Raw genomic sequence first — 57,671 nt, forward strand, 5'->3', positions numbered from 1 at the left:
GCCAACCGTCGTTTTCCAGCCTCGGTGCGAAGTTCCGGCCACCCGTCCCGCCGCCCCTGCCCGAACAGCCGACCGGAAAGAGCCGAACCGCTTTCACCGCTTACACCCGGACTGATCCGATCCGGCTGCACCTTGACCGGCGCACCACGGCGGCGTTGCGACGAAACGGACTTTGTCCGACCGGGTCGCTAGGGTGCGGATCGTGACGCTGCGATCAGCCGCCGAGGACGACGAGTTCCTGCCTGAGTACGGCCTCCTCATCGTTCGGGATCACTACGAACCGGGTCGTTTCGACGGCCCTGACGGCCACCGCGGGCGGTGACCTTTCATCCGCCACTCGGGTCACCGCCCCGCGCCGGGTACATCAGTGACACCGGCCATCTCATGATGTGGCGTGACAGCGACATGACGCCCATCGCCCAGGTGCCGTCCGGCACGGCGATCGAGACGGCCCACGGCATCCTGATCGCCGGCAGCGACAGCACCGTCATCGTGCGCGACGACGGTGGCATCGACGAGCTCGGCCTGTCGAGTACCTTCAGCCGCCTGGACGAGCACGGGCGGCTCTATGCGGTCGTGGAATGGCACCTCGGCCGGCAGGAGTGGTACCGCCTGCACGTGCTCGACCTCGCCGACGGCACCCGTCGCACCATGCCCTGGGACGACAGCCGTCCGCTGACTCTCAACGCCGTGCACGACGGTGTCGTCCGGTTCAACACCGACATGCAGTGGCGCCCCGGCAGCCGGCCCGAACCCGCGCCGTACCCGGTGACCACCATCGACCCGGTGTCCGGCACGAGCCTCTATTACGACCCCCAGCAGGGCCCCTCGATCATCACACCCGGCGGCACTCGGCGGCGTTTCACCGGCGGATATGGCGCCAGGCTCGTCCCGGGCGGCAACCTTCTGTACGAATTCGGTCACGCCCCGACAAGCTTGATCCTGTTCGACGCGACCACCTCACGCACCACCCAGACGTACTGGCTGCCACCACGCAGTCAGACAAGCCCCACCGGCCCACAGCCGCCTGTCTGGGAGGACCCCACTCATCTCCTCGTGCACGTCGCCGGCGGCGTTCATGAGATCGGTACCGCACTGATCCGCCTCGACGTCAGCACCGGAGACTTCCAGGCAGTACCCCTGGCCGGACAGCCGGACTACGCCCGCTTGGTGCAACCCCTCATCCCGCGCCGGTCCTCGCCCTGACCACGCGGTCCGGTCCGAGCCGGATCCATCCGGTCCAGGACGCCGGCCTCGGCCGCCGGGAAGCCGTCAGTAGCTCCGGTTTCCAGCGACGGTGCGGGCGAACGACGGGGCGCGGCCGTTGGCGATCTCGCCGCCGAACCAGGCGCCGAAGCCGGCCAGGGCCAGGGCCAGCAGTTCGATGAAGAACAGGCCGCCGCCGATGATGCGGTCGGGGGCCTGGACGCGGAGCATCGCGATGACCGCGAAGATCACCAGCACGCCCACGTTCAGGAGACTGCGGAGCACGCCGAGGCGGCGGTCGCGGGAGACGCGCGCGAACATCACGTCCACGGCGATCGCGATGGTGACCAGGGTGCCGCTGACCAGTCCGGCCACGACGTTCCAGTAGGCCAGTGCTCCGAGGATGTTAGGCCCGCCCAGCAAGTCGGCCATGTCGAACAATACGGCCATGGCGAAGAGCCCCAGGGGGAACATCACCAGGATCGGCTGCACCGCCTGACCGGCGACGTTCAATCGGCTTTCCATGAGGTTTCGCCTTCCCACCTGCGCAAAGACAGATTCTTAACGGCTTGGCGACGTTGGGCTACCCGGTCCGCTCCGAGCACAAACACCACGGCGATCGCCGATGGGTCACCCCACCAACGTCGCACAGCTTGTACGCAATCTGCAACATGGCAGGTTGAGTGGTGGCGAGGTGCTGGGTGGCGTGCTTCACTGCTAACAGGGCAACAAAGGGCGGAGTCGGAGGGAGTGACCAGCAGCGGCACCCGGCGGCAAACGGGTGCCGTTGTCCGCCTCTGCGGCTTCGTTCGTTGCGGCTCGAGCGAGGCGGGGATGGGTCTCTCGCGCCAATGGTGGCCCCATTCCGTCCCTCCTCGCAAGAAACAGCGAAGAGGAGTTCGCCATGCGCACACGGATCTACTATCGCGGTCCGGACGCCCTGGTGTCCGACGATCAGTTCGTCTGGCACCCCCGTACCGCACCGCTGGTCTTCGCCGTTCCGGATCTGCGCAACGTCGGTCTCGTGCAGGCCCCGGCCCGTATCCGTCCCTACGCTCCCGCGTTCGCGGTGATCGCCCTCGCGGCCGCAGCCGCCGGCTGGGCGCTGCTGCCCGATCCGCTGGTCTACATTCTCGTCTTCCTCGGTCTCGCGATACCCGGCGTAGCCATGGTGTGGCGTGAGCCGGGCCGCTGGGAACTCCACGCTCAGTACCGGGGCGCCGCTGTGGTGCTCTACTCGTCGCCCGACGCGCGGGTCTTCAATCAGGTGAGCCGGGCTTTACGCAGGGCCATGGAAGACAACCGGCGAACACCCTGGGGGTACGGCCTGGCTGCCGCCTGAGCTGCGATTCTCCGAGCGCCCCTCGGGTGAGATGGCGGCTTGCGTCAAAACCGCACCTGCCGGCCGTCGTTCTGATAGGACAGTACTAGGATGTCCGCGACCTCGCTGGTTGCCTGGTAGCAGTCAGCAAGATGGCAGTCAGCGAGGTGGCAGACTGGTGTTCCTTGATTACCTGATGTCACCACCCACTTCGACGATGAAGGACTCATGACCGAGGGTGACTCGCCGACCATCGCGCGCCGGCGCGTACGACTCGCGCTCCGTGAAGCGCGGGAGTCGGCCGGTCTGACCCAAAATCAGGTCGCCGAAGAGATGGAGTGGTCGACCAGTAAGGTCATCCGGATCGAGAACGGGGATGTCTCCATCTCCGCCAATGATCTGCGTTCCGTGCTGACCTTCCTCGGCATCCGGGACAAGAGCACAGTCGCCGACCTGCTCGCGGCGACTCGAATTGCCCGGACCCGCCAGCGGGCATGGTACTTGGCCGACGAATTCCACACCACGCTCACCGGTGACATGCGTAAGCTCATCGAGTACGAGGTAGAAGCGACGGAAATCCGTTCGTACTCCATCTACTTCATTCCGGGCCCCCTGCAGACGCGCGACTATGCGACCGCGCTGATGTCCCGGTTCGAGGAAGAGTTGTCCGAGGAACAGCGCACGAGACGTGTCGACGCCAGAATGCGGCGCCGGGAGGCACTGCTCAGCCGGGCTGACAGCTTGCAGATCATGGTCATGGTCGACGAGTCGGTGCTGCGCCGGACCATCGGCGGCCCGGCAGTCTTCGCCGATCAGCTGCGTGACCTACGGAAAAACGTCCAGGACGGGACCATCCGGATCAGGATGGTGCCCTTCTCGCTCGATGCCTCGGTGACCAACAACGCCAGCTTCGACCTGCTCACGATGAGCGGCGGAGAGGCGTTGTACCGGGAGACCGGGCTCGGCGATGAAATGGTCGAAGACCAGGCCACGGCTGCGAAACATCATGCGCGATACAGCCGGGTCTGGGGTGAGGCCGCCGATGAAGAGGACACGATTCAATTCATCGAGGCACAGATCAAGGAGTTGGAACGAGCCGTTACGGACGGGTCGCGCCGACAATGAAAACACTAACTCACAGATAATATTTCTCGAAAGGTCCCCGATGGAACAGATGAACGTGCCCGCATGGCGCAAGAGCAGCCGCTGCGGAACGTCGACTTGTGTCGAGGTCGCGAAGGTCGAAGACCAGTACCTGATCCGCGACTCGAAGAACCCCGAGGCCACCGCCCTCTCCTTCACCAAGGACGAGTGGGACGCCTTCGTGGAGGGCGTGACCGCGGGCGAGTTCCGCTTCTAAAGACTTGGGCCCGCCCGCTCTGCGAGATCGCGAACGACCAGAGCGGGCCGGTCAAAAATACTCGCAAAATATTTAAATAGCAATAAATTGACGCCGCATAACTCCCAATGAGTGAGTTAAGCGGCATTTTCTCTTTTTCATTCATGTGGGCACCCGCTCGGCTCCGGTTCATTCGCATACCGTGGATTCCGAACCGTCACGGAGGTGCACACAAATGATCAAAACGGAAGAGCCACACTGGCGCCGAAGTAGGCGCTGTTCCACCGGCGCCTGCGTCGAGGTGGCGCGTGTCGCGGAGCGGGTTCTGATCCGTGACTCCAAGATGCCGACCGGCGCGATCCTCGCCTTCACGCACGAGGAGTGGGACGCGTTCGTGACCGGAGTCAAGGACGGCGACTTCGGTTTCGAATGACTCGTCTTCCACCGGAGCACCCTGATGCCGCGGGCCGAGCGCGGCATACTGCAATGGTGGACGGCACATCCGGCACCACCGGCACCAACCGCTTCGACCTTCTGAGCGAAGCGGCCGAGACCCTGCTGGACAACCTCACCGAGCGCTACCTGGTGGAGCGCCGGGAGAACAAGGAACCGTTCGGGCTCGACGAAGCGCTCGTGCGGACCGTCCGGCTCATCCCTCGCATGCCCACCGCCGCGCCGCTGGCGGTGCAGTTCACCGACTCCGGACTCCGGCTGCGCCTCGGCCGGTGGTGGGAGGAGCCGCTGCCGGCCTGTCCCTGCGACACCTGCGACGAGGACCCGAAAGTCACGGCCGAACGACTGCGGATCCACACCGGCGCCCTGATCGAGGGCGGACTGTGGGAACGCGTACGACGCGGGCTCATTGGGTCTTGGTTCGAGACCAGGTTGATCGGGGCCGGCGTGCAGGCTGATCAGGAAGGTCCGCTCTCCGCCGCCGGGGCCAGGGACGCCCGGCGTGAGGGCTTCGCGGCCCCGGTGCAATGGGCGCCGTGGCAGGTCCGTTCGCACTGAGGCTCTTGGGCACGGTGAGCAGGGAAAGGCTTTTGGGTACGGTGAGCAGGGAAAGGCTTTTGGGTACGGTGAGCAGAGAAAACTCTCTCACCATCACACGGGGTCACCTTTGCGCACCATGGAGAAGGTCGGCCTGCGGGCCTCCACCCGATCCGTCTACGTCACGTTCATCTTCCTCGGCATCGCGATGGCCAGCTTCGCGTCGCGAATCCCGCAGATCCGCGACCAGCTCGGGCTCACCCCGTCGCAACTCGGCCTGATGTTGCTCGCCATCGCGGCCGGCTCGGTGACGTCACTGCCGATCGCCGGGCATCTGGTCGGGCGCTTCGGCTCCCGGGTCATGGTCGGCACCGGGGCCGTTCTGCTCGGGTCGGCGCTGGCCGCCGTCGCGATCGGCTACCACTACGGCGTCGTTCCCGTGGTCATCGCCCTCTACGTCTACGGGCTCGCCACCGGCGCCTGGGACGTCGCCATGAACGTGCAGGCCGCAGTCGTGGAACGCCGCCTCGGCCGGTCGATCATGCCCCGCTTCCACGCCGGGTACAGCATCGGCACGGTCGCCGGGGCACTCGCCGGCGCGGGCGCCGTCAAGGTCGGCGTCCCGGTCACCGTCCACGTGGTGATCGCCTGCGTCCTCGTGGTGGCGGCAGTCGTCCCCGCCGTCCGATGGTTCGTGACCGATGAGGCCACCGCGGACGCCGCCGCGACGGAGAAACCTCGCGCGCTCGCCGCCTGGCGCGAGCCGCGCACCCTGCTCATCGGCCTGTTCGTGCTGTCGTTCGCCCTCACCGAAGGGGCCGGCATCGACTGGATCAGCATCGCCCTGATCGACGACCACGGCACCGCGGCGTCCACCGGCACCCTCGGCTTCGCCCTGTTCCTGGCCGCCATGACGGTCGGCCGGTGGTTCGGGCCCAACCTTCTCGACCGGTACGGCCGGGTGCCCGTGCTCCGGATGCTCGCCGTCACCGGCCTGGCCGGGCTGCTCGTCTTCGTCTTCGGGCCGTCCACACCGATCGCCTTCGCCGGGGCGATGCTGTGGGGGCTCGGCGCCTCGCTCGGCTTCCCGATCGGGATGAGCGCCGCCGCCGACGACCCGGTCAAGGCGCCCGCCCGGGTCGGGGTGGTCTCGTCGATCGGCTACTGCGCGTTCCTCGGCGGCCCGCCCCTGATCGGTTTCCTCGGTGACCATCTCACGGTCTCGAAAGGGCTGCTCGCGGTGGCGATGCTGCTGGTGCTGTCGTTCGCGCTGACCCCGGTGCTACGTGAGCCCGGCCGCCGCGTATAGGGAAGTTACAGCGGAAGTTTAGGCACCCGTTGAATAGTTCAGCACATCGATCCACTCCATTACGGAAACAGCTCAGAAGCGGAGTCGAAGTGCGTGGAACAATTCGGTGGTGCGTGTCCGGCGCGATGCTCGGTGCGGCGATCTTCTCCGCGACGCCGGCCATGGCGTCCGCAAGCGAGGTCCGGACGGCCGCCGCGTCGAGCGATGCCACGGCGTTCGAGGGCACGAAGTGTGAGCCGAACTTCAAGATGTGGAAGTGGAGCAGCGTCAGCAAGCCCTGGGCGATCACCCACGCCAAGGCGTTCGAGAACTTCAGCGGCGCGACCATCAAGCGCTCCTACTCCGTGACCCACACCTCGACGGTCAGCGCGTCCGCCAAAGCCAGCACCGGTGTCAAGTTCTCGGCCAACACGCTCATCGCCAAGCTGGAGGGCAACGCCAAGATCGAGCTGGCCGCCTCCGGCAAGAAGACGAACACCAGCAAAGAGACAGTCAGCGGCACCATGAAGAGCGGGAACGTGTACGTCTACTTCGCCGGGGTGAAGAAGGTCTCCGGCCGGTACGTCTACTCGGTCTGCAACTCCCGCGGCACCCAGATCCTCATCAAGGGCACGGGCAAGGCCACCTCGTTCGGCCTGCGCTCCGAGGGCGTGGTGCGGTGCGGCAGCTCCCCGAAGTCCACCACCCTGGCGTACAAGGTGGCCAAGGCCTACTGCTGACCTCAAAGGTTCGGCATCCGGGGGGAGCCGAGCCCTCAGCTCCCCACCAGAGAAGAAGCCCAGGTCATAGACCTGGGCTTTCTCGTTGCAACGCCGAACGGAACTGGTCGAAAAGAAGAACCCCAGGTCGGTGACCTGGGGTTTCTCACTGAGCCGCCTGACGGAATCGAACCGTCGACCTACGCATTACGAGTGCGTCGCTCTAGCCGACTGAGCTAAGGCGGCAACGTAGACAAGTCTACGGCATCGACGGGGGCATCATCATCGGGGTACGTCTGATGTCGTGTCCCGATGGCTACTGTGCCGGGTGTGGCGGAGGATGTGTCGATGGCCATCGTTCCCCCGCAGCGATCCGCTCCACCGGAGACCGTACCGGCCAAGCCGGCCGAGTCGGGGGCTGGTGGGCGCAGCCGGCCGCGCAGCCTCGATCCACAGGAGCTGGGGTTCACCCGGAAAGGGCCGATCGGCTGGCTTGCTCCGCTGATGCTGCTCAGTACCGGGCTGCGGACACTTCTGCACTTCCTCTTCGGGGCCTATCTGGACAAGCGTGAGCTGCAGAACGCTCTCGACGACGACATCTTCGACCATTCGGCGACGGCCACCGGGGACATCTGGGTGGACTATGTGGCCGACCTGGGCGACGGGTTCGACGCCACCTACTCGGTCGCCTATCTGCTGTCCCAGGATCAGCTGGAAGTCGACGGTGAGCTGCTGCCCCGGGGGCGGCTGCTGTTGATGGGTGGCGATCAGGTGTATCCGGTGGCCAGTGGTGACGAATATGAGCACCGGATGAAAGGTCCCTATCGCGCGGCGTTTCCCGAGGCTCCGGCCGGAGTGCCCCGGCCGACGCTGTACGCCCTTCCCGGAAACCATGACTGGTACGACGGGCTCACCGCGTTTCTGCGGCTCTTCGCTCGGCGTAAGGACGGCAACATCGGCGGGTGGCGGACCGGGCAGCGGCGGTCGTACTTCGCGATCAAACTGCCGGGGAACTGGTGGGTGTTCGCGGTGGACGAGCAGTTCGGGGCGTACATCGACGACCCGCAGTTGCTCTACTTCGAGAAGGCCGCCGAGCAGGTCGGGCCGGACGACCGGGTCATTCTGATGACGCCCTCGCCGACGTGGGTGAAGGCGCGGGAGAACCCGCACGCGTACGACGCGGTGGACTATTTCATCCGGACGATTCTCGGGCCCACTCAAGCCCGGGTTCGGGTTCTGGTCTCCGGCGACCTGCACCATTACGCGAGGTTCTCCGGCGACGATCGGGAGTTGATCACCTGCGGGGGTGGTGGGGCGTACACGCTGGGCACTCAGAACCTTCCGGGTCATCTGCTGGTTCCGCCGCCGGAGACGCTGACCCGCAACGCGAGCCGCAGTCGGCGGTACGACCGCAAGGCCACCTATCCGGACACGGCCGAGTCCCGCCGGATGGGGTGGGGCGTGTTCCATCGAGTGCCACGGCGTAACGCCGGGTTCGCCACGTTGCTCGGCATCATCCACACACTGACCATGTTGGCCATGGCCGGTGCGGGGGCGGCCAGTCAAGGTGGCAGCATCCAGCGGCTGTTCAGCATTCCGCTGGTCCTGATGCTGGTGCTGATCATGGCGGGCACGGTGCTCTTCGCGAAGCCGGAGGGCAACGTCCGGCATCTGGTCTTCGGGGTGGTGCACGGCCTGGCCCAGATCGCGCTGGCGGTCGGCGGCACGTGGGTGTGGTTGCAGCTGCCGTTCCGGGACTGGCCGTGGCCGGGGCCGCTCGCGGTGGCGGCTGTCGTCTACGGTCCGCTGATCGCCGTGGTCGCGACCCAGGCGCTCGCGCTGTATCTACTGGTCGCGGCCCGTTTCGACGTGAACCTGAACGAGCTGTACGCCGGTCAGGGCATCGAAGAGGCGAAGAGTTTCCTGCGGATGCACATCGCCGCCGACGGCACCCTCACGATTCACCCGATCGGGGTCGGCGCGGTCTGCAAACAGTGGGCGGCCGACCCGGACGGTGACCCGCATTCGCCCTGGTTACGGCCGGTCACCCCGATGGCCGTGCACCGGGTCGAGCCGGCCTTCGAGATCGTCTGAGGGGGCCGCTGGGTCCGGGTCGATGATCAGGGTGCGGGCGATTCCGACCAGCCAGAGCATGGTGAAGGCGATGACGGTCGGGTTCTTCACCGCGACCAGCCACGCGGTGGCGGTCTCCCGGGCGGACTCCGGCACCACGGTCGCGATCAGGGTCTCCGGCAGCACGTCGAAGATCACGAAGGCGATAATGAGCAGCACCCACTGGCCCCAGAAGGCGAGGCGGCGGGCGTGGAGGCCGGCTTTCAAGCGGGCCCAGGACTCGCGGCGGCCGATGCCGGCGGCGGCCAGCTCGTCGAGCATCAGGCGCACGACCAGGACGAAGAGCAGAATGCGGACCAGCATCACCAGCACCTCGCCGGCGATGCTGACGGCGGGCGGCACGTCCTGGCTGATGACCGTGAACCGTTGCGCGGTGGGGATCAGGGACAGGCCCAGGACCAGGATGACGTGACGTAGGTAGAAGCCTCCGGCCCACCTGGCCGCGGCTCTGCCCAGTGACAGAGAATCCTTCATGGCAACCTCCAGATATTCCACTAGCGTGGACTATCCAGGTACATGAAGTAAAGAGGTTTGACAATGCGTGACTACGGCTGGGAGTTGAGCACCGCTGTTGTGCTCTTTCACGAGGCGGTCGCGCAGCGGCTCGGACTGAGCGCCGCCGAGCACAAGGCCCTGGGCGTGATCCTGCGCTCCGGGCCGATGCCGATCGGCGCCCTGGCCCCGGCACTGGGCGTGGGCGTGACCGCGCTGACCGGCATCGTCGACCGGCTGGAACGGGCCGGTTACGTGCAGCGGCGGCCCGACCCCGCCGACCGTCGGCGCACCCTGCTGGTGGCCGATCCGGCGAAGAGGCCGGATCTCGGTGGCATCTTCGCCGACCTGACGGCGGCGATGGGTGAGTTCACCAGCCGGTACGACGAGGCACAACTGGCCGTGATCACCGACTATCTGGACAACACGATCCGCGTGCTTCGCGAGCAGACCACGCGACTGGCCGGCTGACCACACAGGCCACGCGACTGGCCGGCTGACCACCGCATTCGGCCCGGCGGGCGCGGGGCGGCCCGGGGCCCCGCATCGCTCGCGGGGACCGGGCGGAGCCGTGGTTGATGCGTACTAAATCTCGGGGTTGTATTGGGCGTCGTGGGCCTGGCGCGGAGCGCAGACCGAGGCACGGCTGCAGGAGCAGCGGGAGCCGTCGGCGTCGAGGCGGACCACCACCGCGTCCTTGGGAACACTGTGCGCGACGACGCGACCGTCACCCTCCGGCGTCGTCACACGGGAGCCGAGCGCCGGGGCGGAGGCCTGGAACGTCTGGTACAGCGGGTGCTCGTATTTGAGGCAGCACATCAGGCGGCCGCACGCGCCGGAGATGCGTAGTGGGTTGAGCGGCAGATCCTGATCTTTCGCCATCCGGATGGTGACCGGCTCGAAGTCGGTCAGGAACGTGGCGCAGCACAGGTCGCGGCCGCAGGAGCCGATGCCGCCCTGGACGCGGGCCGAGTCGCGGGCGGAGAGCTGGCGCAGCTCGACCCGGCAGTGCAGGGTGGCCCCGAGGTCACGGACCAGGGAACGGAAGTCGACCCGGTTCGGTGCGGTGAAATAGATCGTGGTGCGCGCGCTGTTACCGCCGGTCGGGTCGAGCACGTGATCGACGGCGACGACCTTCATCGGCAGGTTGTGCGACTTGATCAGCTTCTTGGCGGCGACCTTGGCCTCGGCTTTGCGCTTGCGCAACGTCTCGTCGCGGTGCAGGTCGGTGTCGACCGCCAGCCCGGCGACCTTGGGGAAACCGGAGGTGTCCTCCTCGACCCATTGCGGTGCCCAGACGCACTCCGCCACCTCGGGACCGTCATCCGTCGGCACCAGCACGCGGTCGCCGACGGCTGGCGTGAAGCCGGCCGGATCGAGGTAGTAGAGGCGGCCGTACCGGTTGAAGCTGACCGCGCACAGCATGCCCATGCGATCTACAGTACGACGGCAGGCCAGCCGTACCAAATGCCGGATTTGACCTACCCGCGAGGGTTGTCGCATAGATGCAGCGAAACTGTCCCCATCGACTGTCGTTGGCCAGTCCCGTAAGCATCCCCGGCTTGAAAGGACCTGCCATGGCACCCGCCCGGTCAGTGGCCGCCAGTGTCGTAGCGCTCGGGTTCGCGGGCACGCTGACCGCTCCCCTGCCCGCCCTCGCCGCACCCGGCTGCGCAAGGGCCGAACGCTACGCCGCACAGTCCGGGGCGGAACTTCTCCGCATCGACCGGCTCGACCTGAAACCGGGTGGCCGCATCGCCGATTCCAGGACCAAATCATCCGCCGGTACGGGGGACAAAGGCGCTGATTCCGAGCCTGATCAGGCCGACGATTCCGATCCTGCCCCTGTCGGTCCCGATGACGTCGATTCTTCTGTTGATCCTGATGACGCCGACGACTCCGAGACGCCCGCGCAGCCTCGTCCGCCTCGGCCGCGGCCCGCACAGCCTCGGGCCGTTCAGGAGAAGGCGACCGGCGGGCAGGGTGGCGGGGCGCCGCAGGAGGCCGTCAGTGACGTCGGGCTCGGGAACGCGCGAAGTGTGCTCATCGCCGGCGCTCCGGTCAGCTCGGCCGGAGCCGCCCGCGTCCTGAACGGCAAGGTCGCCGGATCCGCCGCCCGCAACGAGTTGGTCGTGCAGCAGGCGCCGCCGGTACAGCCCAAGGCGAGCGAACGACGAACCGGACCGCAGCGGTACGGGCCGCTCAACGTCGGCGCGGGTGCCCTGAGCGCCCGAGCGGTGTGGAAAGCCGGCATGGAATGCGGATCGGTCGAGGGGCCGGTGTCCACGGCTAGCGCCGAGATCAGCCGGGTCGCGATCACCGGAGCCGGGAACGGGGCGCTGATCCGGGTACCGGAGAAGATCTCCAGCCGGAGCGGCACCGCCCTGCGCCGACGGGCCGGAACCTCGCAGAGCGTCGCGACGGCGAGCATCACCGCGGGCCGGATCAGCCTGGTCGACAACGAGGTGCGGATCCGGGTACTGCGCTCACCCCAGCTCACGGTCACCGCGGGCGGAAAGAGCCGGGTCGACTACCGGCCGGCGATCGTGGAGATCATCAGCCGCAGCGGCAAACAAGCACGCCTGGACACAGCCGGTGAGTACGTTGACATTACGTTGAGTGATGAGCTTCGCCCGTTGGAATCGACGCCGGCCCCGCTAGTGCCGATCGGTGGACTGCCGTTGCCGACCGTTCCGGGCCTGCCGGTTCTCAGCGAGACCGAGAACAGCCCCATCCCCACCGGAACCGACGGCTCCGTCATGCGGATCTCGCTGGGCGCGGTACGCCAGGCAACCGACGGCGCCGCGATCGCCGCCGCAGCCACCGCGATCCGGGTGACCGTGATCCGCAACGACACGACAACCGACAGCAAACCGTCCGGTGTGGTCGCCGACCTGGGAATCGGCATGCTCCAGGCCGCAGCCGTCGCTCCCGGCACATCCGGGGGTGGCACCACCGGCGGCGGCTCCACCGGCGGTGGCACCACTGGCGGCGGCACTGGTACTGGCGCGCCCGGTGCCGGGTCGGGAGCCGGTGCCGGTCCCGGCACCGCGGTCGGAACCGGCACCGGCGATTCCGGCCTCCCGATCACCGGCCCGCGGGTGGCGTCCCTGCTGATCGCTGGGGCGGCCCTGGTCATCGGCGGCGTCTGCGCCGTGGTCACGACTTCCCGCCGCCGACGTCGGCAGCCCTGAACAGCAAAACTGAGCCCTGGGCGGCGCCTCCCGCAGTTGCTACGACCGCCTCGCCTTCCCTGCTGGTCGCGGCCGGCGGCTTCCCGAACCGTTTGACCTGGCGCCTTCGAAATCCAGTCCAGATTCACTCGTCCGGTGCCACACAACGAGAGCGCCATACGCCACATCGGACATAACCGGCTGGCGGGCAGGTCGTCTGACGGCGCCGGGTGCTGCAGGAGGTTCGCCAGACAGAGCAGTGGGTTTGGCCGGTGGTCGCCAGACAAGGCAGGGGGTTCGACCAAGCGGTTCGCCGGGCAGTGGCGCGGGTCCATCGCGTCGGGCGAACGGTCCTAGGCTCGCCGTTCGCAGGCCGTTCGTCAGACCGGTAGTGGGTTCTGCAGGCGGACGTAGTCGTCGAGGAGGTCTTCGGCCCGGTCGTAGCTGTCGGCGACCGTGCGGAGCAGGATCGCCCCGATGGCCGCGGCGGCGCCCGCTTCCTGGCCGGGCGGGTGTGCGCTGCCGGTGAGGGTCAGGGCCTCGGTGGTCAGGCAGACCTCGGCGAGGGATTCCGCGAGGTCGGCACGGGCGCCGAGCATCCAGCCGGTCAGGGCGTCGGCCAGGTCGGCGGTCGCTTCCATCCGCTCGCCGAGGCTGTCGGGGCCGCCGTGCAGTCGTTCGGCCGTGCTGCGCCGGGCCTGCTCGTAGGCGTCGGCGGCCGCCCCGGACCACTCCCCCGGCAGCGGCAGAGCGTCGGCCAGGTCGGCGTAGGCCCGGGCGTCGGCCCGCAACTCCGGAACCGAGTCCAGAATGGCCGTCGGCCGTAGCCCGGCGACCGCACGCGCGGCGTCACCGGGCAGCAGTCGCACCCGCCGCAGTTCGGCCCAGACGTCGTGCCCGCCGGGCGCGCCGACCGTCGAGAGCACGTCGTCGACCCGGGTGAGCAGCGGGTTCGCCACAGTCAACAGTTGATCGAGCCGGTCCATCACAATCCTCGCAGAAGACAGCCCATCGCCCGGCCGCCGACAATGAGCGGAAAACGGCCCATCACCCGACCACCAACGGCAAGCCGAAGGCGACCGATCACTCCGCCGACGGCAAGCCGAAAGCGGCCGATCGCTAGGCCGCCGACGGTAAGCCGAGAAGGGCGCGGCAACCGGCCGCTTGCGGTGAGCTGAAAGTGGCCTGGCACCCGGTCGACAAGACCGGATCCGGTGGGCGGACGCCTTGCAGGTAACCACACGTCACCGGGGCCACGGAGACCGGCCATCGGGTGCGGGGATGCGGAAGCGGACGAGGACGGGGCGCCGGAGGGCATCAGAGACCCCTCTGGAAACGTCGGCGGACCAGGTCGTCGGTTTCGGTGTAGGCGTGAGCGCTGACCCGGACGGACTCGGCCATCTCGGTCAGGTGGGTGGAGGCGTCGGCGGCCTCCCGGGCGCGGGCTGCCAGGACCGCGGACCAGCCGGCGAACAGGGCGCGGCCGATGCGGCCCGGGCGACCGGCGTCGGCGGCGCCGAAGTCGGCGGCGACCGGAACCAGATCTGGGACGCGACGGTCCACGGTGGCCAGTGCCTTTGCGGCATGGTCGATCTGGTCGGCGAGTCGATCCACGTCAGTGTCCTTCCAGGGTGCGGAACGATCCGAACACCTCACCGTGCAGTTTCTCCCTGGCCCAACGGGCGGCTTCGGCGGCGCTGGTCACCACGGAACGCATCTCCCGGGCGAACTCGGCCGGCTCGCGATGACGCAGGCCACCGTGCATCTTGATGTCCACGATGTCTCCCGCGGCGGTCACGACCACCTCGATCGACTGGTCCGGCGAGTGCACCGAGACGGTGTGGGCGGCCACCGCTGCACCGAAGTCGGCGTGCAGGTCTTCGATGCGCCGATATCGGTCGATCGCCTCGTCGATCCACGCCTCGTCGATCTCGCGGGCCATTCAGGCTCCTCACCGCGCGTCATGCCACCGTCGCGTTCCGGGTTGAGACCGTACCCGCTCCGGTCATCGTCCCGCTACGGCCGACAGCCCTCTGTGGATAACGTCGTCAATCAACACGGAGAGCGATACCGCTTCCATCGAAGTATTACTTTCAGTAGTCGAAATAGAGGGCCGGGGGCAAGCTGAGCCCACAAAAGCAGGAGCAGGCGGTACCGACCAGGACCAGCTCCGACCCGAGGGGCGAGGTCAGACGCGAAGGACGGAACGGCCGGAACCGGAGACACGAGCCTGGACGCGACGCGCGGGGTAAGCCGTGAGCGGCGTCGGCCCGGAACCGGCCGTGACGCGGGGTCTGGGGCTCGGGCCCCAGATATACGATCGTCCGGTGAGTCCCCAAGATGTCTTCTCGGATCTGGTGGGCCAGGACGAACCGGTCCGGATCCTGCGCCGGGCCGCGGCAGCGGCCGCCCGCACCATGGCCGGTGACCCGGATCCGGGTGGGATGACCCACGCCTGGATCTTCACCGGTCCGCCGGGGGCCCGGCGAGCGGTCGCGGCGCGGGCTTTCGCGGCCGCGTTGCAGTGTGAGCGGGACGGCATCGGCTGCGGCGAGTGCCACGGGTGTCACACGACGATGGTCGGTACGCACGCTGACGTGCACGTGGTGGCCACCGAAGGGCTCAGCATCGGGGTCAAGGAGACCAGGATGCTGGTGTTGCGGTCGGCCAGCGCCCCGTCCGGCAGCCGCTGGCAGGTCGTCATCGTGGAGGACGCCGACCGGCTCGGCGAGCGGGCCAGCAACGCGCTGCTCAAGGCCATCGAGGAGCCGTCGCCGCGGACGGTCTTCCTGCTGTGCACTCCGTCGGTGCACCCGGACGACATCATGGTGACGATCCGGTCCCGGTGCCGCCTGGTGTCGATGATCCAGCCATCGGCGGCGGCTTTGAGTGAGTTCCTGGTGCGCCGGCACGGCATGGTTCCGGAGCAGGCCGGCTGGGCGGCGGCCGCCGCGCAGGGTGATCTGGAGCGGGCCCGGCAGCTCGCGGCGGATCCGGAGTCCCGTGGTCGCCGGGACGAGGTGCTCGGTGTGCCGCGCCGGCTGACCAACATCGGGGCGTGTTTCGAGGCGGCGACGAAGCTGGAGGCGGCCACCAAGCTGGAGGCGGCGAGCGCGGTGGCCGATCTGGACGTGGCGGAGCGGTCCGCGCTGGAGCGGGCGCTGGGCGCGGGCGGCACCGGCCGGGGTGCGACGTCGGCGATGCGCGGTGCGGCCGGCCAGTTGAAGGAGCTGGAGCGGAACCAGAAGGCGCGGGCTACCCGGGCGCAGCGCGACGCGATCGACCGGGCGCTTCAGGATCTGGTCGGTTTCTACCGGGACGTGCTGGTCACCTCGATGCGGGCGCCGGTGGCGATGGTGCACGGCGATCTGGCGGCAGTGACGTCGGCCGCGGCGGAGAAGTGGGCGCCGGAGAGCACGTTGCGTCGCCTGGAGGCGGTGCTGGCCTGCCGTGATTCGATCGACCGCAACGTGAAACCGCAGGTCGCCCTAGAGGCGATGATGGTCACGCTCTGGCGAGGATGAAGTCTCGATAGTTTCGGCGACCAGCCGTGAGATGACCGCCGTCCTCGACCCGGCTGAGACTCAGCTGACCTCGACCGGATCCAGTACGCCGGCGAGGCGGAGGGTGACCGCTTCGGAGATCTCGTCGAGGGGCCGGGACGCGTCCAGGACCAGGTACCGCTTGGGGTCGGTGGCGGCCAGGTCGAGGAAGGCGTACCGAACCCGCTCGTGGAAGGCCTGGGACTCGCTCTCCAGGCGGTCGGCGCCCTCGCCCCGGGAGTCCACCCGGGTCAGGCCCACGCCGGGGTCGACGTCGAGCAGGACGACCAGGTCGGGTTTGAGCCCGCCGGTGGCCCACGCGGACAGCCAGGAGATCTCCTGGACCGGCAGGGTGCGCCCAGCGCCCTGGTAGGCCAGCGACGAGTCGATGTAGCGGTCACTGATCACGACGGCGCCCCGGCTGAGGGCGGGCCGGACCACGGTGGCGACGTGGTGGGCCCGGTCGGCGGCGTAGAGCAGCGCCTCGGCCCGGGCCGACGGGGTCTCGGACTTGTCCAGCACCAGCCCGCGGATTCGGGCGCCGACGTCGGTGGCGCCGGGTTCGCGGGTGACGACGACGTCGCGGCCCTCTGCTTTGAGTGCTTCGGCGAGCCGGGTGACCTGGGTCGACTTGCCGGCTCCCTCGCCGCCTTCGAAGACCACGAAGACTCCGGAGCGGACGAATTCCTCGGGCGGGGAGAGCGGGCGCCCGCGCAGCGAGCCGAACAGGTCGGCGAGGACCGGCACGCCCTTCTTGTCGTCCATCTGGCGGAACGCCCCGATGCCCACCCAGATGCCGATCGCACCGGCCACCAGCAGCAGCACCCGGGTGGACGACACGTCGAAGGCGAGCGGGCCCAGGTGGACCCGGCGGGAGCTGCCGAAACCGACGAGCACGCCGGCCACTGTGATGGCCAGCAGGAGCACGGTCCGGACGCCGATCTGCACGACGGCGAAGACCCGGCCGCGGACGGCGTCCTCGATCTCCCCGTACAGCAGGGTGGTCCCGGCCAGGAACGCCATGCCCGCACCGGCACCGACGAGCAGCGCCCCGACCAGGGCCATCGACAGGTGGAACGCGAAGCCGAGGAACATCACCGATCCGCTGGCCAGCACGATGCTCATGCCGAACCAGCGCCGCCGGGACAGGTCCTTGACGATCATCGGGCCGAGGCCGATGCCGAGTGCCAGGCCCATGAAGATGAAGCCGAAGAGCAGGGAGAACGCGGCCTCACCGGCACCCAGCGAGTAGGCGAAGGTGCGGGCCGCGCCGATCACCACGCCACCGGCGGCGAACGCTCCGAAGATGCCGACCACCAGGCCGCGGACCAGCGGGGTGCTGCCGAGGTATTTCCACCCGTCGAGGAACTGGCGGGTCATGCTCTGTTCTTCGGCGGCGCGCTTGCGCTCCTCGCTCTTGCCGCCGATCTCCTTGATGCCGAAGAAGACGACGATCGCGGTGGCCAGGCGGGAGAGCGCGTTGATGTAGAGGGCGATCTGCACCGGCTGCGCCCAGTCCGGCAGGGAGACACCGGACTGCTGGAGTCCGGCGGTCAGCGCGGAGAGTGTCAGGGCGGCGAGGATCGGCGTGATGCCGTACGTGGTGACCAGGGTGAGCTGGTTGGAGACCTCGATCTGCGACTTGGGGATCAGGTTCGGGACCGCGGCCTCCTTGGCCGGGATCCAGATCAGCGTGATCGCCTCGCCGATGAGGGTGGCGATGGTGGCCCAGGCGACGGTCTGGGCCGGGGTGGCGCCGAAGACCGGGGCGAGCGGGATCGAGCCGTAGATGACGAACCGCAGCAGGTCGACGATCACCATCGTGTAGCGGCGGTCGAACCGGTCGGCGAGCACTCCCGCGATCGGGCCGAGGACCAGGGCCGGGAGCAGGCGCACGGCGATGGTGCCACCGAACGCGGCGCCCTGGGCCGCGGTGTTCTCGAACTGGGCGGATGCGAAGAGCGCGGTGGCGAGGATGCCGATCCAGTCACCGAAGGAGGCGGCCGCGAGGACCAGCCAGAGCCTCCGGAAGCCGCGTAGGCGCAGAACCGAGCGAAGCGCCGCCATCCCACTGAGGTCGACGGGCCCCGGGTCCTGCTGCTTGTCCGTACTGATGGCCCTACCTCCCGTGGTCACTGCTCGGAGCACTGTAACCGGCCACCCCGGAAGGCGCGGGGCAGCCACGATCGGGTAAAGCAGAGATGAATGTCTTTCGTGTTATCCACCTCACGGGATAACGTGCTCCCGTGCTCCCTGACCGCACGTCCCTGCGCGAGCGACTCGACAAAGCCACCGGCGATCTGGAGACCCCCGTTGCGGTGGTCGACCTGGCCGCCTTCGACGACAACGCAGATCGACTGGCCGCCCGGGCCGGCGGCAAACCACTCCGGGTGGCGAGCAAGTCGATCCGGTGCCGGACCCTGCTGGAACGGGTGCTGAGCCGGCCCGGCTGGCACGGGGTGATGGCCTACACGCTGCCCGAGGCGATCTGGCTGGTCCGCACGGGTGTGACCGATGACGTGCTGGTGGCGTACCCGACGGTGGACCGGACGGCGCTCGCCGAACTGGCCGCCGACGCCGGACTCGCGGCGGCGATCACTCTGATGGTGGACCATCCGGCGCAGCTCGACCTGATCGACCTGGTGGTGGACCCTAGCGCCCGTCCGGCCGTACGACTGTGCATTGATCTTGATGCGGCCTGGCGCCCGGCCGGCCCGCTGTACATCGGGGTGCGCCGCTCCCCGGTCCACTCGGCCGCCCAGGCCGGTGCCCTGGCCCGGACCTTAGCCGCGCGCGACGGGTTCCGACTGGTCGGCGTGATGTGTTACGAGGCGCACATCGCCGGGGTCGGCGACGACCCGCCCGGCCAGCCGCTACGGGCCCGGGCGATCCGCCTGATGCAGAAGCGGGCCCTGCCCGAGCTGCTGGCACGCCGGGCCGCAGCGGTACGGGCCGTCCGGGAACACGCCGATCTGGAGTTCGTCAACGGCGGCGGGACCGGCAGTGTCGCCGCGACCAGCGCCGATCCCGCGGTCACCGAGGTCGCCGCGGGCTCCGGGCTCTACGGGCCGACACTCTTCGACGGTTACCGCGACTGGCGGCCAACTCCGGCGGCGTTCTTCGCCCTGTCGGTGGTGCGCCGGCCGGCTCCGCGGATCGCGACCGTCCTCGGCGGCGGCTGGATCGCGTCCGGCACCGCCGAGGATTCCCGCCTGCCGACGCCGTGGCTGCCCGAGGGCCTGAGTTACAAGGCTGACGAGGGCGCCGGTGAGGTGCAGACCCCGCTGGTGGGCGCGGCCGCCGAGGGACTGCGCCCCGGCGACCGGGTGTGGTTCCGGCATGCCAAGGCCGGCGAGCTGTGCGAGCACGTCAACGAGTTGCAACTGGTCAACGGCGAGACAGCCGCGCCGGCCCCCACGTACCGTGGAGAAGGCCGTGCCTTTCTGGGGTGACGAGACCTCAGGCCGACACGTGCCGGTGCAGGTATTCCCTTATCAGGGCTTTGGCCTCGGTGAGGACCGCCTCGTCACCGGTGGAGTCGCGGCGGAACGCCAGCTTGATCAGCGCGTCCGCCGCCTCCACCGAGATCTGCAGCGCGAACCGCAGACGGCCCCGGTCGGCCAGTTTGAACTGCTCGATCAGCAGTTCGGCCAGGCGCTCGGCGATGACCGCGTTGTTGTCCCGGTCGGAGTCGAGCAGGTGCAGGTCGACCACATCACCGAAATGCAGCGTCCGGAAACCCGGCACACTGCGGTGCATGTGGATGTAGGCGTCGATCGCAGCGTCGACCGCGTCCCACCAATGGGTGAAGATCTCGCTGGCGAATCGGTCGGACAGGCTTTGCAGGTACGCGTCCATGTTGCGCAGTGCGAGCGCCTGGACGATGGCCCGTTTATCCGGGAAGAACTGGTAGACCGAACCGATCGCGACTTCAGCGCGCTCGGCGAGCAGCGTGGTGGTCAGGCCCTCATAACCGACCTCGTCGACCAGCTCAGCACAGGCGTCGAGCATGCGCTGCACCCGGGCAACGCTTCTGCCCTGCACCGGAACCCGCCGCAGCGGTCCGGTACTGACGGTTGGTGTCGACACGCGTCGCCACTCCCTCTCAGCAAAGAGATCCGTTCACGACCGGAGCTCGCAAGGAAAATGTTCACCGTCGTGAATAAATCTCATCGTTAAATCGAACGTTACTCGGATCAACGAGCGAGGGGCATCGACGGGACGCCGGGTACCGGTGTCCGCTCGGACGGAGGACAAAGGCCAGAATGACTACACCCGTTAATTCCCGTCGGTGGACCAACTGGGGCCTGAACCAGGAGTCTGTCGCCGATGTCCTGACACCCGGCAATGTCGACGAGGTCGCCGCCGCATTGAGCCGGGCCGCCGAGGACGGCCGGCGGGTCAAGGTGGTCGGTAGCGGCCACTCGTTCACCTCCATTGCGGTCGCTGACGATCAGCGCATGCACGTGCACCGCCTCAGCCACCTGATCAGCGTCGACGGTCCGCTGGTGACCGTCCAGGCCGGAATGACGCTGTCCGCACTGAACCGGGTGCTCGCCGAGCACGATCTGGCTATGCCCAATCTCGGTGACATCGACGCACAGACCGTGGCCGGTGCCGTCTCCACCGGAACACACGGCACCGGCCTCGAGCACGGCACCCTGGCGTCCTGCGTCGAGGCGCTGACCGTGGTCACCGCAGCCGGGCAGATCGAGCGTTACACCGCGGACTCCCCCGAGTTCGGGGCGGTGCGGCTCGGGCTCGGGGCGCTCGGCGTGATCGTCGAGGTCACCCTCCGGTGTGTGCCCGCGTTCACCCTGCTCGCCGACGAGCGGCCGATGTCACTGCCGGACGTGCTGGCCGGGCTCGACGATTGGCTGCCGGCGAACGAACATGTCGAGTTCTTCTGGTACCCGTACACCGACCGGGCCTCTTTGAAGATCAACAAACGGGTGGACGAGGACGACCGGCCGCTGTCGAAGTTCCGGAGCTGGCTCGACGACGACTTCCTCTCCAACACCGTCTGGCAGGGCGTCTGTGCACTGGGCCGGAGGATCCCCGGAACCGTCCCCACTCTCAACGGCATCTCGGCACGGGCCCTCAGCGCACGGACCTACACCGGCCGGTCGCACGAGGTCTTCTGCTCCCAGCGCAAGGTCAAATTCACCGAGATGGAGTACGAGGTACCGCGCCCCGCCCTCCCCGAAGTCCTCGGCGCGCTCGACCGGATCTTCGAGGAGCTGCCGTTCAAGGTGCAGTTCCCGGTCGAGGTCCGGTTCACCGGCCCGGACGACCTGTGGCTGTCCCACGGGTACGGCCGGGAGTCCGCCTACATCGCGGTGCACCAGTACTTCGGTGTCCCCTACGAGCCCTACTTCCGGGCCTTCGAAGCCGTCTGCGCCGGGCTCGGCGGCCGGCCGCACTGGGGCAAGCTGCACTATCGGGACGCCGAGTCGCTGCGCCCGGTCTACCCTCGCTTCGACGACTTCCTGGCCGTCCGGGACCGCCTCGACCCGCAGCGGATGTTCACCAACGACTACCTGAAGCGCGTGCTGGGCAGCTGAAACCGGGTTCGGGTGCCGACCGCACCCGAACCCGGCACGCTCACTCCGCGGCGGTGGTGGCCTTACGCGGGGCGGCCTTCTTGGCCGGAGCCTTCTTGGCCGCCGTGGTGGTCTTCGCGGCGGTCGTCTTCTTGGCGGCGGTCGTCTTCTTCACCGCGGCCTTCTTGGCCGGGGTCTTCTCGCCGGTGGCCGCCGACTTGGCCGGAGCCGCCTTCTTCGCGGGAGCCCGCTTCTTCGGCGCCGGACCCTTCGCCCGCTTGTCGGCGATCATCTGCGAGGCCTGCTCCAGAGTGATCTCCTCAGGAGTCTGATCGCTGCGCAGCGTCGCGTTGAACTCGCCATCGGTCACGTAGGAACCGAACCGGCCGTCCTTGATCACCAGCGGCTTCTGGCTGACCGGGTCGACACCCAGCTCACGCAGCGGCGGCTTGGCGGTCCGCGCCTGACGAGTCTTCGGCTGCGCGAGCAGTGCCAGGGCCTCGTCCAGGGTGATCGTCAGCAGCTGACCCTCGCTGCCCAGCGACCGCGAGTCCTTCTCCCGGGAGATGTACGGCCCGAACTTGCCGTTGCGGGCCACGATCTCGTTGCCCTCGGCGTCCTTGCCCACCACCCGCGGCAGCTTGAGCAGGTCGAGAGCCTGCTCCAGGGTGACCGTCTGCGGCGACTGGTCCTTGAACAGCGACGACTTGCGCTCACCGGCCGAGACGTACGGCCCGAAGCGCCCCGATTTCACGGTGACCTCGTCGTTGGTGACCGGGTCGGTGCCCAGCACCCGGTCGCCGTTGCCGGCCAGGAAGAGTTCCTCGACCCGTTCCGGGGTCAGCTCGTCGGGGGCGATGCCCTCCGGCAGTGAGGCCTTGTCCTCGTGCGCGTCCTCGCCGCCGTCGACCGCCCTGCGCTGCAGGTAAGGCCCGAACTTGCCGACCCGGACGACGACCCGCCGGTTCTCTTCGTCGACGAAGAGCGGGATCGAGTTGACCTCGCGGGCGTCGATCTCACTGAGGTTCTCGGTGACCATCTTCTTCAGGCCGCCGGACCGGGCGACCTCCTCGATGGTCGCGTCGTCGTCGCTACCGAAGTAGAAGCCGCTGAGGAACGCCAGCTGCGTGCCGTCACCGGCCGCGATGTCGTCGAGCTGGCCCTCCATCGCGGCGGTGAAGTTGTAGTCCACCAGCCGTGGATAGTGGCCCTCGAGCAGGCCGATCACCGCGAACGCCAGGAACGACGGGATCATCGCCTGGCCGCGCTTCTCCACGTAACCGCGGTCCTGGATGGTCTGCATGATCGACGAGTAGGTGGAGGGGCGGCCGATGCCCAGCTCCTCCAGCGCCTTGACCAGCGACGCCTCGGTGTACCGCGCCGGGGGCGTGGTGTGGTGACCGGCCGCGTTCAGCTGGTCGGCGTTCAGAGGCTGGTCCTTCACCAGGTTCGGCAGGCGGCGCTCGGCGTCCTCGGCCTCGGCGTTCTCGTCGTCCGAGGACTCCACGTAGGCCCGCAGGAAACCGGGGTCGGTGATCGTCTTGCCGGAGGCGGAGAAGTCGGCCTCCTCCTGCGCCGCGGTGACCGCGCGGATCCGGACGCTCATCGAGTTACCGACCGCGTCGGTCATCTGCGAGGCGATGGTGCGGCGCCAGATCAGCTCGTAGAGCTTGAACTCGTCGCTGCTCAGCTCCTTGGCCACCTCGCCGGGAGTCCGGAAGTTGTCTCCGGCCGGGCGGATCGCCTCGTGCGCCTCCTGGGCACCCTTGGCCTTGGTGGTGTACTTCCGCGGCTGCGGCGGGACGTTGTTCGCGCCGTACAGCTCGGCGATCTGCCTACGGGCGGCGGCCAGCGCGGTCTCGGAGAGGTTCACCGAGTCCGTACGCATGTAGGTGATGTAGCCCTTCTCATACAGGCTCTGCGCGGTGCGCATCGTCTGCTGCGAGGAGTAGCGCATCTTGCGCGCGGCTTCCTGCTGGAGCGTGGAGGTGATGAACGGCGCGTACGGCCGGCGGCGGTACGGCTTCTCCTCGGTCCGGGTGACCGTGAACGGGCGGCCCTCCAGACGGGCGGCCAGCCCTCGGGCGCCGTCACCGTCCAGCTGCACCGCGTTCGACCCCGGTTTGAGCTTGCCGGTGGTGGGCTCGAAGTCCTTACCGGTGGCGATCCGGTCGCCGTCCAGCGCGATCAGCGTGGCGTTGAACGAGCGCGGGCCCTCGACCTGACCCTGAACGGACAGGTTGGCGAGGATGTCCCAGTACTCCGCGGTCCGGAAGGCCATCCGCTGCCGCTCGCGCTCGACCACGATGCGGGTGGCGACGGACTGCACGCGACCAGCGGAGAGGCCGCGCATCACCTTCTTCCACAGGACCGGGCTGACCTCGTAGCCGTACAACCGGTCCAGGATCCGGCGGGCCTCCTGCGCGTCGACCAGCGAACGGTCGATGTCACGCGGGTTGGCCACGGCCGCCTGGATGGCCGGCTTGGTGATCTCGTGGAAGACCATCCGCTTGTACGGGACCTTCGGCTTGATCGTCTCGATCAGGTGCCAGGCAATGGCCTCGCCCTCGCGGTCCTCATCGGTGGCGAGGAAGATCTCGTCGACCTCCCGGGCGAGTCGCTTCAGCTTCGCCACCTGCTGCTTACGGCTCTCGGAGATCACATAGAGGGCGTGGAAGCCGTTGTCGACGTCGACACCGAGCCGAGCCCACGGCTGGCCCTTGAACTCCTCCGGAACCTCGTCGGCGTTGCGCGGTAGGTCGCGGATATGGCCGACGGAGGCCTCGACCAGATAGTCGGGGCCCAGGTAACCGGCGATCGTCTTGGCCTTCGACGGGGACTCGACGATGACCAGACGGGTCGTCCTGGTTTCACTCGGCACGGCACTCCTTATTTGACCCTCAGCGCTCCCCGCTTCCGTCCGGCGGAGCACAGACGTTCAACGTAACGCGCCGGACAAGCCCACATTCCCGGGGAACCCCGCAGTCGGATGGTAACGGTCCGAACACCGCATGCGTCTGACCGCGACACCGTACACCGGGAAGACACTGTTATGTCGGACACAATCACTGAAGATCACGCGCCCACACCGCCGGGCCAGAACTCGTCCGGGGCTGCCGAGGGGCGGTCACCCACCAGTTCGGCCAGCCGGCGCAACCTCCGGCGGCCGGTGATCAGATAACGCCGTCCGTCATCCGACACTCGGCCGGCCAGACCCGCACGGACCAGCGCGGCGTCCACCACGGCACGGTCCTTGGCCGGGTCCAGGCCGAGCTGGTAGCCCCCCGGGGCCGGACCTCCGGCGGCGGCCACCCACAGCCGCAGACGGGGCCCGGAGAGGAAGAGTTGCGCGGAGGCGTCCGGCCAAGCGAGAGCAAGACCGTTCAACCTTCGGGAGTACGCGGTACGAACCTCGAAGACCGGCCGTTTCTCCTCCGCCTTCTCCTCTTCGGTATCCGGGGACGTGTCGTTCGCCTCGTTTTCCGCGGTCGGCGCGTCCGGGCGTACCGAATCGGCCTGTTGGTGATCCTGCTCCTGATCCTCGACCGGCTCCCAGGTGGCCCGTAGACCCCGCACGACCAGCTCGCCGACCAGGACGTGGACCCGCCAGGCCGCGTCCACCCGGACCGAGACCCGGGCCGTGCCACCGATCCGGCCCAACTGCCCCGGACCAGCCAGCAACCCGGCCAGATCAGCAGGCGACGGCTCGATGGTCTCGGCACCGAACATCGACAGCTGGCGGCCGGGCGGAGAGCCGACCGGGCCGGCCGGACGCCGCTCGGCACGTTTCGCCACCGGAACCGGCGGAGGAAGCACCTCCCGCGGGATCAGCGGCCAGCCGGTCTCGGTCATCGGCACTCGGGCAGCGAGTCGAAGGCCTGTCTCAGCTCGACCGACTCCAGGTTGGTCGTGTCCAGGCTGCTCTTCTGATAGTCCGTGGAGAGCTGCTCGACGACCTTGCCGACCTCGGCGTAGAACCCCTCGACGGGGCGGGTGGCCAGGCCTTCGATGCCGGTGCGGGCGTGGCCGTAGGCGTCCCGGATGCCGGCCAGCGAGTCCTGGAAGCCGTCGGCGATGGCCTCACCGTTCGTCACGTCGGGCACCCCGGCCTGCTCCACACCGGCCCGCGCCTGCTCGCTCGCGGTGGCGGCACCCTCGAAGAGCCGGGCCAGGTTCTCCTTCGCCTGACCGGGCGTGGTCTCCGCGGTCATCAGCTGCTGGGTGCGGGACGTCAGAGAGTCGATCTCAGCCCGCCAGGGACTGAGAGTGGTGCACACCAGTGCGGCCCAGGCATGCGCACCGGGGTTACCGGCACAGGCCGCCAACGGTGTGGCGAGCGCGAGGACGAGGGCGAGAGAGATCGGGCGGGCCGCACGCATGCAAGCAGGGTACGACTATGGTCGGACTCTTCACACGCCTCGATGGCGCGATAACGAAGGGCACCCGGTCGAACCGGGTGCCCTTCGCGCACGTTGCGGGCCTTTGTCAGACGTTGTCCTTGACCCGGGACGACTCGGTGGTCCGAGCGTCCTGCACCGCCTTGGCCGTGTCGGTGGCCCCGGCGGACGCGGCCGCCGAACTTTCGTCACCGATCGCGATCGGCTTGCGCTTGCTCCACACCACCGCGGCGGTCACCACCGCCACCGCGAGCACTGCGATACCGATCCGCAGCGCCGGGTTCGCGTCCGCGCCGTAGCTCCAGGTCACCACAGCCGGGGCGATCAGCAGCGAGACCAGGTTCATCACCTTGAGCAGCGGGTTGATGGCCGGGCCGGCGGTATCCTTGAACGGGTCGCCGACGGTGTCGCCGATGACCGTGGCGGCGTGCGCCTCGGAACCCTTGCCACCGAACGCCCCGTCCTCCACCAGCTTCTTCGCGTTGTCCCACGCGCCACCGGAGTTGGACAGGAAGACCGCCATCAGCGTGCCGGTACCGATCGCACCGGCCAGGTAGGCGGCCAGTGCTCCCGGGCCCAGGCCGAAGCCCACCGCGATCGGGGCCATGATCGCCAGCAGACCGGGAGTGAGCAGCTCACGCTGCGCGTCCCGGGTGCAGATGTCGACCACCCGGCCGTACTCCGGGCGCTGGGTGTAATCCATGATCCCGGGGAACTCGCGGAACTGGCGGCGGACCTCCATCACGACGGCACCGGCCGACCGGGACACCGCGTTGATCGCCAGGCCGGAGAAGAGGAACACCACTGCCGAACCGATCAGCAAGCCGACCAGCGCGCGCGGGTTGGAGATGTTGAGCTGCGCCAGGATCTCGGCGCCGACGTCGGTCACCCCGGCCGCGGTCATCGAGCTGGCCAGGCTGTTGGTGTACGACCCGAACAGCGCCGTGGCCGCGAGCACCGCGGTGGCGATCGCGATGCCCTTGGTGATCGCCTTGGTGGTGTTGCCGACCGCGTCCAGCTCGGTGAGGATCTTCGCGCCCCGCTCGTCGACGTCACCGGACATCTCGGCGATGCCCTGCGCGTTGTCCGAGATCGGGCCGAACGTGTCCATCGCGACGATGACACCGACAGTGGTGAGCAGACCGGTACCGGCCAGCGCCACCGCGAACAGCGACAGCGTCAGTGAGGTGCCGCCGAGCAGGTACGCGCCGAAGACACCGGCACCGAGCAGCAGCGCCGAGTAGACCGCCGACTCCAGGCCGACACTGATGCCCGCCAGGACCACGGTGGCCGCACCGGTCTGCGACGACTTGCCGATGTCCTGCACCGGGCGCCTGTTGGTCTCGGTGAAGTAGCCGGTCAGCGCCTGGATGGCGGCGGCCAGCACGATGCCGATCACGACCGCGCCGATCGCGACGATCTGCGGGTTCTGACCGCTGTTCAGGATGTCCGCGTCGATGCTGGCGTCACCGAAACCGGCGAAGGTGTTCGGCAGGTAGACGAAGCTGACCGCGGCCACCGCGACCGCCGAGATGACGGCCGAGATGTAGAAGGCCCGGTTGATCGCGGTGAGACCGTTGCGGTCACTGGCCCGCAGCCGGGTGATGAAGACCCCGATGATCGCGATCAGCACACCGATCGTGGAGACGATCAGCGGGAAGATCAGACCGTCCTGACCGAACGCGGCCGAACCCAGGATCAGGGCCGCGACCAGCGTGACCGCATAGGACTCGAAGAGGTCGGCGGCCATGCCGGCACAGTCGCCGACGTTGTCGCCCACGTTGTCGGCGATGGTCGCGGCGTTGCGCGGGTCGTCCTCCGGGATGCCCTTCTCGACCTTGCCGACCAGGTCCGCGCCGACGTCCGCGGCCTTGGTGAAGATGCCGCCGCCGACTCGCATGAACATGGCCAGCAGCGCGGCGCCGAACCCGAAGCCCTCCAGGACCGTGGGGGCGTCACCGCGGAAGATCAGCACGACCAGCGCGCCACCGAACAGGCCGAGGCCGACGGTGAGGAAACCGACCACGCCGCCGGTACGGAAGGCGATGCCCATCGCTTTCTCCCGGCCACCCTCCTCACTGGCGGCCGCGGCGACCCGCACGTTCGCCCGGGTCGCCAGCGCCATGCCGGCACCGCCGATGAACGAACTGAAGACCGCGCCGACGATGAAGAACAACGAGCGACCGATCTTGACCAGGGTCTCGTTGTCGGTCTCGTGCACCGGTAGGAGGTAGAGCAGGACGACGGCGATGACGACGAAGATCGCGAGTGTCTTGAACTGCCGGAAGAGGTACGCCGAAGCGCCCTCCTGCACGGCGCCCGCGATCTCCTGCATCTTCGGTGTGCCGCGGGCCGTCCGCAGCACCGATTGGACGAACGCGGCTGCAAACCCCAACGCGACCAGGGCGAACACCAGCGCGACGACGACGAAAGTGATGTTTGAACCGCTCAGGGATGCTCCGCCACCCTCGGCGGCGAGGTCTATCGAGCCTCCGGACATTCAATGTCCTCCTGTTACACCGATGGCGCCCGGGCGGTGGACGAGACCTCCGGGCGCATTCCCCGAGGAGCCGGGGAACGACCGACCAGACCTGCGGACGCGAGGCCGGTAAGTAGCTGACAACTCGCGTACTGTATAGGTCTTACGTGTCGGTCGTCACATGTGGCACCAGCCGTGTCGCGATGATGATCACCGTTGTGTTAATCAGAACTCGATCTCGGACACACGCCTCGGGACAGCACAGTCTCGCCAGGCCAGTCCGGCGGCATGGTCAGGGCCAGACTGAAGGCAGCTGTCCGAAATATACGGATATTTTGGGAAAGATCACTCGAAAAGGTGGGCCGATGGCCGCACGCTCGGGTGCCGTTCGTCAGGCGTACCCGAGCAAGGGTTTGATCCTGGTCGTGCCGCCCTCAGCGGCGGGTGACCGGCCAGACCATCCGGACCTCGGTGCCGGGGCCGTCGTCCACCGGGCGCACCTGAAGGTCATCGACAAAACCGGCGAGCAGCGCGAAGCCGACACCGGTGGTGAGAGCGTCATCGGTCAGCGACTCGTCGGCCAGATCGTCCGGCGGCAGCTTCGTCAGACCCACGCTCGCCTCGATCGGGGCGTGGTCGATCACCCGGACCGTGTAGGAATCCGCATCGGACATCTCCACGGTGACGAGCTCGGTCAAGCCGTACTGGCGATGCAGGGTGACCGCCCGGGTGCAGGCCTCACCGATCGCCAGGCGGACCTCGTCGAGCAACTCCTCCGCGACCCCGGCGCGGCGCGCGACAGCGACACCGACGAGACGGGCGGTGCGCACATGCACCGGGGCCGGAGAGAAGGAGAGTCGGACGGTAGCCATCACGAAGCGGGACCGCTGCCGTCGCGTTCGGTGGCCACCTCGACCGTCGGGAAGATCGGGAAGACCTGATCCAGCGCGGTGATCCGGAAAATCTTGAGCAACGGCTCCTTCGCGCACACCAGCCCGAAGGTCCCGTGCGCGGTACGCAGCCGCTTCAGGGCGCCGACCAGCACGCCGAGCCCGGTGGAGTCGAGGAAGTCGACTCGCTCCAGATCCACCACGACATTGCGCGCACCCGCATCCACCAGCTCGATGAGACGCTCGCGCAGACGGGGGGCGGTATAGACATCCACCTCTCCGCCGACCTCGAGCACAGTGTGCTCGGCGACGGTCCGGGTGGTGAGTGACAGCTCCATCGGTCCTCCTTCCTGATCTCTCCCCCGCGAAATCTAACCACCGACCGTTCGCGGGCGACGCATGGCACCCACCGTCCTACCCGTTTGAGGTTCGGGCCATACGGGTGTCACAGTGCAATGCGTGACCTCCACCGCCTTCGGTCCCACCGAGCTGCTGCACCGGTTGCGGGCCCGGACGACCTTTTCGGCGGTGTCGCCGGTCACACACATCGAGCGGGTTCCCGCCCGTGAAGGCCGCACGGCACCGTGGCCCACCTGGACCGATCCGGCGGTTCGCGACGCCTTCACTGCACAGGGAGTCACTGCGCCCTGGGAGCATCAGGCAGCCGCGGCCACCCTCGCCCGAGAGGGCACACACGTCGTGCTGGCCACCGGGACGGCCTCGGGGAAATCCCTCGCCTACCAGCTGCCGGCAATCAATGCGCTCGCCGAGGACCCTAAGGCGACCGTGCTCTATCTGTCACCCACCAAAGCGCTGGCCGCCGACCAGTTGCGGGCCCTACGGCGACTCGGGCTGGACGGGATCCGGCCGGCCACCTTCGACGGGGACACCCCGCGTGAGGAGCGCGAGTGGATCCGGCAGCACTCCCGGTTCCTGCTCACCAACCCCGACATGCTGCACCACAGCCTGCTGCCCGGACACGGGCGCTGGGGCGTGTTCCTGCGGCGTCTGCGCTATGTGGTGATCGATGAGTGCCACACCTATCGGGGCGTGTTCGGGTCACACGTCGCGCACGTTCTTCGGCGACTGCGAAGGGCCACCGCGCGGTACGGGTCGTCGCCCACCTTCATCCTCGCCTCGGCCACGTCGGGTGATCCGGCCGGTTCCGCGTCACGATTGACCGGCCTTCCTGTGACAGCTGTCACTGAAGACGCTTCGCCTAGTGGGGCGGTGACGTTCGCCCTGTGGGAGCCGCCGTTGCTGCCGGTCTCTTCGGCTTCTTCGGTTTCTTCGCCCTCTTCGGCTTCTGAAGATCTTGAGGATGCTCCGCCGATCCGGCGATCAGCCCTGCGCGAAACCGCCGACCTGCTCACCGATTCCGTGATCGCCGGCACCCGGACGCTCGCCTTCATCCGGTCCCGGCGCGGAGCCGAAGTCGTCGCGTCACTCGCCCGGCAGTCACTGAACGAAGCCGTTCCCGGACTCGGCGACCGGGTCGCCGCCTACCGGGGCGGGTACCTGCGCGAGGACCGGCGGGCCATCGAACGCGCCCTGCTCTCCGGCGAACTACTCGGGCTCGCCTCCACCAACGCCCTCGAACTCGGCGTCGACCTGGCCGGGCTCGACGCCGTGCTGATCTGCGGGTACCCCGGCACCCGGGCGTCGCTGTGGCAGCAGGCCGGGCGGGCCGGACGTTCCGGGCAGGAAGCGCTCGCGGTCCTCATCGCCCGGGACGACCCGCTCGACACCTATCTCGTGCACCATCCCGAAGCCGTGTTCGGGCGACCCGTCGAAGCCACCGTCCTCGACCCGGCGAATCCGTACGTGCTCGGCCCGCAACTGTGCTGCGCCGCCTCCGAAGCGCCCCTCACCGAAACCGACCTCGACCTGTTCGGCGAACCCGCCGGCGCGATCGTGGGCCAGCTCGTCGCCGAGGGCGTTCTCCGGAAACGGCCGTCCGGGTGGTACTGGACCCATCGCGGCCGCCCCGAAGTCGACCTGCGCGGCACCGGCGGGGCCCCGGTCTCGGTCGTCGAAGCGGCCACCGGGCGGCTGCTCGGCACCGTCGACCATGGGTCGTCACACGCGATGCTGCACCCGGGGGCGGTCCACCTGCACCAAGGGGTGTCGTACGTGGTGGACGACCTCGACCTCGAAGACGCCATCGCCCTCGTGCACCAGGAGGAACCCGACTGGACCACGCACGCCCGGGACGTCACGAACCTGTCGGTGGTGAACGTCCGGTCGTACATGGACGCCGGTCCGGTCGGGCTCTTCCTCGGTGAAGTGGACGTGACCAACCAGGTCGTCTCCTACCAGCGGCGACGCCTGCGCAGTGGCGAGGTCATCGACACCCGGCCGCTGGACCTCCCGATCCGCGAACTGCGGACCGTCGCCGTCTGGTTCACCGTCTCGCCGCAGGCCCTGATCGCGGCCGGAGTCGCACCCAGCGAATTCCCCGGGGCGCTGCACGCCGCCGAACACGCCGGGATCGGCCTGCTGCCGCTGATCGCCACCTGCGACCGCTGGGACATCGGCGGCCTGTCCACCGCCAACCACGCCGATACCGAGGCACCGACGGTGTTCGTCTACGACGGGCACCCCGGCGGCGCCGGATTCGCCGAACGGGCCTACGGCACCGCGGCCGAATGGCTGGGCGCCACCCGGGAAGCGATCGCGTCCTGCGTCTGCGACAGCGGCTGTCCCTCCTGCGTGCAGTCCCCCAAGTGCGGCAACGGAAACAATCCACTCAACAAGCATGATGCGGTCAAAGTGCTCGAAACCGTGCTTGCTCATTTGCCCACAACCGGTAACCTCGCTCCCCGATGACACGCTCCCCGATGACCCGTGAAGAGACGCCGAGCAGCCGTGCGCCCGGGCCCCGTCTCGCGGCCCTCGACGGCCTGCGCCTGGTCGCCGCCCTGGCCGTCGCGGTCTACCACCTCAGCGTCTCGTGGCGCATCGACGGGCACAGCCCACCCCAGCACTTCCTGCCGAACTTCTCCCACCTGGCCATCTACGGCTTCCTCGGGGTGGAGCTGTTCTTCCTGATCAGCGGGTTCGTCATCTGCATGAGCAGCTGGCGGCGCGGGCTCGGAGAGTTCTTCGTCTCCCGGGTCGGCCGGCTCTACCCCGCCTATTGGGTCTGCATCCTGATCACCGCGGTCGTGGTCGGGTTGTTCCCGGTCGCCGGCGGCGTTCCCGTCTCCGGGACCCCGGACCTGGGCGAGATCGCAGTCAACATGACGATGCTGCAGGAACCGCTGGGCGTCGCCATGGTCGACACCGTTTACTGGACACTCTTCGTCGAACTTCGCTTCTACCTGCTGTTCGCCGCGCTCGTCGCGTTCGGTCTCACCTACCGCCGCACAGTGATCTTCTGCGCTGTCTGGATGGCCGTCGCGGTGATCGGGCCGACCGTGGACAGCCGGATCGTCGACGTCGTCGCCATCCCCGAATACGCGCCCTACTTCATCGGTGGCATCGCCGCGTTCCTGGTCTACAAGTTCGGCCGCTCACCGCTGCTCTTCGCGATCATCGGCTTCGCCTGGCTGGTCAGCGTCAAACGCGTCGACGACCGGGTCGCCGACGTCAATCCCGGCTTCGACGTACCGACCTGGCCCGGCTTCGTCATCGTCACGCTGTCCTTCGCGGTGGTCCTGGTCATCGCCCTCGGCTGGACCGACCGGATCCGCTGGAGCTGGCTCACCACCGCCGGAGTCCTCACCTACCCGTTCTATCTGCTGCACCAGCGGATCGGATACAGCTTCGTCCGCTACACCCACGAACACACCGGCCTGCCCGCCTGGCTCCTGATCACCAACGCGATCCTGCTGGTGCTGGGCTTGGCCTGGCTGGTCCACCGGTATGCGGAACGCCCACTGAGCCGCTGGCTCCGCCGAGTCATGCGCCAGGCCATCACCGACATCCGCCAGATCTCCGCCACCGAGACCACCGAAGCCGCCAAGGCCGCGTCCGGCAAGGCCGCGGCCACCGCCGACCCCGGGGCTGGCACCGAACTCGGCACCGCTGCCAGCCCCGGCGCTGGCACCGCCGTCGATCAGCGGCGGCGGAACTCACCGCCCGACGGGCGACTCCAGGACGCCTCCCACCACTGAGGACACCGGTCCGGCCCGTGCCGCTGCCTCGGCACCGGCCGGGAAGCTCCCGAACCGCACCGATGTCCGGACCACGATCTCCAACCCGGTGACGGCACAGCCGGTCATCCGGGCGCCGTTCGCTCGCACATAGCGGTCCGCCACGGCACAGGCTGCCGCCTGCCCTTCGATGGTGTGCCCGGCACCGGCAAGCGCCCCGAAGTCGGCGGCGTTCCCTGCCTGATGCCGAGCAACCCGGGCGGCCCCGACGGTCGCTCCCGCCACACCCACAAGGACCACCACCAGCCCCACCGCCAGGACAAAGACCGAAGCCGCCCCACGGTCATCCCGCTCCAGACCACGCATTTCCCCTCCTCTCGTACCTGTTCCTTCCGCATCTGCTTCCTCCTGCGCCCACTTCCTTTCGCAACCGCTTCTCTCCACGACCGGGCATCACCGCCGCGCCGGCCGCCACCTCAAACCCGACCTGTTCAGGCCGGTAGGCACTACTTTCGAACCCGATCCGGGCCGACTGGCAGGCGCCGGTTTCAGAACCCGATCCGGCCCGGCTGGACGGGCGCCGACCTCAGAAACCGATCTGCTCCGGCTCACGGGCTGCCACCGAATAGCCGCGGACGACGACGCCGGGCAGGTCCCAGCCGAGCATTCGGACAGGTGCCAGGACCTCGGCGGTGACGCTGTCTCCGTCGCCGCCCACCTGGATGGAGGCGCCGTTCGGGGCGATCCGCTCCGCTACGTCCATGGGCGGCTCGCCACGCGACTCGGCCAACGCCGCCTCCCGCGCCGCGTCCTGGCACTGCATCTTGATCGCGATCGCCGACACCGCGGTCATCCCGAAACTGAGCAGCAGCATGAGCGCCGGCAGCCCGGCCGCGAGTTCAGCGGTGAAGGCACCCCGGTCCCGGTCGCCGCCGATTCCGGACCTCGACGTGTCCCGGGCTCCGTCGCGGCCGGGCTGCCGGCTTCGTCTCACTTCAGAGCCCGCCCGATCACCGCGTTGAGGGCCGCCTGCACCGAGCCGCTCGTCACCACTTTGAGCAGCACACCGGCGAAGGCCACCGCGGCGACCGTGCCGATGGCGTACTCAGCGGTGTTCATCCCGGCATCCGCGGCCTCGGCCTGAAGCCGCCGGAACCGGACGACGATGTTGTGCACTGGACCTCCTCGTAACGTGGTGCGGCGCCAGTCACGCCGCACCGGGTGTTTCCACAGACGCGGCGCCGATCAGCACCGCGGGTCTTCATGGCCCGAGAACCCACTCGGAGCCGAGCGCGCACAGCAGCACCGGACAGTCGTGGCGCTCACATCACCTCCCGGACGATCGCGACCAGCACCGGGACGAGTCCGGCCAGCAGGAACGCCGGCAGGAAACACAGCCCGAGCGGCAGAACGATCAGGACACCGGCCCGCTGGGCAGCGGCTTCGGCCGCCACCGCACGGTCGGAGCGCAGGTCACGGGCGAGGCGTTCAAGCGCACCGGACAGCGCACCGCCGCTCGCGCTGGACCGGACGGCCGCAGCGATCAGCCGGTCGGCTTGCGGTACCCCGGCCAGGTGCGACCAGGCCTCCCCCGGTGCCGCCCCGAGCCGCAATGACCGGGCGGTCCGCTGCAGCCGGGCGCCGAGCGGCCCGCCCAGGGCTTCGGCGACCGCGGCGATCGAACTGTCCACCGCGGTTCCGCCCTTCAGCGCGGCAGCCAGCAGGTCCGCGCCGAGTGGCAGGTCAGCGAGCACTTCGGCGCGTTCCCGGCGTACCTCCGCCGGTTCGAGCCGGCGGAGGAAGCGATCCACCGCGACACCGGCTGCCATGCCGACCGGTACACCCCACAGGGTGCCGATCAGTCCGGCCACCGCCAGCCCGCTCGTCAGCGCAAGCACCAGCCGGGTCCGTGGTTGCCCTTCCTTCTTCATCGGCACCTTCGGCGGCCGAGACCGTCGCGGCGGCATCAGCAGCAGAACGGCGGCTGTCACCGTGCACCCGGCCACGACGACCCCGGTCACCGGGACACCTCGCCAACCGGAACCCGGGACGCCAGAACCTGACCCAACGGATCTTCCAGACCCGCATCCACACCGACAGGAGCATCGACGTCGACAGACGCCGCCACACCGACAGGCGAGGAGAGACCCGCACCGACATCGGCGGAGAACGACAGGCCGGCAGCTGACGAGAGTTCAGCGGGTGCCGAGAGTTCAGCGGCAACCGATAGGTCGGCGGGTACTGGACTTCTGGTGGCTGATGTCGCGAGGCAGGTGGATGTCGTGGTCACGCCGTCGGCGCCGAGCAGCGCCGCGACGCAGCAGTCCCGCAGCGGCACCCGGACCGGCCCGCCCGGCCTCAGCAGCGCCGCCACCCCGCAGGTCACGCCGTCACCTTCGCGGTGAGCCGCTGGGCCCATTTCAGACCGGCGACCTGCAGGATCAACGCTCCGATCGCGCACCCGGCGCCCCAGGGCGTGTAGAGCAACACATCGAGCGGGTCGCCGCCGATGAGATAGCCCATTCCGATCCCAGCCACCGGCAGCGCGGTGAGCATCACAGCCGTGGTCTGGGAACCGGCCGCCTGCGCACCGGCGGCCCGAGCCGAACGATCAGCCGCCCGGGCGTCCCGCTCGATCCGTTCGAGCAGGTCGGCGGCGGGCGCACCGGTGCGCTCGGCGAGGTGCCAGACGGCCGAGGTGAGCCGCTCAAGCCGAGCATCCGGCCCGGCTGAACCGTTTCGAGCCGCCTCATACCCGCGCGAAACGGATCGCCCCGCGCCGGGGCCCGGGAGGCCGAGAGATCCGATGCCGGGGTCCGGGAGGCCGAGAGATCCAGTGCCGAGGCCTGGGAGGCCGAGAGGCTCGGTGTCAGGGTCGGCCGGACCGGTCCGGGACGCGGCGACGATCACCGGTGGGATGCCGGCGCGGAGCTCGGCCACCAGGTGGGCGATCTCGTCCAGGTCGGCAGCCCGCCGGGTCTCGATCCGCCGGCGCTTCATCCGGCGATCCCATTCGTGCGCACCGAGCCCGGCGTAGGCGGCGGCGACGATCGCGCCGACCGGCCCGCCGAGGACTCCGGCCGCCACGGTGACGATCCCGACCGCCACCGCAGCCAGCCGTGGACCGCCGGACACGGCCGCGCGGCGTATCCGGGGCAGGTCGATCCAGGTACGCGGGCCGAGGAGCCGTTCCCGGGCCGCCGACCCGGGCCGGGCCGCGACGACAGCCGCAACGATCAACAACGCGGCGAGCAGCCAGTTCACACCGGCCACCCGTCATCCGAGAGACCGGCATTCGAGAGACCTGCAACCGCGAGGCCGGCATTCGAGAGGTCGACGATCGGGGGCGGCACCGTGATACCGCGGTCCCGGAAGAGCTGAGCCAGGGCGCCGGCGCCCGGCCCGGCACCCCAGTCCCGATGCCATGCCGGGATCACGGTTGCCAGCCGGTCCGGGCCGGTGGGCTGGAGGACACCGATGGAGTCCAGGTGACGGCCCGAACTCGTACGCCGAACGTGCAACACGACCTGCAACGCCGCCACCACCTGGGCGTGCAGGGCGGCCCGGGGCAGGCCACCGAGCAGACCGAGCGCTTCCAGCCGGGCCGGAACATCGCCGGGCGCGTTGGCGTGCAGTGTCCCTGCCCCGCCCTCGTGCCCGGTGTTGAGCGCACCGAGCAGGTCGACGATCTCCGGGCCTCGGCATTCGCCGACGACGACCCGGTCGGGACGCATCCGTAGGGCCTGCCGGACCAGGTCGGTGAGGCCGATGGCTCCGGCGCCTTCGACGTTGGCGGTTCGGGCCTGAAGGGTGACGACGTGCGGGTGGACCGGCTGAAGTTCGGCGGCGTCTTCGACGAGCACGATCCGTTCGGTCGGCGGGACCATCCCGAGCAGGGTGGCCAACAGGGTCGTCTTGCCGCTGCCGGTGCCGCCGGTGACGAGGTATGCCAGCCGCGCCTCCACGATGGCCGCGAGCACGGTGGCTGCCGCGGGGGTGACCGTGCCGTACCGGATCAGGTCGTCGAGGCTGAACGGGCGCTGCCGGAAGGTTCGCAGCGACAGGTAGGGGCCGCTGGTGGCGACCGGCGGCAGGACCGCGTGCAGCCGGGTCCCGCCGGGGAGGCGGGCGTCCGCGTACGGCTGCCCGTCGTCGAGTCGTCGTCCGCAAGCCGCGACGAGACGCTGGGCGAGGCGGCGGACTTCGCCGGTGTCGCTGAAGGTGACGGCGGCTCGTTCCAGTCCGGCACCCCGGTCGATCCAGACTTCGAGGTCGTTCACGAGCACGTCGGTGACGGCCGGATCGGCGAGCAGCGGTGCCAGCGGCCCGGCGCCGACGAGTTCGTCACGCACCTGTCCGGCGATCCGGAGGACTGCTGTGTCGCCGAGGACCGCTTTGTCGCGGCGGACGGCGGTGACGACGGCAGCCGGCGTCGCTTCGGTTCCCTCGTACGCGAATCGTCTCCGCACTTCGTCGGTGATCGTCATGCCGCGTCCGCTTTCAGCTCGGTGCCGGTCAGGTCGCTGATGAGACGCAGGCAGAGGGCGGCCAGCGGGCCACGGCCGGTCGCCGTCGGGGCCAGGCCTTCCTCGATCCCCTGACAGACCGTCTTCTCCGGCCGGATGGTGCCGGCCAGCGGCAGGTGCAGGGCCGTCGAGATGTCCCGGGGCCGCAGTTTTCCGGGGGCCGGGCCGCGGACGACGACAGCCAGGTTCTCGCAGTGCTCCCGGACGGTGTCAGCGGTGCGCCGGGCGGAAGCGGCGGCCCGGAGTTCAGCCGGCACGACCAGCAGGGTCCGGTGGGCGGCCTGAAGTGCGAGCACGGCCGCGGCGTCGAGTTGCCGGGGCAGGTCGGCGACGATCACGTCCCGGGCGCGCTGGGCGGCGTGCAGTGTCGCGGCCATCGCCTCACTCGGCACGCCGGGCAACTCGGCCCGGTCGAACGAGAGCAAAACCAGGTCGCCGCGGTGTGGCAGGGCCTTCAGCAGAGCCGGCGGGTCGACCCGCCCGTCAGCCTCGGTCAGGGCCGGCCAGCGGAGCCCGCCGACGTCCTCCCAGCCGAGAACCAGGTCGAGGCCGCCGCCGAGCGGGTCGGCGTCGATCAGCAGGGTCCGGAACGCGTTGCGGACCGCGGTGGTGGCCAGCCCGGCAGCGAGGGTGCTTGCGCCGGCGCCGCCACGGCCGCCGATCACCGCGACGGTGCGGGCGATGACCGGGCGCGCCGGCCGGTCGTGGAACTGGTCGACGATCCAGAGGGCGGCCTCGGGCAGAACCGCCACGTTCTCGGCGCCCAGCAGCTCGGCGGTGTGCCATTCCGGGGTGATGGTGCCCGCCTGCCCGATCAGGATGACACGGGCGCGACGGGGCAGCCGGGCACGCAGGCAGGCGGCGGCCTGGTCGATGCCGACCAGCACGAACGGTGCGCCGGTCCAGCGGGACCGGGCTCCGGCCGGGTCGGGCGCCACCTCGGTCTCGGCTCCACCCGCGGCGGCGAGCCGGAGCAATTCGTCGAGCAGGTCGGGGTCGGCGGTCACGATCAGAGGGCGGCGCGGGCCGGGCATTCGGTGACCTCCAGCGAGGACGGGCGGCGGGTTGGCGCTCACCTTCGCCGCGCCCGGATCGGCCCGGCAACCGGCCGTTGTGGACAGATCGCCGCTGTGGACGGCCGGCACCTTCGAACGGTGATCTGCTAAGCAGGCAGGTGTGCCCGAGCGGTGGTTGGGTATGTTGGGATGCTTCAGACGGACTGATGGAGTGGCTGTGGAGACTTCGATCCGGACGAACCTCGCCGATAACGGCGTGGTGACCGTCTCCGTCGTCGGCGAGTTCGACTACTCGAACTCCGACGAGATGGCCCAAGGCCTGCACGATGTCGTCACCGACCACTCGCCGCAGTTGCTCCTGGTGGACCTGACCGACGCCACGTTCATCGACTCGACCGGCCTCGGTGCCCTGATCGCTGGCTATCGCACGGCGGCGGCACACGGTGTCGACTTCCGGGTGGTCAATCCGAGTGACAACTTTCGCCGAGTGCTGGCCGTGACCGGCCTCTCCGACTTCTTCGGCCTGGTCGAGGTGGGAATCGACACCGCGCAGACTCAGGCGACCGGTTCCTGAAAGGGAACGACCCCCGTCGGGGGAGACGGGGGCCGCCCTTGGATTCGGCTCCGGGGGGGTCGAGCCGAATCGCCCGGTGATCACGGGGGGCGCAATCACCGGAAACCGAGATGACTCGCTACCGATATGACTCACCGCAGCCGAGGCGGCACTAAGTCAGTAGCAAAGACAAGTTTGCCTCAGCATCAGGCTCCCCGTCGAGTACCGAATATGGCCGGTGCGGGCACTCACTACCCGCCTGACCGTTTTCACTGCGCGTCACCGGCGGGCGCGTCGTCCACACGGGGCGGCCGTGCCGGGCGGGTTGCGGCTACACTTTCGGCCCGTGGGCTTGAGCGCCGCGTTTTTCGACCTCGACAAGACCGTCATCGCCAAGTCCAGCGCGCTGGCTTTCGGACGGCCGTTCTACCGTGATGGCCTGATCAGCCGCCGTGACGTGGTGAAAACCGCCTATGCCCAGCTGATGTTCCGGCTGGGCGGCGGCACTGATGAGCAATCGATGGCTCGCACCCGTGACTACATGGCCGCCCTGTGCAAGGGCTGGAGTGTGGAGCAGGTGCAGCAGATCGTCGCCGAGACACTCAACGATCTCATCAACCCCTATGTCTACGCCGAGGCTGCCGCGCTGATCGCCGAACATCAAGCCGCTGGCCGGGACGTGGTCCTGGTCTCGGCTTCGGGCGACGAGATGGTCCGCCCGATCGGTGCGCTGCTCGGCATCACCGACGTCATCGCGACTCGGATGGCGATCACCGAAGGTCGATATAGTGGTCTGGTCGAGTTCTACGCGGCCGGCCCCGCAAAGGTCGTCGGTGTGCGCAAACTGGCCGACGAACGCGGTTACGACCTGACCGAGTGTTACGCCTATTCGGACTCCAGCAGCGATCTCCCGCTGCTGGAAGCGGTCGGCCACCCCAGCGCCGTGAACCCGGACCGGACACTACGCCGAGTCGCCGTCCAGCGAACCTGGCCGGTCCTCGAATTCCGCCACCCCGTGCCGCTCGGACGGCGCCTCCGCGACCGCCCCGCAGTCCCGGTAGCAGCCGCCTTGAGCCTCGGCGTCGGCGTAGCCATCGGCGTAGCCCTCTACGGCCGCCACCGCCGCACCCGAGCCACCACCACCCCGGTCGCTTAACCCCAAATTCAAACCATTTTTCCGGTACGCCCCACAAGAGTCCCGTAGCCACAACGCCGGCAATGCGCCCGGCAAGGTCACCCAGCGACCGCCGGGCCGAATGCGGTGGCCATCGCATTCGGCCCGGCGGTCGGGGGTGACCTGGGGCGACGCCTGCCTGGCGTGGGGCTACGGGGCTGTTCGGGAACGTACGAAAGCGGTCTGAGTATTTGGCCTTTTGGTCTTGGTGTTGGTGGAAATCTGGTGATCTTGCGGTGGGCGGCGTAGAAAGAATGGGCGGGGCTCGTTGAACGGGAACCGTGCACGGCCACCGGGAACCCACGCGCGATCAGCCACGGCAGGCAGATTGCGGCGGGACCTTCGCCTCTCGTAGGCCTAGGACCGCCGACAACTACCCAGGTGCACGCCTGATAACCCGGTCCGGACGCGCAAAGCCGGCGCCCCGCGAGGGACGCCGGCTTTTACATTCTCGGGACTCACGACCTTTCGTCTTCGACCACGTCGGCGACGACGACCTGGTCCGTTCCTGGCAGCTGCTGCGCCGCGGCAACACCCTGGTCTCCTACGGCACGGCGCCCTCTAAGGTCCTGAAGCTGCTGGCAGCCGATGTCCTCACCCCGCAGGTCGCCGCCCGCATCCCGCTACCGCGCTGACCCTCGTCGAGTCACGCACGGTGGCCGGCAAGGTCGTCCTGCTCCCCGACGCCGCCTGATCGAGCCGGTCAGGAGGAACCGGCCGCCGATTGGTGGCGGCTGCGGATCTCCTGGTAGACGGCTCGGAAGAGTTTCGGACGGGCGTGGAAGTCGACGCCCTGAGCCCACAGTTCGGTGTTGATCGTGGCGCCGTCGTGGCGTTCGATCAGGACCGTCATGTCGTCCTGGAGTTCCCACCAGCCCAGTTTGTGGGTGGAGCGGTGCAGGTGGACCGCGGCGATGTCGCGCCAGTACATGGTCCGGGACCGCACCAGGCCACGGATCAGCAAACCGTGGCTGCTGACGTAGACGCCGTGCTGGAGGATCCGCCAGGCGCCGATCACCCAGACCACCGCGAGCACTCCGGTGATCGCCCGGACCCCGTGCCCGATCAGGTCGAACTGGCGAATCGAGGCCCAGGTCAGGAGTCCGAGCGCGGCGGCCTCCCAGGCGATCACTAGCCAACGGCCCGTTCCGGGCGGGTAGGGGCGGATCCAGTGCGAAGCCACACGATGAAGTATGCCGCCGCTTATGCGGTGGCCAGCACTCCATCACCGATGACGATGATTTCACCGGCCCCGGCGGTGATCGCGGCCGCGTAATGCCGCAGCCAGGACCGCACCCCGTCAGGCGTGCCGGTGGCGTAGGCGCCGGCCGAGCCGACGTACTCCGGTTCACGCTCGAGGTGGCCGACTTCGACACCGACCAGGCCGCGCGGGTCGAGACCACGCCCGATCAGGGTGAGGCGGGCGGCGGCTCGGGCCACCACTCCGGCCGGGCCGGCGAACGGGCGCAGCGTGATCAACTCAGCGTGGACGATCGCGGCGAGAAGCATCGGCGGGGTGGTCTCGTTGCCGGCTACCAGACCGGCCAGGGCGTCGATCCGGTCGGCGCCGGAGGTGAGCCGCCCCAGGTCGTGGTCGTGGACCACGCCGCGGGCCGCGAGGACGTGCAGTTTCGCGAGCACCTGACGGGGCGCGCGGGACCACAGGTCGACCAGTCCGGGCAGGGCTTCGGCGACTCGCAGGGCGCCTTGCACCACCGGGTCGGTGACTGTTCCCCCACGTACCTCATCGCGGTCGAAGATGTTGCCTTCGAGGGCGGCGCTCGCGACTGCGGCACGCAGGCTGACTTCGGCGGCGACCTGGCCGCCGTGTTTGCGCAGGGCGCGGTGCCGGTGGGCGGCGTCGACGGACTCTCGGGCGGCGGCGAAGGCTGGCCCGACATCGGCGAGGTCGAGCAACGGGGCGAGTGGATCCACATGACCACGGTAGTGAACGTGGTCGGCGGTAAAACAGCGGAAACATGGGGTGCACAAATGAGCGCGTAACTGGCAAGATTCGCGCAGTAGTGAGCATCTATGCGCCAGTCAGCGCGCGCACGGGACCATCGGGCGCGGGCAGGGCCGTAAACCGCTCCGGCGCAACTAGTGTGCAGTTGAAGAGATCCCGGTCACGGTGAGGAGCCGCTCTCATGAGTGAGACATTGGAGAATCTGTCCTCGGAGACACGGCAGTTCCCGCCGCCCGCGGACCTCGCGGCGAACGCGAACGTGACTGCCGAGGCCTACGAGGAGGCCGCGTCCGACCGGCTGGCGTTCTGGGCGAAACAGGCTGAGCGACTGACCTGGGCCAAGCCATGGCACCAGATCCTGGACTGGTCGAACCCGCCGTTCGCCAAGTGGTTCGTCGGTGGCGAGCTGAACATCGCGTACAACTGTGTGGACCGCCATGTCGAAGCCGGAAACGGCGACAAGGTCGCGATCCACTGGGAGGGCGAGCCGGGCGACACCCGCACGGTCACCTATGCCGAGCTGCTGAAACTGGTCAGCCAGGCGGCCAACACGCTCACCGACCTGGGTGTGACCGCCGGCGACCGGGTGATGATCTACCTGCCGATGATCCCGGAGGCCGCGGTGGCGATGCTCGCCTGCGCCCGGATCGGGGCGACGCACAGTGTCGTGTTCGGCGGCTTCTCGGTGGACGCGCTGGCCACCCGGATCGACGACGCGGACGCCAAGGTGGTGATCACCGCGGACGGCGGTTACCGCCGGGGCAAGCCGTCGGCTCTCAAGCCGACTGTGGACGAGGCGGTGGCCCGGGGCGACCGGATCGAGCACGTGCTGGTGGTCCGCCGGACCGGCCAGGAGGTGGCCTGGACGGCGAAGGACAAGTGGTGGCACGAGACGGTCGAGCAGGCCAGCCCCACGCACGAGGCCCAGCCGTTCGACTCCGAGCACCCGCTCTTCATCCTCTACACCTCGGGCACCACCGGTAAACCCAAGGGCATCCTGCACACCACCGGCGGGTACCTGACCCAGACCTCGTACACGCATCACGCGGTCTTCGATCTGAAGCCGGAGACCGACGTCTACTGGTGCACCGCCGACATCGGCTGGGTGACCGGCCATTCGTACATCGTCTACGGTCCACTCTCCAACGGCGCGACCCAGGTGATGTACGAGGGCACACCGGATACTCCGGACCGTGGCCGGTTCTGGCAGATCGTCGACAAGTACAAGGTGTCGATCCTCTACACCGCGCCGACACTGATCCGCACCATGATGAAGTGGGGCGACGACATCCCCGCGAAGTACGACCTGTCGTCCCTGCGTGTCCTTGGCAGCGTCGGTGAGCCGATCAACCCGGAGGCGTGGATCTGGTACCGGGAGCACGTCGGCCGGGAGCGCACCCCGATCGTGGACACCTGGTGGCAGACCGAGACCGGCGCGATCATGATCTCACCGCTGCCCGGGGTGACCGCGGCGAAGCCGGGTTCGGCGATGACCGCGCTGCCCGGCATCGGCGTCGAGGTGATCGACGACCAGGGCCAGCCGGTGCCGAACGGCGGCGGTGGCTTCCTGGTGCTGACCGAGCCGTGGCCGTCGATGCTGCGCACCATCTGGGGTGACGACAAGCGGTTCATCGACACTTACTGGTCGCGGTTCGAAGGGGTCTACTTCGCCGGGGACGGCGCGAAGAAGGACGAGGACGGCGCGCTCTGGCTGCTCGGCCGGGTCGACGACGTCATGCTCGTCTCCGGGCACAACATCTCGACCACCGAGGTGGAATCGGCGCTCGTGTCGCACCCGTCGGTGGCCGAGGCCGCGGTGGTCGGCGCGGCCGACCCGACAACCGGTCAGGCGATCGTCGCGTTCACCATTCCGCGCGGCAATGTGGACACCGCCGGCGAGGCGGGTGAGGCGCTGATCAAGGATCTGCGCAATCACGTGGCCAAGACACTCGGCCCGATCGCCAAGCCGCGGCAGATCATGCTGGTGGCCGAACTACCGAAGACCCGGTCCGGGAAGATCATGCGGCGTCTGCTGCGGGACGTGGCGGAGAACCGGTCGCTGGGCGATGTGACCACGCTGCAGGACTCAGCAGTGATGGATCTCATCTCGTCCGGTTTGAAAACGGCTAAATCCGAAGACTGACAGATTTCAATAAAGGCTGGTAGTGCGCAGGCACTACCAGCCTTTCGTCGTATATGCCGGTTCTGGTGTTATGCCATGGTCATATCGAATAACCATTGGTCATCAATATCCTCCACGTTCCCCGAACATCAGTTGGTTTGCATACGTTCACCTGAGCCCCGAACATCGGGACCGTTTCACGCCGGACGCCCGTACCCCGTGTGTATCCGGCTGGCGAAAGCGGAGGTAAACGTAGTGCGCAAGGTGGTCGCAGGACTGCTCGGCGCCGTGGTCGTGACCGGCGTCGGGGCATTCACCCCGACGCTGGCAATGGCGGCGCCACCATCGGAAACAGCCCCGGCTGCGCCGGCCAGTGAGTCCGCTCACGCCGACGACCATGACCTTCCCAACCCCCTCGAGGAGAAGCGCCGCGCACTGCGCGAGCAGGCAGTCTCCGAGGTGTTCAGCGGTAAGGCTCAGGTCGAGACCCGGAACGGCAGCAAGATCGTCAACCTCGGTAAGACGTACGGCAACGGTGGCTTCGGCCGGGCCGGCAAGAACCAGTACGTCGAACTCGCCCGGGAGAAGACCGACAAGATCTTCGTCATCCTGACCGAGTTCGGCAACGAGCGGCACCCGAACTTCCCGGACCAGGACACCACCGCGGCGTACGCCGGTCCCTCGACCTTCGAAGGCCCGCTGCACAACGCGATCCCGGCACCGGACCGCAAGGTCGACAACAGCACGATCTGGCAGTCGGACTACTCGCCCGAGTACTTCCGGAAGCTGTACTTCGGCACCGGCAAGGACACCGAGTCGGTCAAGACCTACTTCGAGACCCAGTCGTCCGGCCGCTACAGCGTCGACGGTCAGGTCTCCGACTGGGTCAAGGTCCGGTACAACGAGGCCCGTTACGGCCGGTCGAACGACATCCCGAACGACGCCAACGGTGACGACCCGAACGTCTGCTCCAGCAGCAACTGCACCAACGTGTGGGCGCTGGTCCAGGACGGCGTGAACCAGTGGTACGCGGACCAGAAGGCCTCCGGCAAGACCGAGGCCCAGGTCAACGCGGCGCTGGCGGAGTACGACGTCTACGACCGTTACGACTTCGACGGTGACGGCAACTTCAACGAGCCCGACGGTTACCTGGACCACTTCCAGATCGTCCACTCCGGAGGCGACCAGGCCGACGGTGACCCGTACCAGGGCGAGGACGCGATCTGGAGCCACCGCTGGTACGCCTACTCCAGCAGCATCGGCCTCACCGGCCCGGCGAACAACAAGCTCGGCGGCGCCAAGGTCGGCACCAGTGACCTGTGGGTCGGCGACTACACGGTTCAGCCGGAGAACGGTGGCCTGAGCGTCTTCGTCCACGAGTACACCCACGACCTGGGCCTCCCGGACGACTACGACACCAGCGGTCTCGGTGACAACAACAACGAGTACTGGACGCTGATGGCGCAGAGCCGTCTGAGCGCGAAGAAGGACCAGGGCATCGGTACCCGCCCCGGCGACCTCGGCGCGTGGAACAAGCTCCAGCTCGGCTGGCTCGACTACGAGACGGTCAAGGCCGGCGCCAAGAAGGTCGTCAACCTCGGTCCGCAGGAGTTCAACACCAAGAAGAAGCAGGCCTTGGTGGTACAGCTGCCGGACAAGCAGGTCACCACCGACCTCGGTGCGCCGTACGCGGGCACCAAACAGTTCTTCTCGGGCAACGTCGACGATCTGAACACCTCGCTGTCCAAGTCGATCGACCTGACCGGCAAGACCAGCGCGAGTGTCTCGCTCCAGGGCCGGTACTCGATCGAGCTCGACTACGACTACCTCTACGCCGAGGTGTCCACCGACGCCGGCGCCAACTGGACGAAGCTCAACGGCACAGTCGGCGGCGCTCCGTTCATCGCCGACGGCGCCGGCAGCCCGGCGATCAGCGGTTCGTCCGAGGGCGCTTGGGTCGGCATCAACGTGCCGCTCGACGCGTACGCGGGTCAGAAGGTCGACTTCCGGCTGCACTACATGACCGACGGTGGTGTCTCCGAGGGCGGCTTCTTCGGCGACGAGCTGACCGTCACCGCCGATGGCGCGGTCGTCTCCACCGAGGGCGCCGAGGCCACCTCGACGTGGACCCTGGGCGGCTTCACGATCGTGGGCGGCACCGCCACCCAGACGTTCCCGCACTACTACATCGCGGGTAACCGGACCTACACCTCGTACGACAAGTACCTGGAGACCGGTCCGTACAACTTCGGCTTCGCCAACACCAAGCCGGACTGGGTGGAGCACTACAACTACCAGCAGGGTCTGCTCATCTCCTACTGGGACACCTCGCAGGCGGACAACAACACCAACGTCCACCCCGGTGAGGGTCGCAACCTTTACATCGACGCGCACCCGAAGCCGAACCTGAACCCGACCGGGGTTCCGTGGCGGGCCCGGGTCCAGGTCTACGACGCGCCGTTCGGCTTCTACCCGACCGACGGCATGACGCTGCACCTGAACGGCGTCAAGTCGGTCATCAAGCCGCTGCTCGGCAAGCCCGTCTTCAACGACAAGGACAAGTACTTCTACGAGGAGCTGCCGAACCACGGCGTCAAGCTCCCCGCTGTCGGCGTCAAGATCGCGGTGCTCGGCCAGGTCGGTACGGCACTGACCGTCGGGGTCTACTGATCCACGAGTTCGTCAAAGGCGGCGCCCGGGGTTCTCCCCGGGCGCCGTCCCTCGTACGGGAACCGTTTACCCCTGCGATTCGTCCCATCATCGACGACTTACGCGGGAAGGATCAGTTTCATGCGCACTCAAGCCACGTACCGGATCGGTCTGGCCGTAGCCGCCGGAGCGGTCATCGCCGGATGCGCCAACAGCGCGGCTTCGCCCGCCGCTTCGTCCGCTCCATCCCCGGTGGTCCCGACTTCGACTTCGGCCAGCCCACTGCCCACCATCACACTGACCGAGAAGCCGCCCAAGGAGCCGACCGACAATCTGCCGGAGACCGGCTGGATCGCCGGTATGGTCACCATCGGAGGAAAGGGTCCGTGTTACGGCCTGCTCGCCGACGACGGCCAACGGTACGCGCTCTACAGCACCGCCGGCACCGAACTGGCCAAGGGCGCCCGGGTGAAGGTCCAGCTGGAGACCACTCCGATCCGGATCTACTGCGGTCCCGGCACATTGATGGCGATGACCGCCTCGGAACCGATTGAATGATCACGGTGCGGCTCCATTTCGCCACGGCCCGGCACCGTCTGTGACAACGGGACTTAGGCTGACCACATGGGCGGTCGGGTGGACGAGTCGTGCGTACTGACGGAGGGGCCGTGGAGCCACCGTTTCGTCGGTGCCAACGGCAGCCGCTTCCACGTCGCTGAAGTCGGCACTGGCCCGCTGGTCCTCTTCCTGCACGGTTTCCCCGAGTTCTGGTGGGCCTGGCACGACATCATGACCCACGTCGCGGACGCGGGCTTCCGCGCCGCCGCGATCGACCTGCGTGGTTACGGTGCGAGCGACAAACCCCCGCGTGGGTACGACGGCTACACGATGGCCGCCGACGTCACCGGACTGATCCGTGCCCTGGGCGAGCGATCGGCGACGGTGGTCGGTGCCGGAGCCGGCGGCATGATCGGCTGGGCGGCCGCCTCGTTCCATCCGAAACTGGTGAACCGCCTGGTCGTGCTCGGTGCCGCGCATCCACTGCGGTTGCGCGCCTCCCTCTTCGCCGACCCCCGTGGCCAGCTCAACGCGTCCTCACCGGTGGTCCGGTTCCAGGTGCCGCGTTTCGAGCACGTGCTGACCCGGGACAACGCCGCGATGGTCGGCGAACTGATGACCCGGTGGAGCAGTGCACGGTTCGCGGCGACGCCGGAGTTCGCGGAGTACTCGGCGCGCTGCCGGGAGGCCATGCAGATCCCGCAGGCCTCGTTCTGTGCTCTGGAGGCCTACCGCTGGGTGGCCCGCAGCGCGCTGCGCCTGCAGGGGTACCGGTTCGTCAAGCTGATGCAGCGCCCGTCGAACGTGCCGACGCTGCAACTGCACGGCGGGCTCGACACCGCTGTGTTGCCCCGGACCGCGCAGGGTTCAGGACGCTACGTAACCGCGCCGTACGAGTGGCGTCTCCTGCCGGAGGTCGGGCACTTCCTGCACCGGGAAGCCCCGGATCTGGTGACCGGCGAGATTCTGCGCTGGTTGAAGACCCCTTCCTGAGGTTGGTCTTACGGTCCGCTTAATTGACAGTTAATTGATCAACTGGGCGTCGGATCTGCCCTAATCTCACGTTCGGTAGCGGATGGTACCGCTCCCAAGAACTACTCAACGTGACCGACCGTCCCCACCCGATGTGCCGGCCCGGTCCCCGAAGCACCTCGGGCCGGCACCGAGAACTCCGAGTACCAGGGCTGTCCCGGCACTCGGCAGGCCGACCTCACTCGCCCACGGCGCGAACCCCCCACACGTGCCGCGGGCGGTTGATCGGCCCGGAGAGTCCGAACCCGGCACCGGTGACCACCCCCCTTTTTCTCTCCTCCTCGGTCACCGGAGGCCTGGAACGGGCGAAGGGCTCCCCGCTCAGCGAGCGGGGAGCCCTTACCAACGTCTTCGCCCGGCGGACGCGCGGCAGTCTTGAGCTGCGGCGACATCGCGTGTCGCCACGGGACGGGTAGTCGCTTCCGGTGCCCGGTAGGCGTACCAGAGATTCGGGTCAGACCTTGTGTTCGTACCGGTCGCGGACCTCGTGGGCCGGCGCCCAACCCTGGTAGACGCCGTAGTCGAACTCTTCGAGCCCGAGCTGGCGCGCGACCGGAGCACGACCGCCGGTGTACTCCAGACGCAGCCAGTTGTCCGCCTCGGCCAGAACCACGAACGGCTCGCCACGCCACGTGCAGAGCGTGCGGACGTAGGCCATCTCGTCGTATTCCTCGGGGTCCAGAACCCGGACGTAACGCCCGGGTTTGACCTCCTGGAAACCGTCGGCCGGAGTGGTGTCGTAGATCCGCACCTTGTCCCCGTCGGGGGCGGCGTCGTACTCCCGCCCCTGCCAGGTGACCACGTAACCGTCGCGCATCACTACTCACCCACCCGGCGCCACAACGGGCCGTCCGCGTCGAAGATCGCCAACATCCGCTCGTTGCCGTCCACATCGGTGCGCCAGAGCTGAGCGCCGTGCGGCAGGCGGACACTGTCCACCTTGAACTCGGCGACCACGTCCCGGCCCTCACCCGGCGCGAACCCGTTGCCCCGGAACGGCGGGCGTTCGATCACCCAGCCGTCCATGGCACGCAGGGCCTGCTCGTTCTGACCGCCGTAGGGGATGCGGTAGAGACTCGGCCGGTACGCCGGCCAGCGCAGCACGAACGCCTCTTTCGCGTCCGGCTGGAACGGCGACGACTCGTAGAACAATCCGAGGGCGCCGAACAACTCGCCCGGCGTCCGCAGGTGCTCGACCTCGGAAGCCCGGTGCACAAAACCGGCGATCCGGTCGTAGCCCCGGTCGAGGTAGTAGTCGACCTGCTCCGCGCAGATCGTCTTCTGCATGACGGTGGCCTGCTGGGCCTCGTCACTGGCGGGTTGCGGAGCCGGAACCGGGGCGATCGGGAACTCCGTCACCAGAGTCTCGGCGGGATCCGCACCGAGACCGGCCTCGGTGGCCCAGTTCGCCAGCGCGATGATCTGGGCGCCCGGGTACTTCGCGCCGACCGGAGTCCCCGGGTTCACCGCGAACGACCAGGACGGATCGGGCCAGTTACGGATCAGCTCGTAGAAGCGGGCCTCGATCGTCCGGGTCGGCTCGCCGAAGTGCTCGAAGAGCCGGTCCTTGCTGGTGAAGACGATGAGGAACCGCTCGCCGTCGAACTCCTCGGGCAGGAAGGCGAAACCGGACTCGCCGGGCGCACTACCAGGGCGGGAGTGGCTGGCGACCGGCACGAGCACCTTCGCCAGCAGCAGCGTGGACAGGAAGACATCGGTGTTACCGGTGTCCGCCGCGTCCTGCAGCTCCCGCTCGGTCTCGTTCGCTGGGACGAACTCCTCGGCAGCCGGACCGCGTGATCCGGTGGCCGACCCGGAGACACCCATGTTCGTCACGGCCGGCGAGGTGTAGCCACCGTTCGCCACCGGCAGGAGCTGGGTCGCGAAAGCGGACTGGGACTGCGTGGCGTACGCCGACGCCGGACTGCCCTGCGGCGGAAGACCGTAGGACGCCCCCGGGGCTGAGGACGGCGGAGCGGTGTACGCCTGCGGGGTCGCCGGACCCGAACCGCCTGGAACCGCGGCCCCGTAACCCGAAGCCGGGTAGGAAGCCGACCGGTCGACACCGGGCGCACCCGGAATCACCGGCGGAAGCAGGTTCGTCATGGTCGTGGCCGCGGGGCTGTCCACGGCCTCGGGCCGCGGCGGCGCGATCGACGGCGCGGGCCCGGACGGGCCGAACCGGTCAGTCGCCGAATCCTGCCTGGTCCAGGTGGGGGCGGCGATCTCACCTGTCGGGGTACGGCCGGTGCCGAGCGCCTGCGCGGCAGCGGCCATCGTCGTGGGCCGCTCGGACGCCGGGGTGACCTGACGGCGCGGCAGCGCGCCAGGAGGCCCACCGGCCGGACTGACCGGCTGCTGGCCGTTCCCGGGTCCGGCACCATTCCCGGGTCCGGCAGCAGGCCCGGACGGGCCGTAGCCCTGGGCCGCACCGGGTTCAGCCAGGTTGAAGCCAGGGGCGGCACCGGACGGACCGAAGCCCGGCGAGCCCCCACCAGGACCCGACGGACCGAAACCGGGAGCTCCACCACCGGAACCTTGCGGACCGAAACCGGGAGCGCCACCGGCAGGACCGGGCGGGCCGAAGCCGGAAGCGCTGGAATCGGGGCCGTAACCGGGAGGTGCGTTGAAAGCGCCGGTGTTCGATCCGGCGAAGCCGCCGGGCGCGGCGAGGCCTGAGGTCGGCGCGGCGGCCGGAGCCGGAGAGGCCGGGCGGATCGTCGGCGAGGTCGGAGCAGGGCCGCCACCACCACCGCTGTTGGCGGCGTTCGTGCTGGACGGGACGAACCCGGCCATGCTCGACATCGAGCCGCCACCGCTTGAGTTACCAGGCTGCCGCCGGGGCAGGGCACCGCCGAGCGGGGGTGCCGCGGGCGGCGGACCGGCCGGACGGTTGACCGGCGATGGTGCGGGCGGAGCAGGAGCAGGCGGGGCCAGCGGTGCGGGCGCGGGCGGTGCGGCCGGAGGCGTGGCCCGGTTGCCGGCCCAGTTCTGGTCGACCTGGACTTCCGCCGGGTCGTACGGCGCGACGTGCTCGGGCACCGGCGGTGTGTTGGCCATCGGGGTCCGGACCGGCAGGGGCGCCTTCAGGTCCTGAAGCGGCCCACGCGGGTCCTCGTCCGAACGGAACGGCATCCCGGCCTTGTCCCAGCCGGGAGTGGCCATACCGGCACCGTTCACCGGTGAGCCGAAGCCCGGGCCCGAACCGGGACCGGGAATCCCGGAGACCGGGACGGCAGCCGGGTTGCCGGACATCGGAACGGCGGAGACCGGCGCTGGTCCCGGACCGGAGACACCGGGCCCGTAACCAGCACCAGGACCGGCACCGTAAGCAGGACCGGGACCAGGACCGGCGAACCCGGACACCGGGATCGCGGAAACCGGAGCAGGCCCGGAAGAGGGGAAACCGGGTGCCGGAGCGGCGGAGGCCGGTGCGGAACCGGAATCGGCGAACCCGAAAGCCGGGGACGATCCCGGGAATCCGGGCGCCTGACCGTTCCCTGGCCCGGCCGGGCTCTGCGGAGCACCAGGAACAGCTGGCGGCTGGTAGGCGGCGGGCGCTGCCGGAGCAGCGGGGCTCCGGGTCGGCAGACCGCTGGCGCTGGTCCCACTCGGAGTGCGAACCGGCAGGCCACCAGGCCCGATCGGCGGCTGGGCGGCAGGCTGCGGCGGACCGAACCCACCCGCGGCGCTACCCATGGAAGAAGAAGCAGGCGCACCCATAGGCGAAGGACCAGGCGTGCCCATCAACGGGGCAGACGCACCCATCGATGGGACGGGCGTGCCCACCGGCGGAATCGGGGCCACTGCCGGAGCCACCGCTGGCACGGCAACCGGTGCGGCTGGGGCGGGAGGCGCGACTGCAGCGCCCGGCTCCGAGTCATAGGTCGGGCCACCGACCGCGCTCTCACCACCGGACCGGCTCGCCGCCAGGGCGGCCGCACCCAGTTCCTGGATCTTCGAGGCGCCGTTGTTCGCCTCGCGTCCGGGCCCACGGGTGGGCAGCCGCAGATCGCCTCGGGCGAGCTGAGCGACGAACCAGGCCGGAAGGTATCCCTCGATGGGCAGGCCGGGGTTGACCGCCAGCCACCACTCGAGATTCGGCCAGGTGTTGGCGAGTTCGGCGTACGGCACTCGCCGAGCCGACCCCGTGTAATCCGCCAGACAGGACCTCAATGCGGCGTTCGACGTGAACGCCAGCACGTGGGTGCGACCACCCGTGCTCCACGTGCCCCAGCCCATCGGCGCAAGGCCGGCCAGAACGTCAGCGGAGACCGGTAACAGTAGGTCGACACCGGCGAGAATGCGGAAGTAAGACTCCTGGTCGTCGGTGCGCAACGCGTCGCGCATCGCGACTTCGGCGTCCGTAGCCGGTTCCCACTCGGACACGTCCACCTCTCCCCACGCGTGTCAACGAGCCAACTCAACGCGTATAACCTACAAGGTCAGGCCGCAATCACAATGGGCGGCGGCATGCTGACAATCGGAACGTACTTTTGGCACGTTCAGCATGACCTCGCCCAGCCCCCGCGAACACCCCTCGATCGCCTGAGGCGATCATCCAACAACCGATGGTAACCGCGGGAGCCGGCCTGGCCACTACGCGAACGGGCGACCCGTGCCTCGACTCACCGACAGCGCCTCACTGGAAGCGCTGGGTCGCCGCCCGCTCGGTGTCGCCGTAATCGCTCGCCGAGTCGGTGACCGCGCCCTGGATCTGCCGCAGGATGTTGGACAGGTCCTCGGAGGCGTTCCGCCAGCGCTGCTGACGCTCCGCGTAAGCCTCCTTCGCGGCACCGTCCCACTCCTGGGACAGTGCGCCGCCGACGGACTCGGCCTCGTCGAGCTTGGCGCGCAGCGTGCCCAGCGCCTTCTGGATGTCGGCGCTCGCCTGCTGGAGCGCGCCGAAGTTGACAAGCAGCATGCCGTCACTCATGGGTTTCCTCCGTTAGATCAGAGCGGAAGGGAGAACGTGCCGCCGGTCTTGGCGACGCGGGAAGCGGCCTCACTGTCGGAGGCGGTGTAGCTGGTGCCGGAGGTGCGAATCGCCTCCGCGGTCTCGGAGAGCGCGTTGTTGAGGCTCCGGAGGTCAGCCGCATATTCCTGCTTGACCTGCTCGAACGCGGAAGCGCCGAGGCCCTTCCACGAGCCGCTGAGCACCGACAGCTCGTTCATCAGGTCGGACAGCATCTTCTGCAGGTCGTTGTTGACCTCATCGAACTTCGCGGCAGCGCTCGCCATCGAATCGGCACTGGCTCTGGTCTCTGCCATCGGACGTCACCCCTCTCGTAGAACAATCCGCTGTGGACCAGCGCCACATCGACGCGGGCCACTAGGCTAGCCGGTCGCGACCAGGCTCGCCGCCCGCGATCGACATCGGCGCCGACGTTAGCCGCCCGAAGCGACCCGCGTCAGCCCCCGGGCCGCAACCTGTGGATAACCCCGCATTCCTGCTCAGGGCTGTGGACGGCCCCAGATCAAACGGCTCGCTGCCCTACGATGGGCCGCGCGTCACCGTGCATGACCGTCCGGCAACCGAAAGGGTGGGGCCTCGTGAGCACCGAAGTCGCGGTTCCCATGACCGAAAGCCTGATCCGGCCACGCCTTGGGGGCCGGATGCTCGGTGTCCGGCCGGAGCAGATCGTCGCGACCCAGGTCGCGGTGGTTCTGGTGCTGACCGGGCTGGTGCTGGGCGGGATCGCCATGGTTCCGGCCGTCGCCGTCGCGGCCGGTGTGCTGGCCCTGACCTGGCTGCGGTTGCGGGGCCGGTGGGCCTTCCAGTGGCTCGGCGTCGCGGCCCGGTTCGGCGGCCGCCGGCGGGCCGCCCCGGTCGACAGCCCCGGTGCGCTGATGGCCTATGCGGCGCCCCGGGTCCGGATGACGACTCTGGACCTGCCCACTGGGCCGGCTGCCGTGTTCGCCGACGATTCGGGCCTCACCGTCCTGGTCGAGCTGGGTGATCCGGCTGACGAGGCGTCACCCATCCCCTCCTTCTCGACGCTGCTGCACGCCACCGGGCGAGACCAGTCCCCGTCCGGTGACGATCAGCCCCAGATCCGGGTCCAGCTCGTGCTGAGTGCCGTCTCCGCGCTGTCCAGCCGGGCGGGCACCGACCGGGCGCAGGGCTCCTATCGCACTCTCGCCGAGGGCAGTTCGCTCGGCCATCTGCGGGCGGTGCTCGCACTGCGGGTCTCCCGGGCCGGCGGCTGGTCGGAGGACGAGCTGCACCGCAGTCTCGGCGGGTTGACCCGCAGGCTGACCCGCCGTCTCGGCACCTCCCAGGCCCGTCCGCTGGGTGACGTCGCCGCCCAGCGGGCCATGGCGGACCTGGCGAACATCGAGGGCGGCGATTCCACCGGTGGCCGGGAGAGCTGGAACAACCTGAGCCTCGGCGGTCTGGTCCAGGCGACGTTCCGGTGTCAGCCGGCGTCCGGGGCGGATCTGTCCGGCAACCTGGTCACCCGCATCCTGCATCTGCCGGCCGCCGCCACCACGGTGTCCCTGACGCCGACGGCACTCTTCGTCCGGCTGGCCGCGCCCGACGTCACCGAGTTGGAAGCGGCGTCCCGGGCGCTGCGGTCGCTGCTCGCCGCCGAGCATGTGCGGCTTCGCCGGTGGGATGGGGCGCACCTGCCCGGCCTGACCGCGACGCTGCCGCTCGGTGGCGCGGCGGTGGACGGCCCGGTGTTCGGTGTTCCCGAGGTGCCGATCAGTCCGGCCGGCATGATGCTCGGCCGCAACCAGAGCGGCGGGCCGGTCCTGATTCGCCTGTTCCGGCCGGAGCCGACCCGCGCACTGCTGGTGGGCGGGCTGCCGGGAGCGCACATGCTGGCGTTCCGGGCGATGGCGGTGGGCGCCCGGGTGCTTGTCCGGACGACTCGGCCGCAGGCGTGGGAGCCGTTCGTGCGTGGCGCGGCCGTCCCCGGCGACTCGATCACGGTGATGCCGGCCGGGCGGCCGTTCGAGGCCCCGGCCGGTTCGGTGCGGCGCCCCGCGCTGACGATTCTGGACACCGGCACGGCACCGTCCGGGCCGGAGCCGGACCGGGAGGCCGGCTGGCGGACCACCCTGATCGTGCGGGACGACTTCGGGGCCTCCGACGTGCCCCATGCCACTGAGGCCGACCTGGTGGTGCTTCAGCAACTCCGGCCGGCCGAGGCGACCCTGCTCGGCAACACGCTCGGGCTCGGCGACACCGCGAAGTACTTCCCCCGGATGCGTCCCGACATGCTCGCGGTGATCAACCGGCGGGCGGTCCGCTGGGCGGTGTGGTCCCAGACCCCGATCGAGCAGAGCTTGATCGGGGAGCCGTTGCGCGGTCAGTCAGCACCCTGATTTCTTAACTCCGGCATAGATCTCCGAGGGATCGCGGGGTGTCGTTTCCACAGGTGGACAGCCCATGGCACGATCGCGTGCCATGGGCATCCTCATCCGGCTGGTGATCACCGCCGTTTCGCTGTGGATCGCGACACTCGTGATCGACGGCATCGAGTTGAACACCGACAGCACTACCGCCAAGGTGGGCACGCTGCTCGCCGTCGCGGTGATCTTCGGTCTCGTCAACGCGGTCCTACGGCCGATCATCAAGACGATCGGCTGCGGTCTGTACGTTCTGACGCTCGGCCTGGTCGCGATTCTGGTCAATGGTCTGCTTCTACTCCTGACCAGCTGGATCGCCTCGCAGTTCGATCTGGGCTTCCACGTGGACGGCGTTCTGCCGGCCGTTCTCGGCGCGCTGCTCGTCGGCGTCGTGAGCTGGGTGCTGAACATGCTGGTCCCGGACGGCGACGACTAACCAGGCCACGACACCAGGGCCCGACAACAAGGCCACGACGCCAGAGCGCGACGTGGGCCACAGCCTGCGAATCGGCCTCGTGACCTGGTTCATATGCAAGGACCGCAGAATCCCCCCGCCCTTACCGTGGGGGGATGAGCGACGAGCGGCGTGGATACGTGTACGGCCTGGTGGCCTACACGATGTGGGGCTTCTTCCCGATCTACTTCAAAATGCTCCGCCCGTCGCCGCCACTGGAGATCCTGGCGCACCGGGTGCTCTGGTCGGTCGTCTTCATCGCCCTGGTGCTCGGTGCGATGCGCAACTGGCGTTTCCTCGGGCGGCTGCTGCGTACTCCGCGGCTGCTCGGCGGGATCTCCCTGGCCGCCGTGTTGATCGGGATCAACTGGGGCACGTACATCTACGCGGTCAACTCGTCGCGGGTGGTGGAGACGGCTCTCGGCTACTTCATCACGCCGCTGGTCGTCGTCCTGCTGGGTGTGACGGTGCTGCGGGAGCGGCTCCGGGCACTGCAGTGGGTGGCGATCGGGGTCGGCGGGCTGGCTGTGGCGATCCTGGCGCTCGACTACGGGCACCTGCCGTACGTCGCCTTGACCCTGGCCGCGTCGTTCGGCTGCTACAGCCTGATCAAGAAGCGGATGTCACTGCCGCCCGCGGAGGGCCTGTTCGTC

General features: G+C 68.8%; 53 protein-coding genes and 1 tRNA gene (1 of these 54 running past the window's edge). 25 read left to right on the plus strand and 29 right to left on the minus strand.

Translation table 11 applies throughout. The features are described from left to right. Positions 1 to 405 precede the first annotated feature (405 nt). Positions 406 to 1,206 carry a hypothetical protein gene (locus BLU81_RS31480; protein ID WP_157751851.1) on the plus strand — a complete coding sequence of 267 codons (801 nt, stop codon included), beginning with the start codon at positions 406 to 408 and terminating at the stop codon, positions 1,204 to 1,206. 66 nt (positions 1,207 to 1,272) lie between these two features. Here the strand turns inward: BLU81_RS31480 and BLU81_RS31485 are convergent, their stop codons facing one another. Beyond that, a complete protein-coding gene (locus tag BLU81_RS31485) occupies positions 1,273 to 1,731 on the minus strand; it encodes a DUF2231 domain-containing protein (RefSeq protein WP_092549428.1) in 459 nt (152 codons plus the stop codon). Between the two features lie 379 nt (positions 1,732 to 2,110). On the opposite strand from BLU81_RS31485, the gene BLU81_RS31490 reads away from it, so the two are divergent. The 7 genes from BLU81_RS31490 (at position 2,111) to BLU81_RS31520 (ending at position 6,884) form a co-directional block, all read left to right on the plus strand. Then, entirely contained in the window at positions 2,111 to 2,548 is a 438-nt protein-coding gene (locus BLU81_RS31490; protein ID WP_092549431.1) for a DUF6232 family protein, read from the plus strand. Between the two features lie 207 nt (positions 2,549 to 2,755). Then, the gene (locus BLU81_RS31495) at positions 2,756 to 3,652 is read left to right on the plus strand and encodes a helix-turn-helix domain-containing protein (RefSeq protein WP_092549434.1); all 897 of its coding nucleotides are present in this window, start codon (positions 2,756 to 2,758) and stop codon (positions 3,650 to 3,652) included. Positions 3,653 to 3,692: 40 nt separating this feature from the next. After that, a complete protein-coding gene (locus BLU81_RS31500) occupies positions 3,693 to 3,887 on the plus strand; it encodes a DUF397 domain-containing protein (RefSeq protein ID WP_092549437.1) in 195 nt (64 codons plus the stop codon). Positions 3,888 to 4,101: 214 nt separating this feature from the next. Further along, a complete protein-coding gene (locus BLU81_RS31505) occupies positions 4,102 to 4,299 on the plus strand; it encodes a DUF397 domain-containing protein (protein WP_092549440.1) in 198 nt (65 codons plus the stop codon). Between the two features lie 53 nt (positions 4,300 to 4,352). Then, positions 4,353 to 4,877, plus strand: coding sequence for a DUF6226 family protein (locus BLU81_RS31510; RefSeq protein ID WP_092549443.1), 525 nt, complete (start codon positions 4,353 to 4,355; stop codon positions 4,875 to 4,877). A gap of 118 nt (positions 4,878 to 4,995) precedes the next feature. After that, positions 4,996 to 6,165 (plus strand): MFS transporter, encoded by a 1,170-nt coding sequence (locus tag BLU81_RS31515; RefSeq protein ID WP_092549446.1) that lies wholly within the window; start codon positions 4,996 to 4,998, stop codon positions 6,163 to 6,165. An 89-nt stretch (positions 6,166 to 6,254) separates the two neighbouring features. Beyond that, the gene (locus BLU81_RS31520) at positions 6,255 to 6,884 is read left to right on the plus strand and encodes a hypothetical protein (protein WP_157751852.1); all 630 of its coding nucleotides are present in this window, start codon (positions 6,255 to 6,257) and stop codon (positions 6,882 to 6,884) included. 151 nt (positions 6,885 to 7,035) lie between these two features. Here BLU81_RS31520 and BLU81_RS31525 read toward each other — a convergent pair. Beyond that, positions 7,036 to 7,109: transfer RNA gene (locus BLU81_RS31525), tRNA-Thr, on the minus strand. Positions 7,110 to 7,211: 102 nt separating this feature from the next. Here BLU81_RS31525 and BLU81_RS31530 point away from each other — a divergent pair. After that, complete coding sequence (locus tag BLU81_RS31530) at positions 7,212 to 8,957, plus strand: metallophosphoesterase family protein (protein WP_157751853.1); 1,746 nt, start codon at positions 7,212 to 7,214, stop codon at positions 8,955 to 8,957. Here the strand turns inward: BLU81_RS31530 and BLU81_RS31535 are convergent. Next, positions 8,898 to 9,470 carry a hypothetical protein gene (locus BLU81_RS31535; protein WP_092549452.1) on the minus strand — a complete coding sequence of 191 codons (573 nt, stop codon included), beginning with the start codon at positions 9,468 to 9,470 and terminating at the stop codon, positions 8,898 to 8,900. The two genes, BLU81_RS31530 and BLU81_RS31535, sit on opposite strands and share 60 nt — an antisense overlap. A 63-nt stretch (positions 9,471 to 9,533) precedes the next feature. On the opposite strand from BLU81_RS31535, the gene BLU81_RS31540 reads away from it, so the two are divergent. Then, positions 9,534 to 9,959, plus strand: a complete 426-nt coding sequence (locus BLU81_RS31540) for a MarR family winged helix-turn-helix transcriptional regulator (RefSeq protein ID WP_092549455.1) — start codon at positions 9,534 to 9,536, stop codon at positions 9,957 to 9,959. A gap of 114 nt (positions 9,960 to 10,073) precedes the next feature. Here BLU81_RS31540 and BLU81_RS31545 read toward each other — a convergent pair whose 3' ends face one another. Continuing rightward, positions 10,074 to 10,919 carry a PSP1 domain-containing protein gene (locus BLU81_RS31545; protein WP_092549458.1) on the minus strand — a complete coding sequence of 282 codons (846 nt, stop codon included), beginning with the start codon at positions 10,917 to 10,919 and terminating at the stop codon, positions 10,074 to 10,076. Between the two features lie 146 nt (positions 10,920 to 11,065). Here BLU81_RS31545 and BLU81_RS31550 point away from each other — a divergent pair, with 146 nt between their 5' ends. After that, entirely contained in the window at positions 11,066 to 12,682 is a 1,617-nt protein-coding gene (locus tag BLU81_RS31550) for a hypothetical protein (protein ID WP_092549461.1), read from the plus strand. Positions 12,683 to 13,041: 359 nt separating this feature from the next. Here the strand turns inward: BLU81_RS31550 and BLU81_RS31555 are convergent, their stop codons facing one another. The 3 genes from BLU81_RS31555 to BLU81_RS31565 form a co-directional block, all read right to left on the minus strand. Continuing rightward, positions 13,042 to 13,647: a hypothetical protein gene (locus BLU81_RS31555; RefSeq protein ID WP_092549464.1), complete on the minus strand. Its 606-nt coding sequence runs from the start codon at positions 13,645 to 13,647 to the stop codon at positions 13,042 to 13,044. A 331-nt stretch (positions 13,648 to 13,978) separates the two neighbouring features. Further along, positions 13,979 to 14,275: a type VII secretion target gene (locus tag BLU81_RS31560; protein WP_092549467.1), complete on the minus strand. Its 297-nt coding sequence runs from the start codon at positions 14,273 to 14,275 to the stop codon at positions 13,979 to 13,981. Position 14,276: 1 nt separating this feature from the next. Then, a complete protein-coding gene (locus BLU81_RS31565; protein WP_092549470.1) occupies positions 14,277 to 14,603 on the minus strand; it encodes a hypothetical protein in 327 nt (108 codons plus the stop codon). A 385-nt stretch (positions 14,604 to 14,988) separates the two neighbouring features. Here BLU81_RS31565 and BLU81_RS31570 point away from each other — a divergent pair, with 385 nt between their 5' ends. After that, entirely contained in the window at positions 14,989 to 16,185 is a 1,197-nt protein-coding gene (locus BLU81_RS31570) for a DNA polymerase III subunit delta' (protein ID WP_092549472.1), read from the plus strand. Positions 16,186 to 16,245: 60 nt separating this feature from the next. On the opposite strand, the gene tmk is transcribed toward BLU81_RS31570, so the two are convergent. Further along, complete coding sequence (tmk, locus tag BLU81_RS31575; protein WP_092549476.1) at positions 16,246 to 18,270, minus strand: dTMP kinase; 2,025 nt, start codon at positions 18,268 to 18,270, stop codon at positions 16,246 to 16,248. 179 nt (positions 18,271 to 18,449) lie between these two features. On the opposite strand from tmk, the gene BLU81_RS31580 reads away from it, so the two are divergent. Continuing rightward, positions 18,450 to 19,655 (plus strand): amino acid deaminase/aldolase, encoded by a 1,206-nt coding sequence (locus tag BLU81_RS31580; protein WP_092549479.1) that lies wholly within the window; start codon positions 18,450 to 18,452, stop codon positions 19,653 to 19,655. A gap of 7 nt (positions 19,656 to 19,662) precedes the next feature. On the opposite strand, the gene BLU81_RS31585 is transcribed toward BLU81_RS31580, so the two are convergent. Beyond that, positions 19,663 to 20,292, minus strand: coding sequence for a TetR family transcriptional regulator (locus BLU81_RS31585; protein WP_092549482.1), 630 nt, complete (start codon positions 20,290 to 20,292; stop codon positions 19,663 to 19,665). Positions 20,293 to 20,468: 176 nt separating this feature from the next. On the opposite strand from BLU81_RS31585, the gene BLU81_RS31590 reads away from it, so the two are divergent. Continuing rightward, positions 20,469 to 21,767 carry a D-arabinono-1,4-lactone oxidase gene (locus BLU81_RS31590; RefSeq protein WP_092549485.1) on the plus strand — a complete coding sequence of 433 codons (1,299 nt, stop codon included), beginning with the start codon at positions 20,469 to 20,471 and terminating at the stop codon, positions 21,765 to 21,767. 40 nt (positions 21,768 to 21,807) lie between these two features. Here the strand turns inward: BLU81_RS31590 and topA are convergent, their stop codons facing one another. The 6 genes from topA to BLU81_RS31620 all read right to left on the minus strand — a co-directional run bounded on the left by topA (position 21,808) and on the right by BLU81_RS31620 (position 29,850). Further along, the gene (gene topA / locus BLU81_RS31595) at positions 21,808 to 24,627 is read right to left on the minus strand and encodes a type I DNA topoisomerase (protein WP_092549488.1); all 2,820 of its coding nucleotides are present in this window, start codon (positions 24,625 to 24,627) and stop codon (positions 21,808 to 21,810) included. Between the two features lie 194 nt (positions 24,628 to 24,821). Next, entirely contained in the window at positions 24,822 to 25,598 is a 777-nt protein-coding gene (locus BLU81_RS31600) for a hypothetical protein (protein WP_231953605.1), read from the minus strand. Then, the gene (locus BLU81_RS31605) at positions 25,595 to 26,125 is read right to left on the minus strand and encodes a hypothetical protein (protein ID WP_092549491.1); all 531 of its coding nucleotides are present in this window, start codon (positions 26,123 to 26,125) and stop codon (positions 25,595 to 25,597) included. Before BLU81_RS31605 ends, BLU81_RS31600 begins: the two co-directional genes overlap by 4 nt. A 106-nt stretch (positions 26,126 to 26,231) precedes the next feature. Beyond that, positions 26,232 to 28,643 (minus strand): sodium-translocating pyrophosphatase, encoded by a 2,412-nt coding sequence (locus BLU81_RS31610; RefSeq protein ID WP_092549494.1) that lies wholly within the window; start codon positions 28,641 to 28,643, stop codon positions 26,232 to 26,234. A gap of 413 nt (positions 28,644 to 29,056) precedes the next feature. Beyond that, on the minus strand, positions 29,057 to 29,497 hold the full coding sequence (locus BLU81_RS31615; RefSeq protein WP_092549497.1) for an ATP-binding protein: 441 nt from the start codon (positions 29,495 to 29,497) through the stop codon (positions 29,057 to 29,059). After that, positions 29,494 to 29,850, minus strand: a complete 357-nt coding sequence (locus tag BLU81_RS31620) for an STAS domain-containing protein (protein ID WP_092549500.1) — start codon at positions 29,848 to 29,850, stop codon at positions 29,494 to 29,496. The genes BLU81_RS31615 and BLU81_RS31620 overlap by 4 nt, the downstream gene beginning before the upstream one ends. 112 nt (positions 29,851 to 29,962) lie before the next feature. Between BLU81_RS31620 and BLU81_RS31625 the strand changes: the two genes are divergently transcribed. Next, positions 29,963 to 32,341, plus strand: coding sequence for a DEAD/DEAH box helicase (locus BLU81_RS31625; RefSeq protein WP_092549503.1), 2,379 nt, complete (start codon positions 29,963 to 29,965; stop codon positions 32,339 to 32,341). Next, entirely contained in the window at positions 32,338 to 33,630 is a 1,293-nt protein-coding gene (locus BLU81_RS31630) for an acyltransferase family protein (protein ID WP_092549506.1), read from the plus strand. Before BLU81_RS31625 ends, BLU81_RS31630 begins: the two co-directional genes overlap by 4 nt. Here the strand turns inward: BLU81_RS31630 and BLU81_RS31635 are convergent. The 8 genes from BLU81_RS31635 to ssd form a co-directional block, all read right to left on the minus strand. Continuing rightward, positions 33,589 to 33,975, minus strand: coding sequence for an Rv3654c family TadE-like protein (locus tag BLU81_RS31635; protein ID WP_092549509.1), 387 nt, complete (start codon positions 33,973 to 33,975; stop codon positions 33,589 to 33,591). The genes BLU81_RS31630 and BLU81_RS31635 overlap by 42 nt on opposite strands. Positions 33,976 to 34,195: 220 nt before the next feature. Beyond that, positions 34,196 to 34,546, minus strand: coding sequence for a TadE family type IV pilus minor pilin (locus tag BLU81_RS31640; protein WP_092557907.1), 351 nt, complete (start codon positions 34,544 to 34,546; stop codon positions 34,196 to 34,198). A 53-nt stretch (positions 34,547 to 34,599) separates the two neighbouring features. Continuing rightward, positions 34,600 to 34,728, minus strand: coding sequence for a DUF4244 domain-containing protein (locus BLU81_RS31645; RefSeq protein WP_231954844.1), 129 nt, complete (start codon positions 34,726 to 34,728; stop codon positions 34,600 to 34,602). Positions 34,729 to 34,931: 203 nt separating this feature from the next. After that, a complete protein-coding gene (locus tag BLU81_RS31650; RefSeq protein ID WP_092557909.1) occupies positions 34,932 to 35,576 on the minus strand; it encodes a type II secretion system F family protein in 645 nt (214 codons plus the stop codon). Positions 35,577 to 35,626: 50 nt separating this feature from the next. Then, entirely contained in the window at positions 35,627 to 35,995 is a 369-nt protein-coding gene (locus BLU81_RS48690) for a hypothetical protein (RefSeq protein WP_157751854.1), read from the minus strand. Further along, entirely contained in the window at positions 35,992 to 36,882 is an 891-nt protein-coding gene (locus tag BLU81_RS31655; RefSeq protein ID WP_092549515.1) for a type II secretion system F family protein, read from the minus strand. Before BLU81_RS31655 ends, BLU81_RS48690 begins: the two co-directional genes overlap by 4 nt. Further along, positions 36,870 to 38,096, minus strand: coding sequence for a TadA family conjugal transfer-associated ATPase (locus BLU81_RS31660; RefSeq protein WP_092549518.1), 1,227 nt, complete (start codon positions 38,094 to 38,096; stop codon positions 36,870 to 36,872). Before BLU81_RS31660 ends, BLU81_RS31655 begins: the two co-directional genes overlap by 13 nt. Further along, a complete protein-coding gene (ssd, locus tag BLU81_RS31665) occupies positions 38,093 to 39,142 on the minus strand; it encodes a septum site-determining protein Ssd (RefSeq protein ID WP_197686472.1) in 1,050 nt (349 codons plus the stop codon). The genes BLU81_RS31660 and ssd overlap by 4 nt, the downstream gene beginning before the upstream one ends. A 226-nt stretch (positions 39,143 to 39,368) precedes the next feature. On the opposite strand from ssd, the gene BLU81_RS31670 reads away from it, so the two are divergent. Together BLU81_RS31670 and BLU81_RS31675 are read left to right on the plus strand one after the other, a co-directional pair. Continuing rightward, entirely contained in the window at positions 39,369 to 39,725 is a 357-nt protein-coding gene (locus BLU81_RS31670) for an STAS domain-containing protein (protein ID WP_092549521.1), read from the plus strand. A 325-nt stretch (positions 39,726 to 40,050) separates the two neighbouring features. Further along, positions 40,051 to 40,860: an HAD family hydrolase gene (locus BLU81_RS31675; protein WP_092549525.1), complete on the plus strand. Its 810-nt coding sequence runs from the start codon at positions 40,051 to 40,053 to the stop codon at positions 40,858 to 40,860. Between the two features lie 721 nt (positions 40,861 to 41,581). On the opposite strand, the gene BLU81_RS31685 is transcribed toward BLU81_RS31675, so the two are convergent. Next, on the minus strand, positions 41,582 to 42,061 hold the full coding sequence (locus tag BLU81_RS31685) for a PH domain-containing protein (protein ID WP_092549528.1): 480 nt from the start codon (positions 42,059 to 42,061) through the stop codon (positions 41,582 to 41,584). A gap of 20 nt (positions 42,062 to 42,081) precedes the next feature. Then, positions 42,082 to 42,813: a Fic family protein gene (locus BLU81_RS31690; protein ID WP_092549530.1), complete on the minus strand. Its 732-nt coding sequence runs from the start codon at positions 42,811 to 42,813 to the stop codon at positions 42,082 to 42,084. A 212-nt stretch (positions 42,814 to 43,025) separates the two neighbouring features. Between BLU81_RS31690 and acs the strand changes: the two genes are divergently transcribed. The 4 genes from acs (at position 43,026) to BLU81_RS31710 (ending at position 49,166) form a co-directional block, all read left to right on the plus strand. Then, the gene (gene acs / locus BLU81_RS31695; RefSeq protein WP_092549533.1) at positions 43,026 to 44,987 is read left to right on the plus strand and encodes an acetate--CoA ligase; all 1,962 of its coding nucleotides are present in this window, start codon (positions 43,026 to 43,028) and stop codon (positions 44,985 to 44,987) included. Between the two features lie 309 nt (positions 44,988 to 45,296). Continuing rightward, the gene (locus tag BLU81_RS31700) at positions 45,297 to 47,636 is read left to right on the plus strand and encodes an immune inhibitor A domain-containing protein (RefSeq protein WP_092557913.1); all 2,340 of its coding nucleotides are present in this window, start codon (positions 45,297 to 45,299) and stop codon (positions 47,634 to 47,636) included. 120 nt (positions 47,637 to 47,756) lie between these two features. Beyond that, positions 47,757 to 48,173 (plus strand): hypothetical protein, encoded by a 417-nt coding sequence (locus tag BLU81_RS31705; RefSeq protein WP_092549535.1) that lies wholly within the window; start codon positions 47,757 to 47,759, stop codon positions 48,171 to 48,173. A gap of 66 nt (positions 48,174 to 48,239) precedes the next feature. Further along, positions 48,240 to 49,166, plus strand: coding sequence for an alpha/beta fold hydrolase (locus BLU81_RS31710; RefSeq protein WP_092549538.1), 927 nt, complete (start codon positions 48,240 to 48,242; stop codon positions 49,164 to 49,166). 493 nt (positions 49,167 to 49,659) lie between these two features. On the opposite strand, the gene BLU81_RS31715 is transcribed toward BLU81_RS31710, so the two are convergent. The 4 genes from BLU81_RS31715 to BLU81_RS31735 form a co-directional block, all read right to left on the minus strand. Next, complete coding sequence (locus BLU81_RS31715; RefSeq protein WP_092549541.1) at positions 49,660 to 50,025, minus strand: hypothetical protein; 366 nt, start codon at positions 50,023 to 50,025, stop codon at positions 49,660 to 49,662. Further along, on the minus strand, positions 50,025 to 53,594 hold the full coding sequence (locus BLU81_RS49985) for an SseB family protein (protein ID WP_231953606.1): 3,570 nt from the start codon (positions 53,592 to 53,594) through the stop codon (positions 50,025 to 50,027). Before BLU81_RS49985 ends, BLU81_RS31715 begins: the two co-directional genes overlap by 1 nt. A 253-nt stretch (positions 53,595 to 53,847) precedes the next feature. Further along, positions 53,848 to 54,141 (minus strand): WXG100 family type VII secretion target, encoded by a 294-nt coding sequence (locus tag BLU81_RS31730; RefSeq protein ID WP_092549544.1) that lies wholly within the window; start codon positions 54,139 to 54,141, stop codon positions 53,848 to 53,850. 17 nt (positions 54,142 to 54,158) lie between these two features. Further along, positions 54,159 to 54,476 carry a WXG100 family type VII secretion target gene (locus BLU81_RS31735; protein ID WP_092549547.1) on the minus strand — a complete coding sequence of 106 codons (318 nt, stop codon included), beginning with the start codon at positions 54,474 to 54,476 and terminating at the stop codon, positions 54,159 to 54,161. 282 nt (positions 54,477 to 54,758) lie between these two features. Here BLU81_RS31735 and BLU81_RS31740 point away from each other — a divergent pair, with 282 nt between their 5' ends. The 3 genes from BLU81_RS31740 to rarD form a co-directional block, all read left to right on the plus strand. Next, complete coding sequence (locus BLU81_RS31740) at positions 54,759 to 56,540, plus strand: type VII secretion protein EccE (RefSeq protein WP_157751855.1); 1,782 nt, start codon at positions 54,759 to 54,761, stop codon at positions 56,538 to 56,540. A gap of 64 nt (positions 56,541 to 56,604) precedes the next feature. Next, positions 56,605 to 57,000, plus strand: coding sequence for a phage holin family protein (locus tag BLU81_RS31745; protein WP_231953607.1), 396 nt, complete (start codon positions 56,605 to 56,607; stop codon positions 56,998 to 57,000). A gap of 134 nt (positions 57,001 to 57,134) precedes the next feature. Next, on the plus strand, positions 57,135 to 57,671 hold the 5' portion of the coding sequence (gene rarD / locus BLU81_RS31750) for an EamA family transporter RarD (RefSeq protein ID WP_092549557.1). Its footprint extends 393 nt past the window's final position; the window shows 537 of its 930 coding nt (coding positions 1–537); its start codon is at positions 57,135 to 57,137; its stop codon lies beyond the right edge, outside the window.

The organism is Actinoplanes derwentensis, from assembly GCF_900104725.1.
GTDB classification, from domain to species: domain Bacteria; phylum Actinomycetota; class Actinomycetes; order Mycobacteriales; family Micromonosporaceae; genus Actinoplanes; species Actinoplanes derwentensis.

Bases quoted from the DNA above. Each gene is read 5' to 3' on its own strand.
- BLU81_RS31515 (WP_092549446.1), top strand. From the start codon at position 4,996: ATGGAGAAGGTCGGCCTGCGGGCCTCCACCCGATCCGTCTACGTCACG.
- BLU81_RS31635 (WP_092549509.1), bottom strand. From the start codon at position 33,975: ATGCGTGGTCTGGAGCGGGATGACCGTGGGGCGGCTTCGGTCTTTGTC.
- BLU81_RS31490 (WP_092549431.1), top strand. From the start codon at position 2,111: ATGCGCACACGGATCTACTATCGCGGTCCGGACGCCCTGGTGTCCGAC.
- BLU81_RS31735 (WP_092549547.1), bottom strand. From the start codon at position 54,476: ATGGCAGAGACCAGAGCCAGTGCCGATTCGATGGCGAGCGCTGCCGCG.
- BLU81_RS31530 (WP_157751853.1), top strand. From the start codon at position 7,212: ATGGCCATCGTTCCCCCGCAGCGATCCGCTCCACCGGAGACCGTACCG.
- BLU81_RS31500 (WP_092549437.1), top strand. From the start codon at position 3,693: ATGGAACAGATGAACGTGCCCGCATGGCGCAAGAGCAGCCGCTGCGGA.
- BLU81_RS31565 (WP_092549470.1), bottom strand. From the start codon at position 14,603: ATGGCCCGCGAGATCGACGAGGCGTGGATCGACGAGGCGATCGACCGA.
- BLU81_RS31555 (WP_092549464.1), bottom strand. From the start codon at position 13,647: ATGGACCGGCTCGATCAACTGTTGACTGTGGCGAACCCGCTGCTCACC.
- BLU81_RS31650 (WP_092557909.1), bottom strand. From the start codon at position 35,576: ATGCCGCCGCGACGGTCTCGGCCGCCGAAGGTGCCGATGAAGAAGGAA.
- BLU81_RS31645 (WP_231954844.1), bottom strand. From the start codon at position 34,728: ATGAACACCGCTGAGTACGCCATCGGCACGGTCGCCGCGGTGGCCTTC.
- BLU81_RS31730 (WP_092549544.1), bottom strand. From the start codon at position 54,141: ATGAGTGACGGCATGCTGCTTGTCAACTTCGGCGCGCTCCAGCAGGCG.
- BLU81_RS31700 (WP_092557913.1), top strand. From the start codon at position 45,297: ATGGCGGCGCCACCATCGGAAACAGCCCCGGCTGCGCCGGCCAGTGAG.
- tmk (WP_092549476.1), bottom strand. From the start codon at position 18,270: ATGGCGGCGCTTCGCTCGGTTCTGCGCCTACGCGGCTTCCGGAGGCTC.
- BLU81_RS31480 (WP_157751851.1), top strand. From the start codon at position 406: ATGACGCCCATCGCCCAGGTGCCGTCCGGCACGGCGATCGAGACGGCC.
- BLU81_RS31590 (WP_092549485.1), top strand. From the start codon at position 20,469: ATGACTACACCCGTTAATTCCCGTCGGTGGACCAACTGGGGCCTGAAC.
- BLU81_RS31610 (WP_092549494.1), bottom strand. From the start codon at position 28,643: ATGTCCGGAGGCTCGATAGACCTCGCCGCCGAGGGTGGCGGAGCATCC.
- acs (WP_092549533.1), top strand. From the start codon at position 43,026: ATGAGTGAGACATTGGAGAATCTGTCCTCGGAGACACGGCAGTTCCCG.
- BLU81_RS31540 (WP_092549455.1), top strand. From the start codon at position 9,534: ATGCGTGACTACGGCTGGGAGTTGAGCACCGCTGTTGTGCTCTTTCAC.
- BLU81_RS31620 (WP_092549500.1), bottom strand. From the start codon at position 29,850: ATGGAGCTGTCACTCACCACCCGGACCGTCGCCGAGCACACTGTGCTC.
- BLU81_RS31495 (WP_092549434.1), top strand. From the start codon at position 2,756: ATGACCGAGGGTGACTCGCCGACCATCGCGCGCCGGCGCGTACGACTC.
- BLU81_RS31550 (WP_092549461.1), top strand. From the start codon at position 11,066: ATGGCACCCGCCCGGTCAGTGGCCGCCAGTGTCGTAGCGCTCGGGTTC.
- BLU81_RS31660 (WP_092549518.1), bottom strand. From the start codon at position 38,096: ATGACGATCACCGACGAAGTGCGGAGACGATTCGCGTACGAGGGAACC.
- BLU81_RS31705 (WP_092549535.1), top strand. From the start codon at position 47,757: ATGCGCACTCAAGCCACGTACCGGATCGGTCTGGCCGTAGCCGCCGGA.
- BLU81_RS31710 (WP_092549538.1), top strand. From the start codon at position 48,240: ATGGGCGGTCGGGTGGACGAGTCGTGCGTACTGACGGAGGGGCCGTGG.
- BLU81_RS31510 (WP_092549443.1), top strand. From the start codon at position 4,353: ATGGTGGACGGCACATCCGGCACCACCGGCACCAACCGCTTCGACCTT.
- BLU81_RS31535 (WP_092549452.1), bottom strand. From the start codon at position 9,470: ATGAAGGATTCTCTGTCACTGGGCAGAGCCGCGGCCAGGTGGGCCGGA.
- BLU81_RS31600 (WP_231953605.1), bottom strand. From the start codon at position 25,598: ATGACCGAGACCGGCTGGCCGCTGATCCCGCGGGAGGTGCTTCCTCCG.
- BLU81_RS31505 (WP_092549440.1), top strand. From the start codon at position 4,102: ATGATCAAAACGGAAGAGCCACACTGGCGCCGAAGTAGGCGCTGTTCC.
- BLU81_RS31485 (WP_092549428.1), bottom strand. From the start codon at position 1,731: ATGGAAAGCCGATTGAACGTCGCCGGTCAGGCGGTGCAGCCGATCCTG.
- BLU81_RS31630 (WP_092549506.1), top strand. From the start codon at position 32,338: ATGACACGCTCCCCGATGACCCGTGAAGAGACGCCGAGCAGCCGTGCG.
- BLU81_RS31745 (WP_231953607.1), top strand. From the start codon at position 56,605: ATGGCACGATCGCGTGCCATGGGCATCCTCATCCGGCTGGTGATCACC.
- BLU81_RS31545 (WP_092549458.1), bottom strand. From the start codon at position 10,919: ATGGGCATGCTGTGCGCGGTCAGCTTCAACCGGTACGGCCGCCTCTAC.
- BLU81_RS31605 (WP_092549491.1), bottom strand. From the start codon at position 26,125: ATGCGTGCGGCCCGCCCGATCTCTCTCGCCCTCGTCCTCGCGCTCGCC.